Origin of the sequence: Flavobacterium sp. N3904 (assembly GCF_025947305.1) — a bacterium.
GTDB lineage: Bacteria > Bacteroidota > Bacteroidia > Flavobacteriales > Flavobacteriaceae > Flavobacterium.
On record NZ_CP110009.1, the window covers coordinates 2296378 to 2354048 of the forward strand.

General features: G+C 36.2%; 51 protein-coding genes, 2 tRNA genes and 3 rRNA genes (2 of these 56 only partly in view). 18 read left to right on the forward strand and 38 right to left on the reverse strand.

Annotated elements, in window-relative coordinates; genetic code table 11:
• From OLM57_RS09645 to OLM57_RS09655, 3 genes are all read left to right on the forward strand, one after another.
• Positions 1–436 carry the final stretch of a type II asparaginase gene (locus OLM57_RS09645; protein ID WP_264563491.1) on the forward strand. It extends 623 nt beyond the left edge of the window, so the window shows 436 of its 1059 coding nt (coding positions 624–1059); its start codon lies beyond the left edge, outside the window; its stop codon occupies positions 434–436.
• Between the two features lie 71 nt (positions 437–507).
• Positions 508–1848 carry an anaerobic C4-dicarboxylate transporter family protein gene (locus tag OLM57_RS09650; protein ID WP_264563492.1) on the forward strand — a complete coding sequence of 447 codons (1341 nt, stop codon included), beginning with the start codon at positions 508–510 and terminating at the stop codon, positions 1846–1848.
• Positions 1849–1945: 97 nt separating this feature from the next.
• The gene (locus tag OLM57_RS09655) at positions 1946–3079 is read left to right on the forward strand and encodes an OprO/OprP family phosphate-selective porin (protein ID WP_264563493.1); all 1134 of its coding nucleotides are present in this window, start codon (positions 1946–1948) and stop codon (positions 3077–3079) included.
• 84 nt (positions 3080–3163) lie between these two features.
• Here the strand turns inward: OLM57_RS09655 and rplT are convergent, their stop codons facing one another.
• The 4 genes from rplT to thrS form a co-directional block, all read right to left on the reverse strand.
• Complete coding sequence (rplT, locus tag OLM57_RS09660; protein ID WP_035633036.1) at positions 3164–3508, reverse strand: 50S ribosomal protein L20; 345 nt, start codon at positions 3506–3508, stop codon at positions 3164–3166.
• A gap of 131 nt (positions 3509–3639) precedes the next feature.
• Entirely contained in the window at positions 3640–3837 is a 198-nt protein-coding gene (rpmI, locus tag OLM57_RS09665; RefSeq protein WP_022827375.1) for a 50S ribosomal protein L35, read from the reverse strand.
• A gap of 108 nt (positions 3838–3945) precedes the next feature.
• A complete protein-coding gene (gene infC, locus OLM57_RS09670; RefSeq protein WP_413614346.1) occupies positions 3946–4503 on the reverse strand; it encodes a translation initiation factor IF-3 in 558 nt (185 codons plus the stop codon).
• 16 nt (positions 4504–4519) lie between these two features.
• On the reverse strand, positions 4520–6466 hold the full coding sequence (thrS, locus tag OLM57_RS09675) for a threonine--tRNA ligase (RefSeq protein ID WP_264563494.1): 1947 nt from the start codon (positions 6464–6466) through the stop codon (positions 4520–4522).
• Positions 6467–7377: 911 nt separating this feature from the next.
• Here thrS and OLM57_RS09680 point away from each other — a divergent pair.
• The 6 genes from OLM57_RS09680 (at position 7378) to OLM57_RS09705 (ending at position 13618) form a co-directional block, all read left to right on the forward strand.
• Positions 7378–8891 (forward strand): 16S ribosomal RNA (locus OLM57_RS09680).
• Between the two features lie 140 nt (positions 8892–9031).
• Positions 9032–9105: transfer RNA gene (locus OLM57_RS09685), tRNA-Ile, on the forward strand.
• Positions 9106–9243: 138 nt separating this feature from the next.
• Positions 9244–9317, forward strand: a tRNA-Ala gene (locus OLM57_RS09690).
• Positions 9318–9507: 190 nt separating this feature from the next.
• A 23S ribosomal RNA gene (locus OLM57_RS09695) occupies positions 9508–12398 on the forward strand.
• 154 nt (positions 12399–12552) lie between these two features.
• Positions 12553–12662 (forward strand): 5S ribosomal RNA (rrf, locus tag OLM57_RS09700).
• Together the 16S, 23S and 5S rRNA genes with 2 tRNA genes alongside form the textbook arrangement of a ribosomal RNA operon.
• Positions 12663–13213: 551 nt before the next feature.
• A complete protein-coding gene (locus OLM57_RS09705) occupies positions 13214–13618 on the forward strand; it encodes a secretion protein (RefSeq protein WP_264563495.1) in 405 nt (134 codons plus the stop codon).
• Positions 13619–13924: 306 nt separating this feature from the next.
• Here OLM57_RS09705 and OLM57_RS09710 read toward each other — a convergent pair whose 3' ends face one another.
• The 15 genes from OLM57_RS09710 to OLM57_RS09780 form a co-directional block, all read right to left on the reverse strand.
• The gene (locus OLM57_RS09710) at positions 13925–14578 is read right to left on the reverse strand and encodes an endonuclease III domain-containing protein (RefSeq protein ID WP_264563496.1); all 654 of its coding nucleotides are present in this window, start codon (positions 14576–14578) and stop codon (positions 13925–13927) included.
• A 107-nt stretch (positions 14579–14685) separates the two neighbouring features.
• Positions 14686–15012, reverse strand: a complete 327-nt coding sequence (locus OLM57_RS09715) for a hypothetical protein (protein ID WP_264563497.1) — start codon at positions 15010–15012, stop codon at positions 14686–14688.
• Positions 15013–15015: 3 nt separating this feature from the next.
• Positions 15016–16446: an NADH-quinone oxidoreductase subunit N gene (locus OLM57_RS09720; RefSeq protein ID WP_264563498.1), complete on the reverse strand. Its 1431-nt coding sequence runs from the start codon at positions 16444–16446 to the stop codon at positions 15016–15018.
• Positions 16447–16457: 11 nt separating this feature from the next.
• Positions 16458–17954, reverse strand: a complete 1497-nt coding sequence (locus OLM57_RS09725; RefSeq protein WP_264563499.1) for a complex I subunit 4 family protein — start codon at positions 17952–17954, stop codon at positions 16458–16460.
• Positions 17955–17966: 12 nt separating this feature from the next.
• A complete protein-coding gene (nuoL, locus tag OLM57_RS09730) occupies positions 17967–19892 on the reverse strand; it encodes an NADH-quinone oxidoreductase subunit L (RefSeq protein ID WP_264563500.1) in 1926 nt (641 codons plus the stop codon).
• A gap of 12 nt (positions 19893–19904) precedes the next feature.
• Positions 19905–20222: an NADH-quinone oxidoreductase subunit NuoK gene (nuoK, locus tag OLM57_RS09735; protein WP_264563501.1), complete on the reverse strand. Its 318-nt coding sequence runs from the start codon at positions 20220–20222 to the stop codon at positions 19905–19907.
• A complete protein-coding gene (locus OLM57_RS09740) occupies positions 20219–20740 on the reverse strand; it encodes an NADH-quinone oxidoreductase subunit J (protein WP_264563502.1) in 522 nt (173 codons plus the stop codon). Before OLM57_RS09740 ends, nuoK begins: the two co-directional genes overlap by 4 nt.
• A gap of 4 nt (positions 20741–20744) precedes the next feature.
• The gene (locus OLM57_RS09745) at positions 20745–21221 is read right to left on the reverse strand and encodes a 4Fe-4S binding protein (RefSeq protein WP_264563503.1); all 477 of its coding nucleotides are present in this window, start codon (positions 21219–21221) and stop codon (positions 20745–20747) included.
• A 5-nt stretch (positions 21222–21226) separates the two neighbouring features.
• Positions 21227–22279, reverse strand: a complete 1053-nt coding sequence (nuoH, locus tag OLM57_RS09750) for an NADH-quinone oxidoreductase subunit NuoH (RefSeq protein WP_264563504.1) — start codon at positions 22277–22279, stop codon at positions 21227–21229.
• A 22-nt stretch (positions 22280–22301) separates the two neighbouring features.
• Complete coding sequence (locus OLM57_RS09755; protein WP_264563505.1) at positions 22302–23423, reverse strand: NADH-quinone oxidoreductase subunit D; 1122 nt, start codon at positions 23421–23423, stop codon at positions 22302–22304.
• Positions 23424–23428: 5 nt separating this feature from the next.
• A complete protein-coding gene (locus OLM57_RS09760) occupies positions 23429–23890 on the reverse strand; it encodes an NADH-quinone oxidoreductase subunit C (protein WP_264563506.1) in 462 nt (153 codons plus the stop codon).
• Between the two features lie 12 nt (positions 23891–23902).
• On the reverse strand, positions 23903–24463 hold the full coding sequence (locus OLM57_RS09765; protein ID WP_264563507.1) for an NADH-quinone oxidoreductase subunit B: 561 nt from the start codon (positions 24461–24463) through the stop codon (positions 23903–23905).
• Positions 24454–24804: an NADH-quinone oxidoreductase subunit A gene (locus tag OLM57_RS09770; RefSeq protein WP_264563508.1), complete on the reverse strand. Its 351-nt coding sequence runs from the start codon at positions 24802–24804 to the stop codon at positions 24454–24456. Before OLM57_RS09770 ends, OLM57_RS09765 begins: the two co-directional genes overlap by 10 nt.
• A 30-nt stretch (positions 24805–24834) precedes the next feature.
• A complete protein-coding gene (locus OLM57_RS09775; RefSeq protein ID WP_264563509.1) occupies positions 24835–25848 on the reverse strand; it encodes a 2-oxoacid:ferredoxin oxidoreductase subunit beta in 1014 nt (337 codons plus the stop codon).
• Positions 25849–25850: 2 nt separating this feature from the next.
• Entirely contained in the window at positions 25851–27704 is a 1854-nt protein-coding gene (locus OLM57_RS09780; RefSeq protein ID WP_264563510.1) for a 2-oxoacid:acceptor oxidoreductase subunit alpha, read from the reverse strand.
• Positions 27705–27868: 164 nt separating this feature from the next.
• Between OLM57_RS09780 and OLM57_RS09785 the strand changes: the two genes are divergently transcribed.
• Together OLM57_RS09785 and nifJ are read left to right on the forward strand one after the other, a co-directional pair.
• The gene (locus OLM57_RS09785; RefSeq protein WP_264563511.1) at positions 27869–28219 is read left to right on the forward strand and encodes a 4Fe-4S dicluster domain-containing protein; all 351 of its coding nucleotides are present in this window, start codon (positions 27869–27871) and stop codon (positions 28217–28219) included.
• A gap of 147 nt (positions 28220–28366) precedes the next feature.
• Positions 28367–31903: a pyruvate:ferredoxin (flavodoxin) oxidoreductase gene (gene nifJ / locus OLM57_RS09790; RefSeq protein WP_264563512.1), complete on the forward strand. Its 3537-nt coding sequence runs from the start codon at positions 28367–28369 to the stop codon at positions 31901–31903.
• A 125-nt stretch (positions 31904–32028) separates the two neighbouring features.
• Here the strand turns inward: nifJ and OLM57_RS09795 are convergent, their stop codons facing one another.
• Positions 32029–32466 (reverse strand): DUF4268 domain-containing protein, encoded by a 438-nt coding sequence (locus OLM57_RS09795; protein WP_264563513.1) that lies wholly within the window; start codon positions 32464–32466, stop codon positions 32029–32031.
• A 90-nt stretch (positions 32467–32556) separates the two neighbouring features.
• Here OLM57_RS09795 and OLM57_RS09800 point away from each other — a divergent pair, with 90 nt between their 5' ends.
• Complete coding sequence (locus tag OLM57_RS09800) at positions 32557–33210, forward strand: NUDIX hydrolase (protein WP_264563514.1); 654 nt, start codon at positions 32557–32559, stop codon at positions 33208–33210.
• 99 nt (positions 33211–33309) lie between these two features.
• Positions 33310–34119, forward strand: coding sequence for a lysophospholipid acyltransferase family protein (locus OLM57_RS09805; RefSeq protein ID WP_264563515.1), 810 nt, complete (start codon positions 33310–33312; stop codon positions 34117–34119).
• Positions 34120–34146: 27 nt separating this feature from the next.
• On the opposite strand, the gene OLM57_RS09810 is transcribed toward OLM57_RS09805, so the two are convergent.
• From OLM57_RS09810 to OLM57_RS09820, 3 genes are all read right to left on the reverse strand, one after another.
• Complete coding sequence (locus tag OLM57_RS09810; RefSeq protein WP_264563516.1) at positions 34147–34800, reverse strand: hypothetical protein; 654 nt, start codon at positions 34798–34800, stop codon at positions 34147–34149.
• Entirely contained in the window at positions 34797–35300 is a 504-nt protein-coding gene (locus OLM57_RS09815) for an RNA polymerase sigma factor (protein ID WP_264563517.1), read from the reverse strand. The genes OLM57_RS09810 and OLM57_RS09815 overlap by 4 nt, the downstream gene beginning before the upstream one ends.
• Before the next feature lie 236 nt (positions 35301–35536).
• Positions 35537–36598, reverse strand: coding sequence for a DUF3810 domain-containing protein (locus OLM57_RS09820; protein ID WP_264563518.1), 1062 nt, complete (start codon positions 36596–36598; stop codon positions 35537–35539).
• A gap of 150 nt (positions 36599–36748) precedes the next feature.
• Here OLM57_RS09820 and OLM57_RS09825 point away from each other — a divergent pair, with 150 nt between their 5' ends.
• Entirely contained in the window at positions 36749–38215 is a 1467-nt protein-coding gene (locus tag OLM57_RS09825) for an aminoacyl-histidine dipeptidase (RefSeq protein ID WP_264563519.1), read from the forward strand.
• 49 nt (positions 38216–38264) lie between these two features.
• On the opposite strand, the gene OLM57_RS09830 is transcribed toward OLM57_RS09825, so the two are convergent.
• From OLM57_RS09830 to OLM57_RS09865, 8 genes are all read right to left on the reverse strand, one after another.
• Positions 38265–38387: a hypothetical protein gene (locus OLM57_RS09830; protein WP_264563520.1), complete on the reverse strand. Its 123-nt coding sequence runs from the start codon at positions 38385–38387 to the stop codon at positions 38265–38267.
• Between the two features lie 90 nt (positions 38388–38477).
• Complete coding sequence (locus OLM57_RS09835) at positions 38478–39770, reverse strand: DUF389 domain-containing protein (RefSeq protein WP_264563521.1); 1293 nt, start codon at positions 39768–39770, stop codon at positions 38478–38480.
• On the reverse strand, positions 39763–40122 hold the full coding sequence (locus OLM57_RS09840) for a DHCW motif cupin fold protein (RefSeq protein WP_264563522.1): 360 nt from the start codon (positions 40120–40122) through the stop codon (positions 39763–39765). The genes OLM57_RS09835 and OLM57_RS09840 overlap by 8 nt, the downstream gene beginning before the upstream one ends.
• A gap of 65 nt (positions 40123–40187) precedes the next feature.
• Complete coding sequence (locus OLM57_RS09845; RefSeq protein WP_264563523.1) at positions 40188–41336, reverse strand: acyltransferase family protein; 1149 nt, start codon at positions 41334–41336, stop codon at positions 40188–40190.
• 243 nt (positions 41337–41579) lie between these two features.
• Positions 41580–44921: a preprotein translocase subunit SecA gene (secA, locus tag OLM57_RS09850; RefSeq protein WP_264563524.1), complete on the reverse strand. Its 3342-nt coding sequence runs from the start codon at positions 44919–44921 to the stop codon at positions 41580–41582.
• Positions 44922–45006: 85 nt separating this feature from the next.
• Positions 45007–45228 carry a DUF2795 domain-containing protein gene (locus OLM57_RS09855; protein ID WP_007138072.1) on the reverse strand — a complete coding sequence of 74 codons (222 nt, stop codon included), beginning with the start codon at positions 45226–45228 and terminating at the stop codon, positions 45007–45009.
• A gap of 183 nt (positions 45229–45411) precedes the next feature.
• Positions 45412–45981 carry a cob(I)yrinic acid a,c-diamide adenosyltransferase gene (locus tag OLM57_RS09860; protein ID WP_264563525.1) on the reverse strand — a complete coding sequence of 190 codons (570 nt, stop codon included), beginning with the start codon at positions 45979–45981 and terminating at the stop codon, positions 45412–45414.
• A gap of 61 nt (positions 45982–46042) precedes the next feature.
• Positions 46043–46729, reverse strand: coding sequence for an ABC transporter ATP-binding protein (locus tag OLM57_RS09865; protein ID WP_264563526.1), 687 nt, complete (start codon positions 46727–46729; stop codon positions 46043–46045).
• A 311-nt stretch (positions 46730–47040) separates the two neighbouring features.
• Between OLM57_RS09865 and OLM57_RS09870 the strand changes: the two genes are divergently transcribed.
• Positions 47041–47715 carry a DUF6565 domain-containing protein gene (locus OLM57_RS09870; RefSeq protein ID WP_264563527.1) on the forward strand — a complete coding sequence of 225 codons (675 nt, stop codon included), beginning with the start codon at positions 47041–47043 and terminating at the stop codon, positions 47713–47715.
• Positions 47716–47908: 193 nt separating this feature from the next.
• On the opposite strand, the gene OLM57_RS09875 is transcribed toward OLM57_RS09870, so the two are convergent.
• Positions 47909–48538, reverse strand: a complete 630-nt coding sequence (locus tag OLM57_RS09875) for a carbonic anhydrase (protein WP_264563528.1) — start codon at positions 48536–48538, stop codon at positions 47909–47911.
• 32 nt (positions 48539–48570) lie between these two features.
• The gene (locus OLM57_RS09880) at positions 48571–49350 is read right to left on the reverse strand and encodes an O-methyltransferase (protein ID WP_264563529.1); all 780 of its coding nucleotides are present in this window, start codon (positions 49348–49350) and stop codon (positions 48571–48573) included.
• Between the two features lie 175 nt (positions 49351–49525).
• Here OLM57_RS09880 and OLM57_RS09885 point away from each other — a divergent pair, with 175 nt between their 5' ends.
• Positions 49526–51076 carry an SDR family NAD(P)-dependent oxidoreductase gene (locus OLM57_RS09885; RefSeq protein ID WP_264563530.1) on the forward strand — a complete coding sequence of 517 codons (1551 nt, stop codon included), beginning with the start codon at positions 49526–49528 and terminating at the stop codon, positions 51074–51076.
• Positions 51077–51239: 163 nt separating this feature from the next.
• Here the strand turns inward: OLM57_RS09885 and OLM57_RS09890 are convergent, their stop codons facing one another.
• Positions 51240–51683: a hypothetical protein gene (locus OLM57_RS09890; RefSeq protein WP_264563531.1), complete on the reverse strand. Its 444-nt coding sequence runs from the start codon at positions 51681–51683 to the stop codon at positions 51240–51242.
• Positions 51684–52188: 505 nt separating this feature from the next.
• Between OLM57_RS09890 and OLM57_RS09895 the strand changes: the two genes are divergently transcribed.
• Positions 52189–53652, forward strand: a complete 1464-nt coding sequence (locus OLM57_RS09895) for a PAS domain-containing sensor histidine kinase (RefSeq protein WP_264563532.1) — start codon at positions 52189–52191, stop codon at positions 53650–53652.
• A complete protein-coding gene (locus tag OLM57_RS09900; RefSeq protein ID WP_264563533.1) occupies positions 53649–54047 on the forward strand; it encodes a response regulator in 399 nt (132 codons plus the stop codon). Before OLM57_RS09895 ends, OLM57_RS09900 begins: the two co-directional genes overlap by 4 nt.
• Before the next feature lie 103 nt (positions 54048–54150).
• Here OLM57_RS09900 and OLM57_RS09905 read toward each other — a convergent pair whose 3' ends face one another.
• From OLM57_RS09905 to OLM57_RS09920, 4 genes are all read right to left on the reverse strand, one after another.
• Positions 54151–54609 (reverse strand): FKBP-type peptidyl-prolyl cis-trans isomerase, encoded by a 459-nt coding sequence (locus OLM57_RS09905; RefSeq protein ID WP_264563534.1) that lies wholly within the window; start codon positions 54607–54609, stop codon positions 54151–54153.
• Between the two features lie 169 nt (positions 54610–54778).
• The gene (locus OLM57_RS09910; RefSeq protein ID WP_264563535.1) at positions 54779–55366 is read right to left on the reverse strand and encodes a hypothetical protein; all 588 of its coding nucleotides are present in this window, start codon (positions 55364–55366) and stop codon (positions 54779–54781) included.
• Positions 55367–55499: 133 nt separating this feature from the next.
• Positions 55500–57362: an ABC-F family ATP-binding cassette domain-containing protein gene (locus OLM57_RS09915; RefSeq protein ID WP_264563536.1), complete on the reverse strand. Its 1863-nt coding sequence runs from the start codon at positions 57360–57362 to the stop codon at positions 55500–55502.
• A gap of 81 nt (positions 57363–57443) precedes the next feature.
• Positions 57444–57671, reverse strand: the 3' portion of a protein-coding gene (locus tag OLM57_RS09920) for a T9SS C-terminal target domain-containing protein (RefSeq protein WP_264563537.1). It continues 726 nt past the right edge of the window; the window shows 228 of its 954 coding nt (coding positions 727–954); its start codon lies off the right edge, out of view; it ends in the stop codon at positions 57444–57446.

Consider the following 57671-nt stretch of genomic DNA (forward strand, 5'->3'; position numbering starts at 1 on the left):
TTTAATTTATGATGGAAAAGTGAGTTACTATTATAAATCGTTAAGAGATCCTGCGAAAAAGTTTGATGTTTCTAAACTGACATCATTGCCGCAAGTGGAAATTGTTTATGGTTACGCAGATGCAAGCCCTTTGACGGTAACATGTTTAGCAAATTCACCCATAAAAGGAATTGTGTATGCAGGTATGGGGAATGGAAATTTTAATGCGCCGGTTGGAAAAGCTTTGGAAGAAGCTGTAAAAAAAGGAATTGTTGTTTGTAGATCCAATAGAGCCGGATCAGGAAGAATAACATTAGAGAACGAAGTTGACGATGCTGCACTTGGTTTTATTGTTGCGGACGACTTGAGTCCTCAGAAAGCAAGAATTTTGTTGATGTTATCTTTGTCTGAAACCAGTGATAAATCAAAAATTCAAACGAATTTCTTTGAATACTGATAATTATCAAAAGACTGTTGAAACAACAGTTTTATCTGTGATATAATTATAACTTTTTTAAATTTCAATATATGTTTTGGATTGAATTTGCTGTTCTTATTGCAATGATTCTTATTGGATCACAAATGAAAGGAATTGGATTAGGAGTTATGGGGATGGTTGGATTATTTATTTTTCTTTTTGTATTCAAAATGAAACCAACCGATCCTCCGCTTGATGTAATGCTTATTATTATGGCTATTGTTACAACAGCAGCCACACTGCAAGCCTCAGGCGGATTAGATTATCTGGTGAGTCTAGCCGAAAAAATTATTCGAAGCAATCCTTCCAATATTACTTTTATCGCTCCTTTTACCGTGTATTTTTTATGTTTATTCGCGGGTACTGCCCATATTGTTTATTCATTATTGCCTATAATTGCTGAAGTTTCGGCGAAGAAAAGGATTCGTCCGGAGCGGCCTTTAAGTATTTCTGTTATAGCATCTCATCTTGCTTTGACCGGAAGTCCTATGAGTGCGGCTACGGCGGCACTAGTGGTAATATTGGGTTTTCCAGGAGCTTTGGTCGATATTATGATGATTTGTATTCCGGCTTGTATTATAGGCATATTAATCGGTTGTTTTTCTGTTTTTAAAAAAGGATTGGAACTTAAGGATGATCCGATTTTTATAGAAAAAATGAAAGATCCTGAATTTGCAAAAAGCATGGAAACAGATACGACAGGAAAGGAAAAAGCATTAAAACCAGGAGCTAAGACTTCTGTGTTGATTTTTACTTTTGCAATTGTATTAATCGTTATGGCTGGTGCCTTCCCGAAATTGGTGCCCAGTTTTGAACCAGGAATCAAATCTCTTGCAGTTGCAGCAAATGGTTCCTTATCTATGGTTACAATAATTAGTGTTATCACTCTTACTGCATCAGCAGCTATGATGTTAATTACTAAAACGAGTACAACTGAGGTTACCAAAGCAAGTTTGTTTACATCAATGGCATCAGCGGTAGTGTCAGTTTTTGGTGTGGTTTGGATGAGTTCTACATTTATGCATGCCAACAATGATTTAATTCAGAATGCACTAGGAGGTATTGTTTCTGTTTATCCCTGGACTTTTGCGATTGCTGTTTTTATCTTGGGTGTTTTGATGTTCAGCCAGGCTGCCACTACTAAAACAATGATGCCTTTAGGAATTGCTTTAGGGTTACCCCCAGCGGCATTAATAGCTATATTTCCTGCTGTAAATAGCGATTTTGTTTTGCCTGGATATCCAACATTATTGGCAGCAATTAATTTTGACAGAACAGGAAGCACCAAAATTGGGCGATTTGTGATCAACCATAGTTTCCTTGTGCCGGGAGTAGTTGCTATTGGTGTTTCTATCGCTGTTGGTTTTTTGTTAGGTTCACTTTTATTGTAAAATCTTAATGCAATTAATTATGAGAAAATATTATATTTATATGATAATTTGTTTTTTTCCAATTTTTGCTTTTAGTCAGGTCGATCAAATTGATCAAATGGAAAAGCAAACAAATGAAGGGAATCAATTATTTACTGATACTATTAAGTCACTAATTCCTATTTCAAAACAATCTTTGTTGCGGGATATTGATGTTGTTTTTAATACTAGAATGGCGTATGATAGTAAATTTTTTGATGGGGAACATACGCTTTCAAACTTTAACGTAAACCAACTTCGGTTTGAAGTAAAAGGTAAAATTCACGACAAAGTATATTTCAGATTTAGAAATAGATACACCAGAGAGCCAATTCCGGGAAATCTGGACAATATTAGTCGATCTGTCGATTTGGCATTCGTTAGAATTGATTTAAGCCCAAGAACTAATTTTTCTTTCGGGAAGTTATGTGCAGATTGGGGTGGATGGGAATTTGATTTTAACCCAATAGATATTTTGGCTTATAATGATATTATAGAATATGCAGATAATTTTTTGGTAGGTGCGGGTATCTCGCATACATTGAGTGACGAAAAAAATTCATTTTCATTTCAAATACTAAATTCAAGAACAAAAACGTATGAAGAGCAATACGGGAGCACGGCACCACCAAATTTAAATCCTTCAGAATATCCTTTAGCAGCAGTCGTTAATTGGAGAGGTAATTTTTTTGATGGTAAATTTGAAACTACCTATAGCTATAGTTTTTTCAATGAAGCCAAAGGGGCACATATGAATTATTTTGCTTTGGGAAATAAATTTAAGGCTAAAAATCTATTGCTGTATTACGATTTTCAATATAGTGATGAAGGTCTTGACCGCAAAGGGATCATCTCTGGTATCATCAGTAATCAATATCAGTATGCTGCTCAAAATACTCTTTATGTGGAAAACTGGATAAGAGCGGAGTATTTGGTTAATCCTAAAATTAACCTATTATTGACAGTTATGACAAGTAATGCATCGTGGAAAGATAATCCAGATCCAAATGGGAGTTCAAAATTATCTACCAGTTATGGGCTTATACCAACAATTCAATATATGCCTTTCAAAGATTTTAACATGAAGTTCTATTTGGGATACGTTGCCAGAAAATACAATTACACAGGCTATGCCGAAACTACTTTTGGTGCAAAAGATTATACTACTGGCTTGCTAAGCTTTGGTATTATTGCACCTTTACTGGTCTTATGATTTTTATGGATAAAAACAAAAAACCCAATCGAAAGATTGGGTTCTTTTATAAGTAAGTAATTCTAAATTGAGTTTATATAACGTTTATTTTACTTTATTAAGTACTGCTTTGAAAGCTTCTGGGTGGTTCATCGCTAAATCTGCAAGAACTTTACGGTTCAATTCGATTCCGTTAGCTTTTACTTTACCCATGAATTGAGAATAAGACATTCCTTCCAATCTAGCTCCAGCGTTGATACGTTGAATCCATAATGCACGGAAATTTCTTTTATTCACTTTTCTGTCACGGTAAGCGTAGCACATTGCTTTCTCTACCGCATTCTTAGCAACTGTCCAAACGTTTTTACGTCTACCAAAGAAACCTTTGGCTTGCTTCATTATTTTTTTTCTTCTTGCTCTTTTTGCAACTGAATTTACCGATCTTGGCATAATTTTATTGTTTTTTTGTAGTAGGCGTCCTGAATTGAATCAAAGGAACTTAAGGCCATACTCCAAGGTTATTGAAATTGTTTTTAACCTAAAGAATTATTCTTTATTAATTGACAATTGGAAATTGTCGATTAGATAATTCTTAATTGTTGTTTGATGCTTTTCATATCTGTTTTGTGAACTAGCGCTGAGTGTGTCAAAGCTAATTTACGTTTTTTAGATTTTTTAGTCAAGATGTGACTTTTAAAAGCATGCTTTCTCTTAATCTTTCCAGAACCAGTAACTTTAAAACGTTTCTTGGCGCTAGATTTGGTTTTCATTTTAGGCATTTTTTCCTAGTGTTTTAATTTATTCTTACTTACTTATTTTTGAGTAATTAGCCATTAGCCATTAGCCATTAGTTTTAAAACTTTTGCCTATTGACTTTTGCCTATTAACTATTTTTTCTTTTTCGGAGCAATAAACATAATCATTCTCTTTCCTTCAAGAACTGGCATCGCTTCTACTTTTCCATATTCTTCCAAGTCAGTAGCCAATCTTAATAATAAGATTTGTCCTTGATCTTTGTAGATAATAGAACGTCCTTTAAAGAATACAAAAGCTTTTAATTTAGCTCCTTCTTTTAGGAATTTTTCAGCATTCTTTCTCTTAAATTCGTAATCATGCTCATCAGTTTGAGGACCAAAACGTATTTCTTTTACTACCACTTGAGTAGATTTGGCTTTCAGAATCTTATCACGTTTCTTTTGTTCGTAAACAAATTTCTTGTAATCCATGATTTTACAAACTGGCGGCTCTGCGTTTGGTGAAATCTCAACTAAATCCAATTCAAATTGGTCAGCTAATCTTAAAGCTTCTGCAAGTTTAAAAACTCCAGGCTCTATGTTTTCACCCACAAGTCTTACTTCTTGTACACCACGAATAAAATTGTTTATTCTGTGTGCATCCTTTTTTTCTACGCGAGGTTGATAACCTCTGTTGCTTCTTATTGCTATGACTTTATAATTTAAGTTAAACTGTAAATACTTTTAATGTTTTTTTGATTTCCTCGTCAACAATCGAAGCAAATTCTTCTATTGTAACGCTGATATTGCCTTTTCCTTCTTGACCATGACGACGAATAGAAATGGTTCCGTTTTTCTCCTCTTCTTCACCTACAATCAGCATAAACGGGATCTTCTGCATTTCTGCATCTCTGATTTTCTTTCCTATCGTCTCGCTTCTGTTGTCAATTAGGGCGCGAATTTCGTGATTTTCTAGCAGATTTAAAACTTTTTTAGCATAATTTTCATATTTCTCACTCAAAGACAGTATAATTGCCTGCTCGGGCATCAACCAAAGCGGGAAATTTCCTGCTGTATGCTCTAATAAAATGGCAATAAATCGTTCCATAGATCCAAATGGAGCTCTGTGAATCATTACAGGTCTATGCAATTCATTATCAGATCCTTTGTAGGTCAACTCAAAACGCTCGGGTAAGTTGTAATCTACCTGTATCGTTCCTAGTTGCCATTGTCTGCCCAATGCATCCTTTACCATGAAATCCAGTTTAGGACCGTAGAAAGCAGCTTCTCCGTATTCGACAACAGTGCTTAGTCCTTTGTCGGCAGCCGCATTTATAATGGCATTTTCTGCTTTTTCCCAATTTTCGTCAGAACCAATATATTTATCTCTGTTCTCTTTATCTCTCAGAGAAATTTGAGCAGTAAAGTTTTCAAAACCTAATGAACCAAATACATAAAGTACCAAGTCAATTACTTTTTTAAACTCCTCGTCTAATTGTTCTGGAGTACAAAAAATATGTGCATCATCCTGCGTAAACCCACGTACACGAGTCAAACCATGCAATTCACCGCTTTGTTCGTATCTGTAAACAGTTCCAAATTCAGCATATCGCTTAGGTAAATCTTTGTATGACCAGGGTCTTACGTTATAGATTTCACAGTGATGAGGACAGTTCATCGGTTTCAATAAAAACTCTTCTCCTTCAGCAGGAGTGCTTATGGGTTGAAAACTATCCGCTCCATATTTTGCGTAGTGACCAGATGTTACATACAATTCTTTTTGACCAATATGTGGAGTAACAACTTGTTCGTAACCTCCTTTTTTCTGTGCTTTTTTCAAAAATTGCTCCAATCGATCTCTCAAAGCTGCTCCTTTTGGTAACCATAAAGGCAAACCTTGACCAACTTTTGCAGAAAAAGCAAATAATTCCAGCTCTTTTCCTAGTTTTCTGTGGTCGCGACGTTTTGCTTCTTCTAGTAATTCTAGATATTCTGTTAAATCTTTTTGTTTAGGGAATGAAGTTCCGTAAACACGAGTAAGCTGTTTGTTTTTCTCATCACCTCTCCAGTAAGCTCCGGCTACACTCATCACTTTCATTGCTTTGATGATTCCTGTATTCGGAATATGACCTCCACGACATAAATCAGTAAAAGTAGAATGATCGCAAAAAGTGATTGTTCCGTCTTCAAGATTAGTAATCAGTTCAGTTTTATATACATTGTCTTTGTATATTTCCAACGCTTCTGCTTTCGAAACAGGACGCATTTTAAATTCATGTTTTCCTCTTGAAATTTCAAGAACACGGTCTTCAATTTTCTTAAAATCTGCATCCGAAATCTTTTGATCACCAAAGTCCACATCATAATAGAAGCCGTTAGAAATTGCAGGTCCAAGAGTCAATTGTATACCAGGATACATTTCCTCAAGTACTTGCGCCATAACGTGCGAAGTCGAATGCCAAAAAGCTTTCTTGCCATCAGCATCATTCCATGTATATAAAGTAAGACTGCCGTCGGTCGTCAGTGGTGTTGATGTTTCAATTGTTGTGCCATTAAAAGAAGCCGAAATCACATTTCTAGCAAATCCTTCACTGATGCTTTTTGCAACATCCATCGGAGTTACTCCGGGAGCAAACTCTCTAACTGACCCATCGGGCAAAGTAATCTTAATCATTGTTTTTTATATTTTAAGAATGCAAATATAAAGCATTAACAAAACACATACAATAGATATATAAGGTTTGTTCTGTATATAAGTATAAAAACCAATAATTGTATAATTGAAATAATCAGGAGCTATTTCCTGCTATCCGTTACAATCTCCTAGTGCCGAACACCGGCACTAGGAGGATTTCCGCTACTATCAGGGCTAGGGGCATTTTTTTTTTTCTAAGATCGAAAGTATAAAACCGCACCATAATATATAGTGTTGAAGTTCGCTAAGAAAAAAATCCACATAAATCCGTTTAATCTGTATGCTATTTCAGTGCAAGAAAATAGTAAGCCAAGCGCAAAACCTGCACAAAGGACTCTAAAACTCAAGAAAGCTGCAGAACTGCCTCATTGTAAATAGCAATAAACCAATTGATTAAAAAATACTTTCAAAAAACTTCTAAAAAGTCCTTGCAGAAACGGATAAAGGAACTACTTTTGCACCCGCAACAACGCAGACGTTCTTAGAAATCCTGACAAGCCGATAAAATCCAAATGAAAAATTATTTTCAAAAAAAAAGATTGTAAAAAGCTTGTGAGATTCGAAAACGTAAGCTATTTTTGCACCCCGCAAAACGCGTAACGTTCCTTGAAAAGCTGATAAGAAAAGAAGAAGAAAACGAAAAAATAAATTTTTCAAAAAACTTTAAAATTTTCTTGCCAGTTAGAAAAGAATAGTTACTTTTGCACCCGCTAATCGAAAGACTAGTGAGTAAAAAAAGAAGAATACGTTCCTAGACATATTGAATTGACAGCCGTTTTAAGAGAGATCTTAAAACAAAAGAATAAGAGTAATAGAATCGATAGATTTGAATATTGACCACTAGAATTGGAGTCGAATAATAATAGCTTAAGCAATTAAGCAAACAATATACGATGAAGAGTTTGATCCTGGCTCAGGATGAACGCTAGCGGCAGGCTTAACACATGCAAGTCGAGGGGTATAGTTCTTCGGAATTAGAGACCGGCGCACGGGTGCGTAACGCGTATGCAATCTACCTTTTACAGAGGGATAGCCCAGAGAAATTTGGATTAATACCTCATAGTATAGCGACATCGCATGATGATGCTATTAAAGTCACAACGGTAAAAGATGAGCATGCGTCCCATTAGCTAGTTGGTAAGGTAACGGCTTACCAAGGCTACGATGGGTAGGGGTCCTGAGAGGGAGATCCCCCACACTGGTACTGAGACACGGACCAGACTCCTACGGGAGGCAGCAGTGAGGAATATTGGACAATGGGCGCAAGCCTGATCCAGCCATGCCGCGTGCAGGATGACGGTCCTATGGATTGTAAACTGCTTTTGCACAGGAAGAAACACTCTCTCGTGAGAGAGCTTGACGGTACTGTGAGAATAAGGATCGGCTAACTCCGTGCCAGCAGCCGCGGTAATACGGAGGATCCAAGCGTTATCCGGAATCATTGGGTTTAAAGGGTCCGTAGGCGGTCTTATAAGTCAGTGGTGAAATCTCCCCGCTCAACGGGGAAACGGCCATTGATACTGTAGGACTTGAATTATTAGGAAGTAACTAGAATATGTAGTGTAGCGGTGAAATGCTTAGAGATTACATGGAATACCAATTGCGAAGGCAGGTTACTACTAATGGATTGACGCTGATGGACGAAAGCGTGGGTAGCGAACAGGATTAGATACCCTGGTAGTCCACGCCGTAAACGATGGATACTAGCTGTTGGGAGCGATCTCAGTGGCTAAGCGAAAGTGATAAGTATCCCACCTGGGGAGTACGTTCGCAAGAATGAAACTCAAAGGAATTGACGGGGGCCCGCACAAGCGGTGGAGCATGTGGTTTAATTCGATGATACGCGAGGAACCTTACCAAGGCTTAAATGTAGTTTGACCGGACTGGAAACAGTTTTTTCGCAAGACAAATTACAAGGTGCTGCATGGTTGTCGTCAGCTCGTGCCGTGAGGTGTCAGGTTAAGTCCTATAACGAGCGCAACCCCTGTTGTTAGTTGCCAGCGAGTCATGTCGGGAACTCTAACGAGACTGCCAGTGCAAACTGTGAGGAAGGTGGGGATGACGTCAAATCATCACGGCCCTTACGCCTTGGGCTACACACGTGCTACAATGGCCGGTACAGAGAGCAGCCACTGGGTGACCAGGAGCGAATCTACAAAACCGGTCACAGTTCGGATCGGAGTCTGCAACTCGACTCCGTGAAGCTGGAATCGCTAGTAATCGGATATCAGCCATGATCCGGTGAATACGTTCCCGGGCCTTGTACACACCGCCCGTCAAGCCATGGAAGCTGGGGGTGCCTGAAGTCGGTGACCGCAAGGAGCTGCCTAGGGTAAAACTGGTAACTAGGGCTAAGTCGTAACAAGGTAGCCGTACCGGAAGGTGCGGCTGGAACACCTCCTTTCTAGAGCCTTAGTGTTAGTATTTATACACGCTGAGGAAAGAAGACGAAAAGACTATTGGTTACAAAGATTGAAATTTTATTACTCTTGCTGTTAATTTAAAAAACATGTGCTAAATAAGCACAAAAATAAGAATGAAGAGTGTCTCGTAGCTCAGCTGGTTAGAGTACTACACTGATAATGTAGGGGTCGACAGTTCGAGTCTGTCCGAGACAACAAAACAGTTACGAATTTGTAAATTACGAATTACGAATTGAAAAAGTTCATAAACATAGATTGAAAGGAAATTCTAGGGTTGAAAGATTACGAATTACAGCAATTCATAATTCATAATTCACAATTCATAATTAAATTGGGGGATTAGCTCAGCTGGCTAGAGCGCCTGCCTTGCACGCAGGAGGTCAACGGTTCGACTCCGTTATTCTCCACTATTCTAGTGAATAGTAAAGAGTGAATGGTAATTAGTTTAGACTAATCACTACTTACTAAGTACTAATCACTAAGAAAAAAGTTCATTGACATATTGAGATAAGAAATAATAAAAAGTAGAAAGCAGTTTTTATACTTTTTAAGTATAGAAACGAAAAAAAACGGTCGTAATTAAGTTTACGATTGGTACAATAAGCAAAATAAGGGCGTATGGGGGATGCCTTGGCTCTCAGAGGCGATGAAAGGCGTGATAAGCTGCGAAAAGTTACGGGGACGGGCACACACCGATTGATCCGTAAATACCTGAATGGGGCAACCCACTATGTTGAAGACATAGTACACCGATAGGTGGGCAAACCCGCTGAACTGAAACATCTAAGTAGGCGGAGGAGAAGAAAACAAAAGTGATTCCGTAAGTAGTGGCGAGCGAACGCGGATTAGCCCAAACCAGTGTTGTTACGGCAATGCTGGGGTTGTAGGACCACGATATTTTATGCACAAAGAATTAGAATCTACTGGAAAGTAGAGCCAAAGAGAGTGATAGCCTCGTATAAGTAATAAGTGTAATAGATAGTGGTATCCTGAGTAGGGCGGGGCACGTGAAACCCTGTCTGAATTTGGCGGGACCATCCGCTAAGGCTAAATACTCCTGAGAGACCGATAGTGAACCAGTACCGTGAGGGAAAGGTGAAAAGAACCGTGAATAACGGAGTGAAATAGATCCTGAAACCATACGCTTACAAGCGGTCGGAGCCCTTTAGTGGGGTGACGGCGTGCCTTTTGCATAATGAGCCTACGAGTTAACGTTGCTGGCAAGGATAAGTGGTTAAGCCACGGATCCGTAGCGAAAGCGAGTCTGAATAGGGCGCTTTAGTCAGTAGTGTTAGACGCGAAACCGTGTGATCTACCCATGGGCAGGATGAAGCGCTGGTAACACAGTGTGGAGGTCCGAACCGGTTGACGTTGAAAAGTCTTCGGATGACCTGTGGGTAGGGGTGAAAGGCCAATCAAACTCGGAAATAGCTCGTACTCCCCGAAATGCATTTAGGTGCAGCGCTGGTCGCAAAGTTATATAGAGGTAGAGCTACTGATTGGATGCGGGGGCTTCACCGCCTACCAATTCCTGACAAACTCCGAATGCTATATAATGTTTACCAGCAGTGAGGGCTTGGGTGCTAAGGTCCAAGTCCGAGAGGGAAAGAACCCAGACCATCAGCTAAGGTCCCCAAATATATGTTAAGTTGAAAGAACGAGGTTTGTCTGCCTAGACAGCTAGGATGTTGGCTTGGAAGCAGCCATTCATTTAAAGAGTGCGTAACAGCTCACTAGTCGAGCGGACGAGCATGGATAATAATCGGGCATAAACATATTACCGAAGCTATGGATTTGTAATTTATTACAAGTGGTAGGGGAGCATTCTAACAGGGTTGAAGGTGTATCGTAAGGTATGCTGGACTGGTTAGAAAAGAAAATGTAGGCATAAGTAACGATAATGCGGGCGAGAAACCCGCACACCGAAAGACTAAGGTTTCCACAGCTATGCTAATCAGCTGTGGGTTAGTCGGGACCTAAGGCGAACCCGAAAGGGACAGTCGATGGACAACGGGTTAATATTCCCGTACTACTGATTACTGTGATGGGGTGACGGAGTGATGAAAGCGCCGCGAACTGACGGAATAGTTCGTTGAAGTACCTACCTATAAGCTGCGCAGGCAAATCCACGCGGCTTGGGGAAATACGATAGTACTCGGAGTCTTCGGACAAAGAGATAGTGCGCCTAAGGGCTTCCAAGAAAAACCTCTAAACTTCAGGTAATTAGTACCCGTACCGCAAACCGACACAGGTAGTCGAGGAGAGAATCCTAAGGTGCTCGAGAGATTCATGGCTAAGGAATTAGGCAAAATAGACCCGTAACTTCGGGAGAAGGGTCGCCTCTATGTAAAAATAGAGGCCGCAGTGAAGAGGTCCAGGCGACTGTTTATCAAAAACACAGGGCTCTGCAAAATCGTAAGATGAAGTATAGGGCCTGACACCTGCCCGGTGCTGGAAGGTTAAGTGGAGATGTTATGAGTAATCAGAAGCATTGAAATGAAGCCCCAGTAAACGGCGGCCGTAACTATAACGGTCCTAAGGTAGCGAAATTCCTTGTCGGGTAAGTTCCGACCTGCACGAATGGTGTAACGATCTGGACACTGTCTCAGCCATGAGCTCGGTGAAATTGTAGTAACGGTGAAGATGCCGTTTACCCGCAGTGGGACGAAAAGACCCTGTGCACCTTTACTATAGCTTAGTATTGACCTTGGATAAATGATGTGTAGGATAGGTTGGAGACTGTGAAGTGGCGTCGCCAGGCGTTGTGGAGTCATTGTTGAAATACAACCCTTTGTTTATCTGAGGCCTAACCCCGCGATTGCGGGGGACATTGCTTGGTGGGTAGTTTGACTGGGGTGGTCGCCTCCAAAAGAGTAACGGAGGCTTCTAAAGGTTCCCTCAGTACGCTTGGTAACCGTGCGTAGAGTGCAATGGCATAAGGGAGCTTGACTGAGAGACATACAGGTCGATCAGGTACGAAAGTAGAGCATAGTGATCCGGTGGTTCCGCATGGAAGGGCCATCGCTCAAAGGATAAAAGGTACGCCGGGGATAACAGGCTGATCTCCCCCAAGAGCTCATATCGACGGGGGGGTTTGGCACCTCGATGTCGGCTCGTCACATCCTGGGGCTGGAGAAGGTCCCAAGGGTTGGGCTGTTCGCCCATTAAAGTGGCACGCGAGCTGGGTTCAGAACGTCGTGAGACAGTTCGGTCTCTATCTACTGTGGGCGCAAGAAATTTGAGTGGATCTGATTCTAGTACGAGAGGACCGAATTGGACAAACCTCTAGTGTATCTGTTGTTCCGCCAGGAGCATCGCAGAGTAGCTACGTTTGGAAGGGATAAGCGCTGAAAGCATATAAGCGCGAAACCCACCACAAGATGAGATTTCTTTTAAGGGTCGTGGGAGATGACCACGTTGATAGGCTATAGATGTAAAGGCAGTAATGTCATAGTCGAGTAGTACTAATAACCCGTAAGCTTATGTACACCTTTTCCCGAGCCGAAAGGCTCGGGGAGAAACTTTCTAATAAAATACTTTTTATATTCTTTATCTCAGTATGTTACGATATTATTGCAATTACGAATTCAGAATTATGAATTACGACTTGCAGATAATTGCCCAAAGCAATTATAACAACCTTAAGGTGGTTATTGCGGCGGGGCTCACCTCTTCCCATCCCGAACAGAGTAGTTAAGCCCGCCTGCGCAGATGGTACTGCAGTTATGTGGGAGAGTATGTCGTCGCCTTTCTTTTTAAAAACCCTTCATCCTATCGATGAGGGGTTTTTTGTTTTGAAAAAATATTGCAGTTATGTGGGAGTCCCGATAGCTATCGGGAGACGTCGCCTTTCTTTTTAAAAACCCTTCATCTATCGATGAGGGGTTTTTTGTTTTGAAAAAATACTGCAGTTATGTGGGAGCCCCGATAGCTATCGGGGGACGTCGCCTTTCTTTTGAAATACCCTTCATCTATCGATGTGGGGTTTTTTGTTTTGAAAAAATACTGCAGTTATGTGGGAGCCCCGATTGCAATCGGGAGACGTCGCCTTTCTTTTGTGAACCCCTTCATCTATCGGTTAGGTTTTTTTGTTTGCAAAAGGTTTTTAATAAAAAAGCTCAAAAACTCAAAGAAAAAACTATTCTAAATTACCTCGAATCTGTACTAAATTATCTCAAGAGTCAATACATCGTTTTCGTATGGTTAAAATAGCAGTTGTATTGGAAAATACAGTTGCATTTTGAATGGAATTAGGATACTACTTTAGCTATAGAAATTATTACTAATTTAAAACAGCAGTATTATGAAAACGATCTTAAAACTTAGTCTAGTAGTATTAGTAGCGATGACTACCATGAGTACTTATGCAATCGATGGTGATTTTTTACTAAATGTAAAAAAAGGAACGGGTAAAGAAATTAGTTTTTCGGTAAACCAGATTCAAAAAGCCAATGTAACGATCTACGATAAATTCCACAATGTAATCTATAGCGAAATCGCCACCGGAAAAGGGGGTATCTTGAAAACCTATAGCCTTGAGGAATTTCCTGATGGAGTTTACTTTTTGGAAGTGGAAACTAATCTTAAAAAAGTGACACATGAAATCGTGATTGCGAATCAAGCGACCACTTTGTCCAGAAAATCAATCGCCGAAGTCTACAAAGGGGAATTGAAAATGAAAAACCAAAACGTGGCTACAACCAATTAATTGGGTTACTGTTTAGGATACAATACTTACTTCGAATTTATGAAAAACAGCTCTTCTTTTTGAGCTGTTTTTTTTGTTTATAACGTAAAACGGAATTAAACAATAAAGCTGTTTTGTAAACGCCATTGCATGAGGGATGGGAACGGCATCCCACGCTTTTGGGCGTGGATACAGTGGACAGCCCGACCGCGTTGCCAACAAAAAGCTATTGAGAAGATAAAATGGTATGCAACGGGGGCATGCCCCAAATGAAGATATATGAAACAGATTTAAGGTTTTTTTTATAAAAAATATTTTAAATATGTGTTATGGACATTGACCTTTTAGTCTATAGTACCAACAAATATGCTTAATTGGACAGTCCTCGCATTTCGGTTTTGGTCTACAAATTTCTCTTCCTAAAAATGAAATAGACATACCGATTTCACCCCAAATATTTTTGGGTAAAATTTGCATGAGTTGTTTTTCGACTTTGATACCGTCTTTTGATTCTGGTATTAATCCAATTCTGGGGGCCACCCGAATTACATGTAAATCGGCAATTATGCCTTCTGCAGGAACATTGGCTTCTCGCATAATCACATTTGCAGATTTACGTCCAATGCCTTTTAGAGCAGTTAAAGTATCCATCGTCAGTGGGATATTTTCGTCTTTTTGGATGGTTTGTGCAATTTCGATTAACCAGTTAGCTTTGGTTCCAAAATTTCTAACTTTGGAAATATGTGGAATAAGGGCCTCTTTATTCGAAGCAGCCAAACTTTCCATATTAGGAAAGACTGCAAATAATGCTGGGGCAATAGTATTGATATTCGCATCCGAATCTTGTGCAGAAAGTACAACCATTACAACTAATTGATACAAATTATGATAGTCTAACGGATGTTTTTTTTCTTTGTATTTCTTTAGAATTGGAGCTAATTTTTCTGCCCATTCATCATTTTGATCTTCAAATAAATTCATAACTTGTTTTTTATCTTTTCAAAAAAATACTGCTAATACCACAGTTAGAATGTGGAATTAGCAGTATAAAGTTAAGATAAAAATACTGAAAGTTTGATTTTTTGTTTTTATGAATTTTTCCAATATTGAGGTTTTGTCTCTTTCGTTCTTTGAAACCAATAGTCTTGTGTTACTTTGTGACCTTCTAGAGTTCTTAGATCTCGTTCGAAAATCCAAATTGTGGGATTAAAAACCATATCGGTTACAGCCACAGTATATAATTGTGGATCTTCTTCCGTTTTTTTCTTTTCTTGATCAAGTACAACTTCAAAACCGTTGTGTTCCAATAATTGTTTCAAGAAATCCTTACGGCCTTCGTCAACCCCTTTTTCGACAAAAGTGACTCTTGTTTCTCCGATGCTTCCAAATGAATGTTTTCCGTCTAATGATGCCATAACTTATTTATTAAAAACGTTGCTTAATTCAAAAATGTAATCATATAAAGGACTGTATAAACCTAGTATAAGAATACCTAAAACTGTTATTATCAATCCCAATCGCATATAAATTTTGTTCTTGAAAAATGGAATTGGATTTTCATTTTTTCTTATAAACATCGCTCTTACCACCAATAAATAATAGTAAAGCGAAATGGTTACATTGACAACTGCCAAGAAAACCAATAGATAATAGCCTTTGCTTGCTGCAGCGGCAAATAGAAAGAATTTTCCAAAGAATCCTGCCACTGGAGGGATTCCGGCTAAGGAAAACAATGCCAGCATCATCACGAGACTCAAATTGGGGTTGGTTCTGTACAGACCGTTATAATCGTCTCTGTTTTCTTTTCCTGTTTGCAATGAAATGGCTTGCACTACTCCAAAAGCAGCTAAATTCGAAAATATATACACCATTACAAAATAAACAACTGTTGCTGTCCCTAGTTGTGTTCCGGAAATTAGTCCTAATAAGATAAATCCGGCTTGTGCTATTGAAGAGAACGCCAGAAATCGTTTCATATTTTGTTGACGCAATGCAAATAGATTTCCAATAAACATTGTTGCAATTGCAAGGACATAGATAATGTTTTCCCAAAACTGCATTAATGGTCTTAGAATCGTAAACATTATAATCATTAGAATAAAAACTGCCGCTCCTTTTGAAATTACCGATAGATAGGAAGCAACTCCAATTGGTGCTCCTTCATAAACATCGGCGGTCCAAAAATGAAACGGAACCAATGATATTTTGAAGGCTAATCCCGAAAAGAATAGGATGGATCCTAATAAAGTTAAATTTGTACTTGTCAATACATTAAGGATATCGGCGAAATATATGGAACCAGTAGAGGCATACAATAATGAAATTCCAAATAAGGAAACTCCAGACGCCAATCCAGCTGAAAGAATAAATTTAATACCTGCCTCACTCGAAATTCTTTTGGAAGTTTCCCATGCTACTAGCGCTGCAACTGGCAAAGTTGACAATTCCAATCCGATATAAAACATTAGAAAATCACCTGAAGAAATCATAAAATACATTCCCAGAAGCGAAGAAAATAAAAGTAAAAAAAACTCGGTTCCTTTGTTTTGGCTTACCATTTTCTCCTGAATCCAATCTGCTGACTGAAGTAAAATAATCAATACGCCCACATTGAGCACATTTTTAAAGAAGTGAATTAGATTATTTGTTCGGAACATTCCACCAAATAAACTACTTTCTTCAATTGTAAAAAATCCTATAATTGTATGAATGCCAAACAAAAAAAGAGCTAAATGAATGATGCTTCTTTTTTTATTGTTTGGTATGAAAATTTCGCCTACAATTAGCAGTAAAATAATTGCCAATAGGAAAATTTCTTGTCTCATTGCGATAATGCTGTTCAAATCCATTTTTCTTTATTTTATAAATGATTTAATACTCCTTGAATAAATGGTTGAATGCTATCCATTGTCATATTGCTCAACCAAAGTGGTGCAACTCCCATACCAATCATTGGAATTAATAGCAACAGAATGCCTGTTATTTCAAACCAGGTTGCTTTTGGCAAGTCTAAAAATTCATCGTTTTTAACTGGTCCCATTAGCATAATTCCGAGAACACGAAGAATGTAGACTGCTGTTACCACAATTGCCGACACTGAAATAATTGTAGCTACCCTGTAAAACATTTCTTGATGCTGAAATGCTCCAACAAAAATGTTCATTTCGGCAACAAAACCACTAAATCCAGGCAACCCCAATGATGCTAATCCCGCAATTACATAGATGACGGATATAAACGGCATTACTTTTAATAATCCACCCAATTTGGTGATGTCTCTTGTGTGTGTTCTTCCGTAAATCATTCCGATTAATGCAAAGAACAGGGCAGTCATAAAACCGTGGGAAAGTGATTGTAAAATAGCTCCGTTCCAAGCTGTTTTGTTCAGCATTAATAAAGCGAACAATACCATTCCTAAGTGACTCACTGAGGAATATGCATTGATGTATTTTAAATCGGTTTGTTTTAAAGCTCCAAAGGCACCGTAAATGACTCCGGTTGCGGATAATATGATGAAAAACCAAGACCATTCAATAGCTCCCAATGGCAATAAAAACATTGCAATTCTAAAGACACCATAACCTCCCAATTTCATTAAAACTCCTGCGTGAAGCATTGATACCGCTGTCGGGGCAGAGGCATGACCATCTGGTGACCAAGTATGAAATGGAAACAAAGCTCCCAATACTGCAAACCCAATAAATGTTAATGGGAAAAATAGCTTTTGAGCTTCAAATGGAATGTGCACTTTGGCAATTTCTAAGATGTTGAAAGTTAAAGCGCCACCATCGGCATTCGAATTAAAATAAATTCCTAGAACACCAACCAAAAGAATAGCAGAGGCTCCCATTAACATTAATGTCAACTTCATTGCAGAATATTCTTTAGGACCTGAGCCCCAAATTCCAATCAGCAAATACATTGGTATTACCGCAATTTCGTAGAATACAAACATGGTAAACAAATCGATGGAAATAAAGAAACCATATACTCCAGTGGCCAATACCAATAGGGAAATGAAAAATTCTTTGGGTAAGTCGTCTGTTTTCCAAGAAATAAAAACGCCCGCCAGCACTACAATTGAGGTCAGCAACAACAGCGCGACCGAAATTCCATCAACACCAATAGCATAATGGATATTGAAATTTTTAAACCAAACAGCGTCTTGGGTAAAAAGCATAACGCTTTTGTTGACCGCTCTTTCTCTAAAATAAGCAAAAAGTAAATTGATAGCCATTCCGAGTTGAATGAAACTTCCAATCATTGAAATAATTCGAGCCTGATTCAAGCCTTTGGATAAAACCAAAGCTATAAGCGTGAATATAGGTACAATTACAAAAAGTGATAAAATATCCATATTAGTTTATTGTTATGTCCATAAATAAATGAAAACCAAAGCGATAACTACAACTCCCGAAACAAAAAACATAGCGTAATCTTGTAATCGACCGGATTGTAATCCTTTTATTTTTTCGGAAATTAGAACCGTTTTGTTTCCGATGCCTTCCATTGTTCCGTCAACATATTTCTTGTCGAATTTGGCAATTGGTGCTGAAACCCGATCGAAAATTATTTTCTTGGTAACGAACATATAGATTTCGTCAAAATAAAATTTATTGAATGTCCATTTATAAAATACTCCGAATGCATTGGCAAATCTTTCAGCCAAATCATTTTCTTTTTTATAGAAAACCCAGGCAAGGATGATTCCGGCTAATCCTATTCCTACTGCCGCAGCAGCCAATGGATAATCTAAATGTCCTTCGAATCCAACTTTGTCAGCGGTAACAAATTCACTAAAAGGAATAAATCCTGCAACAATACTCATTAAAGCCAAAAACAATAAAGGAAATGTCATTGACATAGGAGATTCGTGTGGAGCATGTTTGTATTCAGTTTCTTTACCCCAAAATATTCCAAAATAAAGACGGAACATATAAAAAGCGGTTAAGCCAGCTATAAAAAGACCCACAAAATAAAGCAATTGGTTTTTTTCAAAAGCAGCAACTAATATTTCGTCTTTACTCCAAAATCCTGCAAATGGCGGTACTCCTGCAATAGCCAAAGCAGCAATCAGGAAAGTAATATTGGTGATTGGCATATACTTGCGCAATCCTCCCATATCTTTCAAGTAATTGCTATGAACCGCATGAATAACAGAACCAGCTCCCAAGAACAGTAGGGCTTTGAACATGGCGTGGGTAAACAAATGAAACATAGAGGCCATATATCCAACACCTTCGTGATTGTCATAACCCGAAACACCCAATGCCAACATCATTAAACCAATTTGAGACATGGTCGAAAACGCTAAAACCCGTTTAATATCATTTTGGGTAACCGCTATAATGGCTGCAAATAAAGACGAAAATGCACCAACATATGCCACAATATTCAAAGCAAATCCTCCTTCAACAAAATAGTACATTGGAAATAATCGAGCCACTAGATATACTCCGGCTACAACCATGGTTGCTGCGTGTATTAATGCCGAAACTGGAGTTGGACCTTCCATGGCATCTGGCAACCAAATGTGCAATGGGAACATGGCCGATTTTCCGGCTCCTCCCATAAATATTAAAAGCAGTGCCCAAGTAATTACAGATAATCCCATAAAGGAAGAAGCTCCCCAATGCAAAAGCAATCCTTCGCCTGCTGGATTGACAGCGTTTAATGTTTGAAAATCAAAAGTACCAGCGTAATAGCCTACGATCAGAATCCCGATCAAGAAGCCAAAATCAGCAAATCGAGTCACAATAAAGGCTTTTTTGGCAGCTGCGACCGCCGATGTTTTGGTATAATAATAGCCAATTAATAAGAAAGAGGAAACTCCTACCAATTCCCAGAAGATATAAATTTGGAATAGATTTGTAGCCAATACCAATCCGAGCATTGAAAATGAAAAGAGAGACAGAAAAGAGAAAAATTTGGTATATCCGCCGTCACCTTTCATGTATCCTCGACTATAAATATGAACCATTAAAGAAATTGTTGTGACCACTACAAGCATCATCACTGATATGGGATCTACCAAAATTCCCATGTCAATATGCAGGGTATCGGTAAAGTTCATCCAGACTGTTTTTTCGACGAAAGTCTGATAAACACCATTTACTTTTCCAGAAACAAAAAAGTATTGGTAAGCAGTATAATATGAAAGTGCTGCAGCGACTAATAATCCCAAAACACCGATGTATCCTGAAACTGCTGGTTTGATTTGTTGGTTAAAGATTCCCAAAAGCAAGAAAACGGCTAACGGAATCAACGGAATAAAAAATATATAAGTTATGTTCATGTTTTCAGAATGTTAATACTTCATAATTTCAGTGTCCTTCACTTCTACAGAGCTAATTAGTCTATATAGATTGATAATAATTGCAACGGCAAGTGCGGTTTCAGCAGCGGCCACGGCTATAATAAAGATCGAAAAGTAAACGCCTTGCAAAGCATCTGGGTATAAATACTTGTTGATGGCAACAAAATTTACAGCTGAAGCATTTAAAATTAATTCGATCGAAATTAAAATTGAAATCAAATTTTTTCTTGTAATAAACCCATAAATACCTATAAAAAATAAGATAGAGGTAAGGGTGAGAATTTCGTATATGCTAATTCCTGCTATCATAATATTTCATCATTTTTTGTTAGTTTGTCTCCTTTTCCTATAATTATAGATCCGATTATTGCTGCTAATAATAAAATACTGATTACTTCAAAAGGTAAAATAAATCCACCTGCATCATAACTTAAAAGCCCCATCCCAATGTCGGAAACTGTTGTAGTTTTAGTGTTTTCGACGACCTTAAAATCATTCGAATAAATAGTATATAAAAAGACAGAAAGCCCAATCAAACAAATTAAAGCCGTTAGAAATTGTTTGGATTTTTTAGCAACTTCCAGTTCCATTTCGATATGATGAACCAAAAGCACCGAGAAAATAATCAATACAATTATCCCTCCAGCATAGACGGTGAGTTGAACTGCTGCCAGGAAGTTATAATCAATCAAAAAGTAAATTCCAGCTATTCCAATAAGTACAAATAGTAGGTAAATAACTGATCGGAGCATTTGGCGACTCGTTACAGAAGCAATTGCAAAAACAATCATTATTAGTGCCAAGATATAAAACACAATTTTTTCCATAAGATTAATCTTCTAGACCAGATACCACTTTAGATCCTGGTTTGTTTAAAACTCTAGTTAAGTACTCTCTATCATAAACAGAATTTTCGAAATTCTGCGCCCATTTGATAGCATCTGTCGGACAGGCTTCAATACATAGACCACACATAGTACACATTCCTAAATGGTAAATGTGTTTGTCTATCATTTTTTTCTTTTTGCCGGTTTCGGGATCAATTTGTCTGTCCCAAATAATTTCGATAGTTCCATTTGGGCAGGCCAGTTCGCATTTTTGGCAACCCGTACAACGGTGCAAATTATTTTCGTCATGAGGCATCACTACTTCGCCACGAAAACGATCAAACATTTTTAAAGTATCTCTATTGTCAGGATACTGTTGGGTTATTGCACCCTTTCTGGAATGCAAAAAATACTTTCCAGTAACACTCATTCCCGTTAGAAGTGTTTTTATTCCATAATATATATCAGAAAAATAACTCATGATTTTTAAAATTGAATGGTTAATTTAAGCAATACGATCAAGGCCATTATTACCAAGTTTAGCAGGTTTAAAGGGAGTAAATATTTCCATTCCAGTATTAAAAGTTGGTCAATTCGCAATCTTGGAAACGTCCATCTAAACCACATCATTAAAAAGATAAGCACTACTGTTTTTGCCAAGAACCAAAACACACCTAGTAATGGAATAGATTCTGTTATTCCAAAAGGAGATAGATAACCACCAAAGAAAATTGTTGTGGCTATTGCAGAAATTATAAACATATTGATAAATTCGGCCAGAAAGAAATAGGCAAACTTCATTCCTGAGTATTCGGTATGAAAACCTGCACCCAACTCTGATTCGGCTTCTACCAAATCAAAAGGAGCCCTGTTGGTTTCTGCAGTTCCGGCGATCATATAGATACAAAATGCTATAATGGCAGGAATATGTCCCTGAACGATGAGCCAACCGTGCTTTTGAACTTCGACAATTTGTGAGAGTTGCAATGATCCCGTCATTAAAACCATTGTCAATAAAGACAATCCGACTGACAGTTCATAACTAATAGTTTGCACACCACTTCGCATTGCACCAATTAAAGCAAATTTATTATTGCTACTCCAACCGGCCAATAAAATTCCGATAACTCCAATAGATGATATGGCTATTAAAAAGAAAATACCAATATTGATATCAAAGGCTTGAAATTCTTTCGAAAAAGGGAAAAGTGATAATGCCATCAATGCACAGACAATAACAAAATAAGGGGCTAAATTGTATAAAAATTTGTCGGCTTTTATGGTTCCTGTCAACTCTTTTGATACCAATTTTAAGGCATCGGCCATCGTTTGGAATACTCCTTGGTAACCAACTCTATTTGGTCCAATTCGCAATTGAAACCATGCTGCAACCCTTCTTTCGAGTAAAACCAGGTACAAACCGGCAATTGCAAAAATAGCGAGATATACAACGGCTATTAATACCATTTCCACTATACTTGCTACGCTATTTGGCATCAGGCTAAAAAGCCATTCGTGAATATTTTTTGTAATGTTCATAATTAAATATATTGTTTTGCTATTATCGGTCAATATCTGGGATTACTAGATCCAAGGTTGCCATCGTTGCCACCAAGTCACCAATTTTTCCACCAACAGCAATGTGATTTAATAAGGATAAGTTTGAAAAACCGGGTGAACGAAATTTTAATCGATAAGGGTTTTTGGTTCCTGTGCTAATAATGTACACACCAAGTTCCCCTCTTGCGGTTTCTACTTTTTCATAATATTCACCTACCGGTAATTTGATCACCGCATCGGTGGTGACTTTAAAATTGCCTTCTGGAATGTTGTCTATTAATTGTTCAATTATGGATAGTGATTCCCACATTTCGAGAATTCTAACTTGGTATCGGGCAAAAGTATCGCCTTCAGTTTTTAAGATTTCATTAAAAGTAACTTTGTCATAAGCACTATAGGAATGATGCTTTCTTACGTCACAAGAATATCCTGAACCTCGGCCAACGGGACCAGAAGCACCATAAGAGATGGCTGCTTCTTTGCTTAAAACACCAATCCCTTTCATTCTTTTTTGGAAAATTACATTCCCCGATAACAGTAGGTCGTATTCTGGAAGTTTGGTTTTGAAATGAGCAATGAACTCTTTGGTTCTTTTTACAAAATTCGGATGAATATCAAACATCAATCCTCCGGGAACATTGTAGTTCATTGTTAATCGAGCGCCGCAGGTTTCTTCGAAAATATCATTAATTAATTCGCGATCTCTAAAACCATAAAAATAAGTGGTGAGAGCACCAACGTCCATTCCCATGACGCCCCACCATAAAGTATGTGACGCAATTCGGGTCAATTCGTCTATAATGGTACGAATGACTTTGACACGATCAGGAATTTCTAGTTGTAAGGCATTTTCGACCGTTAGGCAAACCGCTTCATTATTGATATGGGCTGACAGATAATCCATTCTGTCTGTAAGATGTACAATTTGCTGATAGCTGTCTCTTTCACTCATTTTTTCGATAGAGCGATGGATGTAGCCTAAATCTGGCTCTACTTTTTTGATTATTTCACCATCAATGGTCAAGAGCAAACGCAAAACTCCGTGAGTTGCAGGATGCTGTGGTCCCATGTTGATAAAGTATTCTTCGGATTTAAAGTTGTTGGTTATGATAGTTGTATCCATTTTGCTTATTTGATAACCATATTAATTTCATCTACATAATCTTTTCTGAGCGGAAAGCCATCCCATTCTTCGGTCAAAAAAAGTCTTTTTAAATTGGGATGATTTTTGAATTTAATTCCGAAAAAATCAAAGACTTCTCTTTCGTGGAATTCGGCTGTTGCCCAAATATCATAAACAGAATCAAATATTGGATTTTCTCGATCGTCCGTCTTAACTTTGACTACAATCTGATGTCTATGTGTGGTTGATTCTAAATGATAAACAACGCCTAATGCTGTTCCCCAATCGACACCGCTTAAGCAAAATAAATAATCAAAATTGGTTTCAGAATTATTTCTTAATTGGGACATTAAATCATGCAAATGATTAGGTTGTACGCTAATATTTAAAAACTGGGATTTCTCTTCGGTGAATTCCAATTCGGGAATCCAGGAACTTATTAAGGTTTGTAATGCTTCGTTAGTCATAACTTTTTAGATTTAAAGTCCTTCGTCAAACCCATCGATAGGGAAAACTTTATTTTTCATACTTTCAGTTCTTATTTTTGCTTGCAGCATCAGCATTCCTTCCAACAATGCTTCAGGACGTGGCGGACAACCGGGTACGTAAACGTCTACCGGAATAACGTGGTCAGCGCCTTTCACTACAGAATAAGAATTGTAAAAGAAAGGGCCTCCGGAAATTGCACAGGCTCCCATGGCAATTACATATTTTGGTTCGGCCATTTGATCGTACAAACGACGCAAAACAGGCGCCATTTTGTTTACAATGGTTCCGGCAATAATAATTAAATCGGCTTGTCGGGGTGAAGGTCTCGCTACCTCAAATCCAAATCTGGAATAATCATGGCGAGCTGCTCCGGTTTGCATCATTTCGATAGCGCAACAACTGGTGCCAAAATAAAGTGACCATAGCGAATTGGATCTTCCCCAATTGATTATTTGATCTAGAGATGTAATGACTACATTCGCTCCATTCCCTGCCGGGATTACTTTTCCCGGAAAATCAGCAGGTATTTCTGTTGTGTTATTTATTCCCATTTTAATGCTTCTTTTTTCCAAGCATAGGCTAAGCCTAAACCCAATATTATTAGAAATATGATGATTTCATAAAAGGCAACTATTCCAATTTTTTGAAAAACGACTGCCCATGGAATCAAAAAGGCAACCTCGACATCAAAAACTAAAAATAAAATTGCATATAAATAATAACCCACTTTAAATTGAACCCAAGTTGGTCCAATTGTCGTCATGCCACTTTCATAGGGCTCCCTTTTTTGTGAGTTGTCTGATTTTGGTGAAATTAAATTGGAAAGAAAGTTGGCTCCTGCCACCAGGATTATTCCGGCCAACAAGAAAACTATAATTGCTTCTGAACCCATATTGATACTCTTTTATTATTAATACTATTATTATTTTACTTCGTAAGTTTCTCCTGAAAAGAATAAATCATCGGTTTTTGTGAAATTGGAATTTGCTTTGACTTCTTTTGTTAAAGCGTTTTCTCTTTCCTCTAATGTTACATCATTAAAACTTCTAATTACCCCAGTAGCAATTGGATACTGTAATCGAACCAGCATTTGATGCAGCGTTGGATCTTGTTCTTTGGCATTGTGTACCAATAAATCTTCTTGAGTAATTCCGTCTTCTCCGATAGTGACTATTTTCAATTTCAAGCCATTTAAGACTAATCCTTTGTCTCTGTTTTTTCCAAAAATCATTGGTTTTCCATGCTCCAGAAAAATTTGTTTATCTTCTTTTACTTCTTTATCGGTGATATTATTAAAACAGCCGTCATTAAAAATCACACAGTTTTGCAGAATTTCTATCAAAGAAGTTCCTTTAAATTGATGTGCTTCAATAAAAATTTGTCCCATTTCTTTTGGACTATTCCCCCCAACTCTGGCAAAGAAGCGGGCTTGTGCGCCAAGAGCCAGTTCACCTGGTGAAAAAGGAGGTTGGGTGTTTCCGTAGGGAGAAGATTTTGTTTTTTGTCCAATTAAGGAGGTTGGAGAAAACTGCCCTTTGGTTAATCCATAAATTTCATTGTTGAACAGAATTATATTTAAATCTATATTTCTGCGCAATACATGAATAAAATGGTTGCCACCAATAGCCATCGCATCTCCATCACCAGTGGCTATCCATACGCTTAAATTTGGATTGGCTAATTTTATTCCCGATGCGATTCCCGGAGCTCTTCCGTGTATGCTGTGGATTCCATACGTTTCCATATAATAGGGAAAACGGGAGGAACACCCAATTCCTGAGACAAAAACTACATCTTCTTTTGCGACTCCCATTTCCGGAAGTGCTTTTTGCATGGTACGTAAAATGACATAATCATCGCAACCAGGACACCATCTTACTTCCTGATCGGTAGTAAAATCTTTTGAGGTGTATTTATTTAAAGGAGTTGTTTCCATAATTACACTAGTTCTTTAAATTTTTGAATTAAATCATCATTGGAAAAGGGTAATCCTTGAATTTTATTGAATTTTAAAAAATCAAATTGACTGAATTTAATTTTTAGAATACTGGCAAATTGGCCACTGTTCAATTCGCAAACAACAATTTTTTTGAATCTGGACAATAGCTCTTCGGTGTTTTTAGGCATCGGATTGATATAATTGAAATGGGCAAAACCTATTGAGGTGTATCCTTCTTCGTTTATTTGTTTCACCGCAGAATGCAATGAACCGTAAGTGCCGCCCCATCCAATAACCAATAGATCTCCTTTTTGGGCAAATTCAATTTGTAAGTCAGGAATATTTGATTTAACGCGCTCAATTTTTTCAGCTCTAATAGCTGTCATGGCCTCATGATTCGCAGGATCATAAGAAATATTTCCTGTAACTGTATCTTTTTCGAGTCCGCCAATTCGATGTTCTAAACCTGGCGTTCCCGGAATAGCCCAATTTCTGGCTAGCGTATTTTGGTCTCTATCATAGGGATGCCAATTTTCTTTAACTTCCAATATTCGATTGTTCTTTATTGCAGGCATTTCAGAAACAGTCTTGATTTTCCATGGAGCAGATCCATTGGCTATGTATCCATCTGTCAATAAAATAACTGGAGTCATATGTTCCAAAGCCAATCTGGCAGCTTCATAAGCAAAATTGAAACAGTTTGCTGGAGTACTTGCAGCAATAACAATCAATGGGCTTTCACCATTTCGGCCATACATTGCCTGCAATAAATCGGATTGTTCTGTTTTTGTAGGCAAACCTGTTGAAGGACCACCACGTTGCACATCTACAATAACCAAAGGAAGTTCTACCATTATTGCTAAACCGATTGCTTCTCCTTTTAATGCCAAACCTGGTCCGGATGTGGTTGTAATAGCCAAATCACCTGCAAAAGCAGCTCCAATCGCAGAAGTAACTCCTGCTATTTCATCTTCTGCCTGAAATGCTTTTACACCAAAATGTTTGTGTTTTACCAATTCATGTAAAATATCTGTTGCGGGAGTTATTGGATACGAACCCAAAAACAATTCCAATCCGGTTTTTTCGGCAGCAGCTAGGAATCCCCAAGCTGTAGCGGTATTTCCCATTATAATTCTGTAGGTTCCGGCAGGTAATTTTGCTGGTGATATGGTATACGAATTTGGAATTAATTCCAGCGTTTCGGCATAAAAATATCCAGCATTTAATACTTTGGTATTTGCTTCTATTAAGTGAGGTTTTGTTTTGAAGCTTTTATTGAAAAAATCAATGGTATGGTCTTTTGAACGATTGTACATCCAATATATCATTCCCAAAGCAAACATGTTTTTGCTTCGTGAAATTGATTTGACATCTAAGCCCGAAACATTTTTCAATGCCTCTCTTGTTAGTGATGTCATGTCAACCTGTATTACTCTGTAGTTGTCAAGACTTCCGTCTTCTAAAGGGTTTGTGCTGTATTCTGCTTTTTCTAAATTCTTCTTATTAAAAGAGTCTGTATCTACTATTAATGTATGTCCTGGTTTTAAGGCTCTTAAGTTTGTTTTTAAAGCCGCAGGATTCATAGCTACCAATAAATCTACATTGTCGCCGGGTGTACTCACCTCGACACTGCCAATATGGACCTGAAATCCAGAAACGCCATACAAACTGCCTTGTGGTGCTCTGATTTCGGCAGGATAGTTGGGAAAAGTAGCGATGTCATTGCCAAACATTGCTGAAGTATCTGAAAATTGCGTTCCGGTAAGTTGCATCCCGTCGCCGGAATCTCCAACAAATCGAATCACGACAGCTTCCAGTACTTCTGGTTGAAGTTTTAGATTATTTGCAATCATAATTTTAAGATTAAATATTTTTAAAATCTATAAAAAAGCAATCTCGGATGTAATTATCAGGTAGTAAATTTAATTTTACTTAATTTAATAAAACATGACGAAAGTCATAACTAAATAAATATATCCTATTTAATTTTACCTATAAATAATAAAATCAAAAAAATATGGCTATTATAATAACAGACGAGTGCATCAATTGTGATGCTTGTATTTCGGAATGTCCGAACAATGCAATTTATGAACCAGATGATAAGTGGTCTTATTCCGATGGTTCTTCTTTGAAAGGAATGGTAAAAACTCCTAAAGGAATTGAAGTCGATGCAGATGAAGAGAATGAACCTATTTCGGATGAGTTCTTTTATATTGTATCTGATAAATGTACTGAGTGCAAAGGTTTTCATGATAAACCACAATGCGCATCTGTTTGTCCAGTAGACTGTTGTATATCTGATGAAAATCACGTAGAAACCGAAGAAGAATTATTGGCGAAAAAAGCTTGGTTGCATAATGAGTAAATCATGGAATAAAAAAGGCTAAACCCCACTTTTAAAATAATAATTAAAATGGTTTTAGCTTTTTTTATTCTTAATAATTAATACTGTCGGTGATTTGCAGAGGAACAAATAGTGGCAAATTAGTGATGGTGAAAATAAATTTAGAAAATGAATAATAAAATTTTTCCAAAATTAATTTGTGATGGAAATGAAGCTGTTGCAATCATTGCTCACAAAACAAATGAAGTCTGCGCTATTTACCCTATTACTCCCTCTTCACCTATGGGTGAGCATGCTGAGCTATACAGTTCAAAAGGGAAAACTAATATTTGGAATAATATTCCAAGAATTGTTGAATTACAAAGTGAAGGAGGGGCTGCAGGTACTGTTCACGGATCATTACAAGCTGGTGCGCTGACTACTACTTTTACTGCCTCACAAGGTTTATTATTAATGATACCTAATATGTATAAAATTGCAGGTGAATTATTGCCTTGTGTTATACATGTTGCCGCTAGAACAATTGCTACGCATGCGTTATCCATTTTTGGCGATCACTCTGATGTAATGGCTTGCAGACAAACAGGATTTTCAATGTTATTTGGTGGTTCGGTTCAGGAAGCTCACGATTTTGCTTTAATTTCTCAAGTTACTACCTTAAAATCCCGCGTTCCAATTTTAAACATATTTGACGGTTTTAGAACCTCTCATGAAATTTCAAAAATAGACGCAATTACTGATGATATCATCAAGGCAATGATGCCGGAAGATAAAATCATGGAACATAAAACAAGATCATTAGATCCTGATCATCCTGTGTTAAGAGGAACGACTCAGAATCCAGATGTGTTTTTTCAGGCAAGAGAGGCCTGTAATTTATTTTATGACAAAGTACCTGGAATTGTTCAGGAAGTAATGGATGAATTTTATGAACATACCGGTCGTAGATACAATTTGTTCGATTATATTGGGCATCCAGAAGCAGAACGTGTAATTATAATTATGGGATCTGCCGAAGGACCGGTGAAAGAAGCTCTTGATTCTCTGTTAAGCCAAGGTGAAAAAGTTGGGGTAATATTAGTTCGTTTATTTAAACCATTTTCTATAGCCAGTTTTGTTGATAAATTACCAAAAACAGTTCAGAAAATAGCTGTTTTGGATAGAACAAAAGAGCCTGGAAGCGTTGGAGATCCTTTATATCTAGACATCGTTACTGCACTTGTAGAAAGCGGAAGAGAAATGCCAGTAGTTGTTGCAGGCCGATACGGATTGTCATCGAAAGAGTTTACTCCGGCAATGGTTAATGGTATTTATGAAGAATTGTCAAATTCAAAACCAAAAAATCACTTTACTATCGGTATCAATGATGATGTAACTTTCAAAAGTTTGTATTATGATCCTGCATTTGATTTTAAAACGACAACTATAAACTGTATGTTTTATGGATTAGGTTCTGATGGAACTGTTGGAGCCAATAAAAACTCGATCAAAATCATTGGAGAAACCACAGATAATTATGTGCAAGGTTATTTTGTATATGATTCCAAAAAAGCGGGAGCCCAGACCATTTCTCATTTACGATTTGGACCAGACCCAATTAATTCCAATTATTTAATTGATAAAGCAGATTTTATCGCCAGTCATAAATTTAATTTTATTGAGAAATTCAATATGATTGCCGACTTGAAGCATGGCGGGACTTTCTTGCTTAATTCCCCTTACTCAAAAGAAGATATTTGGGACAGATTGCCAGTTCAGATTCAGCAAGGAATTATTGAAAAAGAAGTTAAGTTTTATGTTATAGATGCGACAAGAGTAGCACAAGAAGCCAGCCTTGGAAAAAGAGCAAATACAATTCTTCAAACATGTTTCTTTGCCATTTCGGGTATTTTGCCTAAAGAGGAAGCGATTCAAAAAATTAAAAATGCAATTGTAAAATCCTACTCTCACAAAGGGGAGAAAGTGGTGAAAATGAATTTTAATGCAGTTGATAAAGCGTTAGAAAATTTGCATCAAGTTGATTATCCAAAAGTAGTAACAAGCGAAAAAGCATTGTTGTCTGCAATGAGAAATGCTCCTGATGGATTCGTTACCGAGGTGTTGGAAAAAATCTTGGCTGGTTTTGGAGACGAACTTCCAGTGAGTGCTTTCACAGTTGATGGTACTTTTCCAACAGGGACTTCACAATACGAAAAAAGTGGAATTGCCGATTTTATTCCAGTGTGGGATGACGAAAGTTTATGTACCCAATGTAATAAATGTATAGCAATTTGCCCTCACGCAGCTATTCGATCCAAAGTAGTTTCTAATGAAGAATTGGAAGGAATGCCATCTTCTTTAAAAAGTGCACCGGCTATCGGAAGACCATTTGCAAAAGAAAACGAATCTTATATCTTGCAAGTTTCACCGGAAGATTGTACCGGTTGTGATCTTTGTGTTGTGGTTTGTCCGGCTGTGAGTAAAGAAAAACCAGACTTCAAAGCCATTAACATGCATAAAAAAATAGATGTTGATGTAGAAGAAAATGTAAATTGGAATCATTTTGTTAATTTACCTTATTACGATCGTACAGCATTACAATTAACAAATGTAAAAGGATCTCAGTTCCTAGAGCCATTGTTCGAATTTTCAGGAGCTTGCTCCGGTTGTGGAGAAACGCCTTATATTAAGATGATAACACAACTGTATGGAGATAGTATTTTGATTGCAAACGCAACGGGTTGTTCTTCTATTTATGGTGGAAATTTACCAACTACACCTTATAAAACCAATCAATTTGGTAGAGGTCCAGCTTGGGCAAATTCACTGTTTGAAGACAATGCAGAGTTTGGTTTAGGTCTTAAATTAGGATTATCCAAAAAACAAGAAATTGCAGTTGGATTATTAAAATCATTAGAAACTGTTGTTGGAAGCGAATTGGTAAATGCAATTTTGAACAACCCAGAAGATACTGAAGCACTTAAAAATGAAAAGTTCGCTCAAATTGATGCACTTAAGAAAATTTTGGCTACTGTTACAAACAATGAAGATGCCAAAAAATTAAGCCAATTGACGGAATATCTTCGTAAGAAAGCGGTTTGGATTTTTGGAGGAGACGGTTGGGCGTATGACATCGGTTACGGTGGAGTTGACCACGTTTTGTCAACTGGAGAAGACATTAATATTTTAGTTATGGACACAGAGGTGTATTCAAACACTGGTGGACAGGCTTCTAAATCAACTCCGTTGGGTGCAAGTGCGAAGTTTACTATTGGTGGTAAAAAAACCAGCAAAAAAAGCATGGCACTTCAGGCAATTTCTTATGGAAATGTTTATGTTGCGCAAATTGCAATGGGAGCCAAGGATTTACAATCCTTAAAAGCTATTGAAGAAGCTGCTGCTTATCCTGGACCTTCATTAATTATTGCCTATTCTCATTGTGGAGAACACGGTTATGAACTGAAAAATGCTATTTCTCAACAAGAAAAAGCGGTAGATAGTGGTTATTGGCCACTCTTCAGATTCGATCCTTCACAACCAAAAGGTAAGAAATTCAAATTAGATTCTAAAGCACCAAGTATTCCTTTGAGCGATTTCATGTATAACGAAACCCGTTTTACCAGAGTTGTTAAAGAAAATGCTGAATTAGGAGCTGAATTGCTAAGTAGAGCTCAGGAAGAAGTAGAAACAAAATGGGAAAGATTGGAACTTTATAGAGATATGTAGTTGATTTTTATATATTTAAAAGTCCCTAAAAATAAGGGTTGTTAAAAGAAAAACCTACTCTGGCTGAAAATTTCTAGAGTAGGTTTTTTATGTATTAGAAAATAAGAGCGGGATAAGATTTGACTTTAAATTTCAATATCCTTGATAAAACCATCATATTCCAAATAAAACAGTTCTAAAGCATTCATTTTTTCATAGAAGAAATCAAAAATCTCATCCCAATATTTACGATTGCTTACACTTACACCCAGTTTTTCAACCCAAATGCGACTGATAGTTTTGCCATTTTCTAAGGTATGATTTCGTTCGAAAACCAGATTTTTTACAAATTCGTCTTCTAAAATATTTTTCAGTGCTACTAATTTGTCAAAATATTGCATTCTCAATTCCTTGTTTCTCATTTCGATATCAATATGTACTTGAGCTTTGGTATTTTCGACATAAAATTTAAAAGAGAAATCTTTGATTTTAGTATCGTACAAAACCCATTTTCGTGGGTATTTTTGAGCAAAATCAACCCAGAATTCGTGTTTTAATTTTTGATTTTCTTCTTTGCTGTACATATTGTTGGGTTTTGGTTGTTTAAAATTTGTTTGACACTAATTTCTAAAGTATATTTAGATATTATTTTGGTGCAAAAATAACTTTTGATTATGGATTTTCAAGATTTTTTACAAATTGTTCCTCATTTGGATGCTGTAAATCTTCCTGGCGAGGACGCGCATAACATTATGGTGCCAAAAGAACGTCTGGAAAACATGAAATCCATCAATATGGAACTTGTCAAACCAAAGAAAGCAGCAGTAATGATGTTGTTTTATCCCAAAAATGGAATGACACATTTGGTTTTGATTGTTAGAAATTCGTACAAGGGTGTTCATTCCTCTCAAATCGCTTTTCCGGGTGGCAAGTATGAAAAAGAAGATCTTGATTATGAATATACTGCTTTACGCGAAACCCATGAAGAAATTGGGGTTCATCCCAGCAAAATACAAGTGCTAAAGAATTTTACACAATTGTATATTCCACCAAGTAATTTTATGGTTTATCCTTTTTTGGGCATTTGCAGAGATGAAATATTTTTTTATCCTGATCCTGTCGAAGTAGCCGATATAATTGAATTGCCATTAACTACTTTTTTAAGTGATTCCATTGTTGTTAATACAGAGATGACCACTTCTTATTCCAACTCTATTGAAGTTCCAGCATTCAAAATAGAGGGTCACATTGTTTGGGGGGCAACCGCAATGATGTTAAGCGAATTGAAAATTGTTTTAAATTCTGTTTTGAAAAAAATCAACTTCTAAATAGGTTATTTTTGTTAAAAGCATTCTTTTTTAATATTTAAAAAGGAAAAAAAATCGTAATTTTGCAGTCCCAAATTTAAAAACAAACAAAAAAATCTTATGGGATTATTTAAGCGAAATCCTTTTGGACACATACTATTTATAAAAAAATGGTTGATTCGAATCTTCGGATTTATTAGTCATAGACGTTATCGCGGGTTTAATGAATTGCAAATTGAAGGGTCAGAAATCATTAGAGCATTGCCAGATACAAACGTACTTTTTATATCCAATCATCAAACCTATTTTGCAGATGTTACGGCAATGTTTCATGTATTCAATGCTAGTTTGTGCGGACGTGAAGATTCAATAAAAAACGTTTGGTACATGTGGAATCCAAAATTGAATATGTATTACGTTGCTGCCAAAGAGACCATGAAAGCAGGTTTACTGCCAAGAATTATGGCTTATGCTGGTGCAATTACTGTTGAAAGAACTTGGCGTGCCAAAGGAGAAGATGTAAAAGAAAAAAGGGATGTCAATCCAAACGATACCGAAAACATTAAAATCGCTTTAGAAGATGGTTGGGTAATTACTTTTCCGCAAGGAACGACCAAATCTTTCAAGCCTGTTCGCAAAGGAACAGCACATATTATTAAACAACACAGACCTATTGTTGTTCCTATTGTTATTGATGGATTTCGACGTTCGTTTTGCAAAAAAGGACTGCGTATGAAAAAGAAAGGGATTCTTCAGTCATTTATTATAAAAGAGCCTTTAATAATTGATTACGATAATGATACCATTGAAGAGATTGTTGAACAAGTAGAATATGCAATCGAGCAGCATCCTTCTTTTCTCAAAGTAATACCCGCTGAGGAGTTGCTAGAACAAGAAGAGTTGAACAAGAAAAGACAATGGGAATACTAAAAAAAAAAGAGGCAATTGCCTCTTTTTTTATAGATCTATTTTTTTTAATTCTTCGTAATTTTTGTGCAGTCTTCTGAGTAATATTCCATAAATCAATTTATAGATTAACCAAAAGGCAAAAGTAAAAACAGCTGTAGCCAAAATTAATACCACCATCGATATCAAAGCAATGTTCAAGGGCATTTCGGGATGGATTGTTCCATTTTTGGAAGCTCCATGAAGATAACCTTCATAAAACATATACCCTCCAAAAACAATAAACAACAAGGCAAAAGAGGTCAGGTTGAAAGCAATATATTGTTTGACAACAGTTCTCGTTTTCAAAATGGTTGACAGTAGTTGTTTGGTATTATCATCCACAGATATTTTTCGATACATCGAATAAAACTTATAGATAAAGAAAAAGATTACGGCATATAGAATTACCGAAGCGGCAATATAATAGCCATATATCCCTAAACTTTTTATCAGTTCAACATTCCTTTCATCATATTTTGTACAAGAGATCATTAAGCCCAGAACCAATCCCAGCCCAAGTTCAAGAACACTCACAATAAAAATCCACTTCACAATTGAAGATGATCTTTTATGAATCATTTTGTAAATTTCATTTTCCGATACCTGCTCAAAAGAAGCTGCGTTCTTTTTCCAGTCTTTTTTTAATAAATCCAACTCTTTCATACGCCTAATGGATTTAATATTTTTTTTAATTTCCCTTTTATTCGATTCATTTTTACCCTTGCATTAACTTCACTAATCCCCAAAGTTTCCGATATTTCGGTGTAATCCTTATCTTCAAGATACATAAACACCAGTGCTTTTTCAATATCATTTAGCTGATAAACCGCTTCATACATCAATTTTAATTGTTCTTCTTCCTCGTAATTATATTCTATATCATGCGCAAAATGCTGCCTTCCTTCGTATTCAACAGTAGCAATATTACGCTTACTCTTTCGATACAAAGTAATTGCCGTATTCAAGGCCACACGGTACGCCCAAGTCGAAAATTTACTGTCTCCACGAAATTTAGGAAAAGCCTTCCACAACTGAATCGTGATTTCCTGAAACAAATCTTTGTGCGCATCTTCACCAGCAGTATACAATCGACAAATCTTGTGAATTATATTCTGGTTTTCTTTAAGTTGCTTGACAAAGGAATGTTCTAAATTTTCACTCATATTCCATTAGTGCGACAATAGTCTGTTTTGTTACAAAACATTTAAATATATAGATATAATTTGGAGCACAAATCTATTAGTTAGAAGAGCATCAGTCCCGCTGTACGCTATATCTTTTTTAAGGCTATGAAAAATAGCCTAAAAAAAGGATGACGCTTCCATCGGGGCTACTCCAGAAATTTAATTTTTCAGAAGGTCTTTCCAAAATAGAAAACCCAAAAGCCACAACCCAAAACTCACAGCGGTCTCTCTTTGTAATAATTCACCATCAAATTCACAAACTTACTGTAACTATCCATCCCGTCTTTTTGCTGATTCATTTTTAGGAAACGATCATAAAAAGCATGAAACCCCGTTTCTATTGGAGTTTGGTATTGTTCCCAGAAATCTTCACTCTCTTTATAGTTTTTCAAAATACCGGGATGAACCGTTTTTAGTAACTGCTTTAATATCTTTTCGTTTCGTACCTGCCAATTGTTCAGGCAATAACGCAAAGCCATGCTGTAACCAGCATATTGAATGTAGGGATTGTCATTTTTTATAGAAGACAGAAAACCAATAAAATTACACTCACTCTCACTCGCATACCCCATTTGATGGGCCATTTCGTGATTGGTAGTCATCGGAAAACTGTACATCGGACCTAAATAATTCACCTGTGCCTCATTGGTAAACGGATTCAGATAACCGCCAAAACCCATATAGGTGAGGGGCAAACTGAAAAGAGATTTTTTGATGCTTAAATGTGAATAAGTGAAAAAATCGTATTCTCGAGACAGATTTTTATATCCATTCAGATTCATTTCAAAAACTTGGTTTTGAGAATAGGGAAATACTACTTTCAAACTATCATTTTTTGTAATCTGAGTTTGAATCGCATTTGTTTTGGCAATTAACTTTTTGGTAAAAGTCAATAAATCGGCATCGGTATAATCTCTTTCAATAGACATTTTTTCAAACAAGGGTTCGCGATAATAATTCAATGCCCAAAGAATATGAAAGAAAAAATAAAACACGGATAAAACACTCAAAACAGTTAATAGATTATTTTTCCAATTGAGTTTCCAAGATTTTCTATTTTTCCAAAACCATTTTAAAGCAAATAAAATCAGTATAAAATAAATACAATCACCTACCGAAAATGGAATTTTGCCCAAAATGATTCTAGAAAATTTGGAAGTATAAACATAAATTCCATTACTGTAAAAACGTTCTACAACTTCCGGAAAAAACTGAATGATTTTTAGGAGTAGGATTTGAATCAATAATAATATGGGGAGAATATAACTGCGTTTCATTTTTTAATTAATTGTATTGGGTAAAGTAACAAATTTTGACGGGATTATTTATTTCAAAATAAATTAAATCTTTTATAAAACTAGCTTAGTAGTTTGTAACTTTGATGTTTTATTATTTTAAACCTTTTTAATTAAAAAATATACAATAGAATGAGTCAAGAGATAAGAAATCTAGAACCAAAAGCACTTTGGAACAAATTTGCCGATTTGAATGCGGTACCTCGTCCTTCCAAAAAAGAAGAACGAGTAATTGAGTTTATGAAAAACTTCGGTAACAGTTTGGGACTGGAAACTTTTGAAGATGAAATCCGCAACGTGATTATCCGTAAACCAGCTACTCCAGGAATGGAAAACCGAAAAGCACTTGTTTTGCAAGGACATTTGGATATGGTACACCAAAAAAATGCCGAAACTGTTTTTGATTTTGACACCCAAGGAATCGATATGTATGTAGATGGGGATTGGGTTCGCGCCAGAGGAACAACTCTTGGTGCCGATAACGGTCTTGGTGTAGCAACGATTATGGCAATTTTAGAAAGCAAAGAGATTCCGCATCCTGCTATTGAAGCTTTATTTACTATAGACGAAGAGACTGGAATGACGGGTGCTTTGAATCTAAAAGGAGGAATTCTAAAAGGTGATATTTTATTGAATTTGGATACCGAAGAAGATGATGAAATTGGTATTGGATGTGCCGGTGGAATCGATGTTACTGCCACTGCCGAGTATGATGAAGAGCAAACGCCAGAAGGTTCTGTAGCTTATTCTATAAAAGTAAAAGGATTAAACGGAGGACATTCCGGAATGGATATTCACAAAGGTTTAGGGAATGCCAACAAAATCATGAACCGTTTATTATTCGATGGTTTTGATAACTTTGGATTGCAAATTTCTGAAATTAACGGAGGAAGTCTTCGCAATGCAATTCCTCGCGAAAGCACCGCTAAAGTAATCATCGCAGCTGTTTATGACGAAGCTTTTGTATTTGATATGCAACAAATTGTAAACGAAATCAAAGCGGAGTTTCAAACGACAGAGCCTAATCTTGAAGTGGTTTTCGAAAAATTAGATGCTGTTCCTAAAACGGTAATGCCATCAATTGCTCAATTTTATTTTGTTCGATCGATGTACACCGCTCATAACGGCGTTTATAGAATGAGTGCCGATTTTGATAATCTAGTGGAAACTTCCAATAATATTGCCAAAGTAGTAGTAGGTGAGGGGAAACTTTCGGTACAGTGTTTGACACGTTCTTCAGTAGAATCGTCCAAATTTGATATGGCAAATGCCTTGCGTTCTGCATTTGAATTGATGGGTTGCGAAGTGGAATTCTCAGGATCATACCCGGGTTGGTCACCAAATCCTAAATCTGAAATATTAGATGTTCTGGTTTCTATTTATGAAAAACAAAATGGAGAAAAACCAAATGTAGCCGCTTGTCACGCAGGATTGGAATGTGGAATTCTAGGAACAAATTATCCGGATATGGATATGATTTCTTTTGGGCCAACCATTCACGGTGCGCATTCTCCAGACGAAAGAGCCAGTATTTCTTCGGCTCAAAAATACTGGAAATTTGTATTGGAAATTTTAAAAAATATTCCAGTTAAAAATTAAGGAGTAATTAAAATACAAAAACCCTCGTTTAGCAATAAACGAGGGTTTTTCAATAGCAATAATTAGTCCCTTTTTGGGCTGTTTTTCTTTTCTCTCTTTTCTTCCTTTTTTCTTTAGCGGTTTTAAGAGGCTCTTTTTTGACTGTTTTCTTTGCGTCTTGACTTTTTGCCATGATGATATGTTTTTATTTTTATCTTTTATTAATTATTTTAAGTAAATATAAAAAAAATAATTGATTTTTTTAGGATTTACAACCAAATCATTATTGCTGTTTATAGACTTCAACAGAGTCTTTTTCCAGACGTTGTTTGAGCCATAGGATTAGTTTTGTTTTAGATTTACTGTCCAATTCTTTCTCACTTTTATAAAGAATTACAGGGATAGATTTGTCCTTGCTGCTATATTGGGTAATGGATAAAGTTTTAATTTCCGGGAATAAGAGTATTGACTCTTTGCTTACTTTGATATTGTTCGATTGATAATCGGCTATTTTTTTCTGTAAATTGAGTATCAATTGATCTTTATTGTCTCCTGTCTTTTTATGATTGTCAATTGTGTTCAAAATATCATTTTTCAAATCAAAAGTATCTTGTTTAATCAATAGTTGTGTATTCAATAAATCATAGTCTTTTAATTTTTGATTTAAGGTTTTAATTTCTAAAGGATTGAATTTTTTTGCCAAAAAGGCCAGTTCAATAATTTTTGGATTGCTGTTGTAATCTGTTTTTTTATAAATAAGAGTAAAATCTTTTTGAGGAAACTCATTTTCGATAAAAGCCTCAGTTCGTTGTTTGTATTTTTTTTCGTCAAATAAACGATAAGCAAAATAAACACTTGGAACAATCATAATTATCAAAAGAGCTGTAATACCTTGTTTGACTTGTTTTTGACGTTTCAAATCGATTTGCTTGACGATAGGATAATTCAAATATTTGACAATGATAAAAGTGGCAATACAGATAAAAACACAATTGATGGTGTATAAATACAATGCACCTCCAAAGAATAAATAATTTCCGGTTGCCAATCCATAACCAGCAGTACACAAAGGAGGCATTAAAGCCGTTGCAATGGCAACACCCGGAATCGGATTTCCTTTTTCGACACGAGTAACAGCAATCACACCAACCAATCCTCCAAAAAAGGCAATCAAAACATCGTAAATATTAGGAGAGGTACGAGCTAATAATTCAGATTGGACTTCCTTAAATGGACTTATATAAAAATAAAGAGTCGAAACAATTAGACTGACAATTGTTGCTATTGCAAGGTTTTTGATGGATTTTTTGACCAATTCAAAATCATACATTCCTAATCCAAAACCAGCACCGACGATAGGCCCCATTAAAGGAGAAATCAACATAGCTCCAATAATCACGGCAGTCGAATTGACATTCAATCCTACCGAAGCGATAACTATGGCGCAAGCCAAAATCCATAAGTTAGAACCTCGAAAAGAGATATTGGCAATAATGTTTTCCAACACTTTTCTTTGGTCTTCTTCGCCTTTTTGAAGATCGATGAAGTTTAAAAACTTCCGTATAATTTTATTCATCTTGATTCTCTTTGTTTGATTTTAAAAATGCGCCATCAATAATTAATAAAGTTGCCTTAGTAACGGTTCTGGAGCGATGCGAACTCAAATCATCCGAAACAATATAAGTCATTCCTTTTTTAAGTTTGAAGGTTTCTCCATTTTCTGATTCACTGCTAAATTCACCTTCCAGGCAATGCACAATATGTCCTTTCTGGCACCAGTGATCTGCCAAATAGTTTTCAGAATAGATTACTTTACGGATTCGGAGACCATCTAACTGGATGGTTTGCCAATAGGCTACACCAGTAGTTCCTATATGCTCTGTCGTTTTTATTTTGTCCCAATCTATAGTTTGGAAAGGAATGTTCATTTGAATTATTTTTTATGTTTTTTTCTAATGTTTGAATTTTTTTTGCAGGTTTTTAAAATTCTCTATTATTCAGGGCGTGAATTTATTATTGCAAATCGTTCCTTTAGTTTCAAAAAGGGGCGCTCAAAATAGCGATACGATAAACCAGCCAGAGCAACGGTAAATGCAAAAACAAGTATCGTTCCAATAATAGATAGTGCCATTGAAGAAAATTGAAATGGTAAAAGCACTCCTTCCCAATACGGTTTAAAATTATTAAAAATAAGATGAAAAACGAGAGAGTGAAACATATATAAACCAAAGGAAATACGACCCAAATAGACAAAAATCTTTGGGATAAATTTTTCCTGCGTTCCCAATATAGTTATAAAAAATAGAATTGAACCTCCCAAGACCAGCAACCAACCAAGAATTGCTCCAGTAACAGTTGGATGTCCGTCATAACTTTTTACCCCAAATCCATAAACAGCAAAAAACCAGCAAGTCAAGGCAACGAAAAAGAGAATTAAGCGAATTGGTATTGTCCATTTTGGTATTCGTCCTTTTAGGAAAATCGCCAACAAAGCACCACCAGCAAAAAACTGAAATTGGAAAAAGCTATTCAGCCATTGTCCGCTTTCGCCACTGTACTGCAATTTGGCATAATAAATACATAGACCGTACGATAGCACTAGCAAACCAATGCTAACTTTGGTCAATATTTTTCGTCCTCCCATTTTGGTTAATAACGGAATCGCTATATAAAATTGTTCTTCTACAGCAATGCTCCAAAGAGGATCTATTGGCCCACCAATCCAGCCAAAATGGAATATATACCAGTTTCCATAAAAAAATAGAAAGGCGAACCAAGCCGAAACCTTATTGGTTGCGATGTCAGGTATAAATTGCCCAAGGATTATTAATCCAATAAATACCGCAAAATAAAGTGGCCAGATCCTTAATATTCTTCGAGTATAGAATGATTTTATATTGATTGTGTCCGTTTTTGTTAATTCCCGAAGCAACAGTTCTACTATTAAAAAAGAACTCAGCAGAAAAAAAATAGGAACACCAAATGCCCCGGCTGTACAAAAAGTATAAAATATTGGTTGTGTTTTTTGATCGACAGGAACATAGTCCATAAAATGAAAAAAGAAGACACAAATAAAGGCAAAAAATCGTAATGCATCAAGTTCTGGTCGATAGAAACGGGTTGTAGTTGGTGTTTTGGTCATTATTTTTTTTAGGTGGTTTAGGCTAGTTTTCTTGTTGATAAATCTTAAATTAAATCTAGAAAATACTTCAATTCAAAATATTTTTGTCAGGTTAAACAGCTATGAATTTTTATTATACATCAAATATAAACTTATTTTATATAGATTTTTGAATGTTTTGTAATTTCTGGCTATTACATTAAAGTGTAAAAAAAATCCCCAACTACTTTCGTAATTGAGGATTCAAATCAAAATTTGTTTTTTTTAAGAAACCAAAACCCAAGCTCCGCTAGCGATTAAACTTTCGGCTTTCTTAAATTTCATTTCTTGTGTTTGCCCATTGGCAACATTTTGGATTGTAACTGTATCGTTACGATTTATTTTTGGCTGGTCGCGAACGATTGTTTCGGTAACTTGTCGTTGTTGGGTTTGCCCAGCTTCATGATTGTCATTTTCACTATTTGGAATTTCGTCTTTGCTCAATTTGTAATCTTCTTTTTGGCGTACGACTCTGGCTTCTTCAATAACAGGCGCGTTTTGCGCAGGTAAATCACCTTTAAACAAAAAGGATATTACTTCTTTATTGACATTGTCAAGCATAGAACGGAACAAATTGAAGGCTTCTAATTTGTAAATAAGCAATGGATCTTTTTGTTCGTGTACAGCCAATTGAACCGATTGTTTCAATTCGTCCATTTTGCGTAAATGTTTTTTCCAAGCTTCGTCAACAATTGATAAAGTAATGTTCTTTTCAAAATCGGCTATCAGTTGATTTCCTTCCGTTTCGTAGGCTTTCTTTAAATCGGTAACTACATTAAACATTTTGATTCCATCGGTAAACGGAACTACAATACGTTCAAAATGATTATTTCTGTCCTCATAAACATTTTTAATGATAGGAAATGCTTCTCTGGCACTTCTTTCTGTTTTTTGAGTATAAAATTCTAAGGTTGCTTTATACAATTTACCTGTGATTTCAATTTCGGTCAATTTAGAAAAATCTGCTTCAGAGATTGGTGATGTGAAAGAGAAATAACGAATAATATCAAATTCAAAATCTTTGAAACTATTTCTTGCTTTATTCACGTCAACGATCAATTCGCAAGTATCATAAAGCATATTGGCAATATCCAATTTTAAACGTTCTCCAAACAAAGCATGACGACGACGTTTGTATACTACTTCACGTTGCGCATTCATTACATCATCATATTCCAATAAACGTTTACGAACACCAAAGTTGTTTTCTTCTACTTTTTTCTGCGCACGTTCGATAGATTTGGTCATCATAGAATGCTGAATCACTTCGCCTTCTTGTAATCCCATTCTATCCATCACTTTGGCTACTCTTTCAGAACCAAACAAACGCATTAAGTTGTCTTCTAGGGAAACATAAAACTGAGAACTTCCGGGATCTCCCTGACGTCCGGCACGACCACGTAACTGACGGTCGACACGACGTGAATCATGACGTTCTGTACCTACAATTGCCAAACCTCCAGCTGCTTTTACTTCAGGAGTTAGCTTGATATCGGTACCACGACCCGCCATATTTGTTGCTATTGTTACCACTCCTGCTTTTCCGGCTTCTTCCACAATTTGTGCTTCTTGTTTGTGCATTTTTGCATTCAATACGTTGTGGGTTACACCTCGCATTTTCAACATTCTGCTCAATAATTCTGAAATCTCAACCGAAGTTGTACCAATAAGCACTGGTCTTCCTGCTTTAGATAATTCAGTTACATCCTCGATTACAGCATTAAACTTTTCACGGGTTGTTTTATAGATATAGTCTTCTTTGTCTAATCGGGCCATTCCTCTGTTGGTCGGAATTTCTACTACATCGAGTTTGTAGATTTGCCATAACTCACCTGCTTCAGTAACAGCCGTTCCGGTCATACCACCTAATTTGTTGTACATTCTGAAATAATTCTGAAGTGTAACGGTTGCAAATGTTTGGGTAGCCGCTTCGATTTTTACGTTTTCTTTGGCTTCAATAGCTTGGTGTAAACCATCAGAATAACGACGACCATCCATGATACGACCTGTTTGCTCATCGACAATCATAATTTTGTTGTCCATGATTACATACTCTACATCTTTTTCAAATAAAGCATATGCTTTCAAAAGCTGTGTCAAAGTATGAATACGCTCGCTTTTTATTCCAAAATCCTGAAATAACTTTTCTTTTTCTTCAGCTTCTGCATCTTTGTCTAGTTTTTTCTTTTCGATAGCTGCAATTTCTGTTCCAATGTCTGGAAGTACAAAAAAGTCAGCATCTGTATCTCCGGAAAGGAATTTGATTCCGTTATCAGTCAATTCAACCTGATTGTTTTTTTCTTCAATTACAAAATACAAAGCCTCGTCAACTTTTGGCATTTCGCGATTGTTGTCCTGCATATAAGAGTTCTCTGTTTTTTGAAGCAATTGTTTGATTCCTTCTTCACTCAAAAACTTAATTAACGCTTTGTTTTTAGGCAAACTTCTGTAGGCTCTCAATAATAAGAAACCACCATCTTTGGTATTTCCTTCTTTGATTAATTTTTTGGCTTCAGCCAGAAAACCATTTGCCAATTGACGTTGTAACGCCACCAAATTTTCAATTTTTGGTTTCAATTCGTTAAATTCATGGCGATCTCCTTGAGGAACCGGACCAGATATAATAAGTGGAGTTCTTGCATCATCAATCAAAACTGAATCGACCTCATCGACAATCGCATAATTGTGTTTTCTTTGTACCAAATCTTCTGGCGAATGCGCCATATTGTCTCTTAGGTAATCAAAACCAAATTCGTTGTTGGTACCGTAAGTAATATCAGCATTATAAGCATTTTTTCTTCCCTCAGAACTCGGTTGGTGGTTGTCGATACAATCTACAGTTAAACCATGGAATTCGAATAAAGGTGCTTTCCAGGTACTGTCACGTTTGGCCAAGTAATCATTTACCGTTACAAGGTGCACACCGTTTCCAGTCAAGGCATTCAAGTATAATGGTAAAGTAGCGACCAATGTTTTACCTTCTCCGGTTTGCATTTCGGCAACCTTTCCTTCATGCAATACCATTCCGCCTATTAATTGAACATCATAGTGAATCATGTCCCAAGTAATTTCTTTACCTGCGGCGTTCCAAGTGTTTGCCCAAATAGCATTATCGCCATCTAGGGTAATATAACTTTTTGTAGCCGAAAGCTCTCTGTCTTTTGCAGTAGCGGTTACGGTAATTTGTGTGTTGTCTTTAAAACGTCTTGCTGTTTCTTTTACTACGGCAAACGCTTCAGGAAGAATTTCCATTAACGTTTTTTCAGAGATATCGTAGGCTTCTTTTTCAAGAGCGTCAATAGCGATGTATATATCTTCACGTTTGTCGATATCTTCAATGCTTTCAACTTCAACTTGAAGCGCAGCAATTTTGGCATCCTTTTCGGCACGCGCTTGTTTAAGTTTTTCTTTAAAAAAAACGGTTCTAGCTCTTAATTCATCATGTGATAATGATTGTAATGTGCTTTCGAAAGTTTTTATTTTGTTTAAATAAGGTTGTAAAGCTTTGACATCTTTTTGGGATTTATCACCAACAAAGACTTTGATAATACTGTTTATGAAACTCATGATTTATTTTTATTTCTATTTAATATAACTGTGTAAATTTAAACAAAAAAAAAGCCTCTTTTGAGACTTTTTCTTGGTTTACTTTTTAATATTCATCCTCGTTCCAAAGATAATCTTCGTCGGTAGGATAATCTGGCCAAATTTCTTCCATTGATTCATATATCTCGCCTTCGTCCTCAATAGACTGAAGGTTTTCTACTACTTCTAATGGAGCTCCTGCTCTAATAGCGTAGTCAATAAGTTCGTCTTTGTTAGCAGGCCACGGTGCATCGCTTAAATATGATGCTAATTCTAATGTCCAATACATATTTGTCGATTTAGTTTTGTGCAAAAATAAATTTTTTACTGAAAAAGACAAGTAAAAAACCATTTATTTTTAAAAAAAAGTTAAGAACGTTTTTTCAGACAACAGATTTAGGATAACAGATTTCAGATTTGAAACTAAAATTCTTTTCTAAAATACAGTAAACTACCATCTGCAAACTGGATACTATTTTCTTGGTATCCATTTTACTTCGTCAGCGTTTAAATCAAGAGACAATTTTCGTGCCAATACAAAAAGATAGTCAGAAAGTCGGTTTAAGTATTTAATGGCTATTTCGGCAACAGGTTCATTATGACTTAAATGGACAGCAAGGCGTTCTGCGCGACGGCAAACGCAACGCGCAATATGACAATATGACACAGTTTGATGTCCTCCAGGTAAAACAAAGTGCGTCATTGGCGGAAGCTTTTCTTCCATCGTATCAATTTCGTTTTCTAATAATTCAATATCAGATTCCAAAATTCCAAGTTTTTTTAAACGAAGTTCTCCATTTTTCATAACCTCTTTTTCTGGAGGAGTAGCAAGAATGGCTCCTACAGTAAACAATCGATCTTGTATCTCGATCAGAATTTCTTTGTAGTGACTGTTTATTTCCTGATCGCGAATTAATCCAATATAAGAGTTCAATTCATCGACTGTTCCATAACTTTCGATGCGTGCGTGATCTTTTGGTACACGAGTACCTCCAAAAAGGGCTGTAGTTCCGCCATCTCCGGTTTTTGTATATACTTTCATTTCTGTTGTTTAATCGGTTAATCGTTTAATCGGTTAAACAAATAACGATTAAACGAATAAACTATTTAGTAGTATCGCTTTCAATCAATCCATCTCGCAATCGAATAATTCTGTGAGCGTAAGCGGCAATTTCTTCTTCGTGAGTTACCAAAATTACAGTGTTTCCCTGAGCATGAATATCACCAAAAAGTTTCATGATTTCCAAAGAGGTCTTACTGTCCAGATTTCCAGTTGGTTCATCGGCAAGAATAATCGATGGTTTGTTGACCAATGCTCGAGCAATAGCTACACGCTGGCGCTGTCCTCCAGAAAGTTGATTGGGTTGGTGGTCCATTCTGTCGCCAAGATTGACCTGATTTAACACTTCGGTAGCACGGGTGTTTCTTTCGGATTTGGAATGACCCGCATAAATCATTGGTAAAGCCACATTGTCAAGTGCAGTAGTTCTTGGTAAAAGATTAAATGTCTGAAAAACAAAACCAATTTCTTTGTTTCTAATTTCGGCCAGCTCATCATCTTTCATATGACTCACATTTTTACCGTTTAAAATATAGGTACCCGACGTAGGAGTATCTAAACAACCTAATAAATTCATCAATGTAGATTTTCCAGATCCAGAAGGTCCCATTAAAGCTACATATTCACCTTTGTTAATTTCTAAATCAATGCCTTTTAGTACATACACTATTTCATTTCCTAGTACAAAATCTCGTTTGATATTGGTGATTTTTATTAATGGGTTTTTCATTAGAATTTTAGATTGTAGATTGTTGTTTTTCGATTTTAAAAGTACAAAAACTTTTGAATTACTCATAAGTAGATTGAATTTGATTTTTGTTACAATTTTAGGATTTAATATCATTTTTTGTTGTTGATTATTCCAAATAAAAAGGATGGTACAAAATATGTTTATTGCTTTTTTGAAACTTGGTGAATTAACAGAGTGTTTTTAGTTTGTTTCATAATATTTTTGATTATTTGTATAATTACTTCATATAAATTAGATATAATACTACTGGGGCTACATTTGCTAGTGTAATGTTTAACAAATCAAAAATTATGAAAACTAGAAAATTATTATTGGGAATGGCCTTAATTGCTTTAGGATTTTCGTCTTGTAAAGATGAGAAAGAAATGCAAGCAGAGAAATCAGTTGAAACATATGTCGTTTATGTGGATTCATTAGGAAATATGGATTCTACCTCTGTTAAAGGTAACTGGCAGTCTATTGAAACTACATACGAGTTGAGAAATACTGAAGCTGAAAATGCTTTGGCAAATTTGAAAGATAATGTAAAAGCGCAAGAACGTATCAATGCAAGTAGAGCAAAATATGAAGAATTGAAAGCAAAAATGGATGCTCAGGTAGAAGCTGAAAATAGAGCCGTGATAGCTGCTAGCCCAAAACAGCAATTGAGAAATACATTATTTGGCGAGGGAAAAGTGGGGAATGACATGAATTTCAATTGGGTAAATGCGAATAATATTCTAAGTGTTTATCAATTATTTGTGGATACAGCTCAAAAAAATAAAGACAGTTATACGCGTGAGGATTGGGATGAAGTAAAATTGATGTATGAAGCTTTGGATAGCCGAAAAAATACAGTTGAAAAAGAAGGGCTTACCTCAAAAGACAATATGAAAATTTCTGGATTGAAATTGAAATTTGCACCTATGTATACATTGAACAGAATGGGAGCCAAATCGGATGAGATGTCTAAAGCAAAAGAATAATTAATTATTAATTCAAACTGAAAAATGACAATCAGCGATGGTTGTCGTTTTTTTTAAATTTAATTTCAATTACTTGTACAATTCATTTTAGTAGGCAAGTCTAATTAAAAACAAAAGATTTGGTTATTTAAAATGGGAATTGACAGTCATGGGGGTGACTGTCTTTTTTTGTTTTATATAAATGAATTCTAGATTAGTTTGATATTTTGTAAATCTTTCTAATATCTTTCAATATTTCGGTAAAGTTGATATTTAAATCAATTAATTGTCCGCTATGAATATCAAAAACCCATCCATAAACTTTTAAATCCCGTTCATTATTTGCTTTTTGAACTTCGGCTGTTTTGATGATATTGATGCATTGTTCCTGTACATTCAATTCTACCAACTTTTTATATTTTTCATTTTCATTAGTTATCGCATCCAATTCTTTCTGGTGAATGCGATATACATCACGAATATTTCTCAACCAAGGATTTAAAATCCCCAAATCCGATTGTTGCATAGCTGCATGCACGCCACCGCAACCATAATGCCCACAAACAACTATGTTACTTACTTTTAAATGAACTACCGCATAATTGATCACCGACATCGAGTTGAGATCTGTATTAGGAACCATATTGGCAATATTCCGATGCACGAATACCTCACCGGGTTCTAATCCCATAAGCTCTTCGGCAGAAACGCGACTGTCTGAGCAACCTATATAAAGAAATTCCGGAGATTGCCCTTTTGACAATTTTTTAAAATAATCCTTGTCAATCTTAAGCTGTTTAATAATCCAATTTCTATTATTCTCAAAAATTTGTTTGATATCCATGCTGTGATTTTGAAATTTAAATATACAAAAACCTAGGTTCTGATTACAAAATGCTGTTTGGGTTGTTCGTATCGAAAGAAAACCAGTCCCCATTGAAAAGTATCAATGCTTACAGTAACTTTCGGGTGTTTTCTTATAATATCCCAAGCTTCTTCCATTTCCTTGGACCAGTGAATGTCATCAAATATCCATACTGTTTCGTTTGCAGTGGTTGGTAATAACAATTCGAAATAGTCTAAGGTGGCTTTTTTGGAATGGTTCCCGTCGAAATATATCAGATCGCAGATTTTAGATTTTAGATTGCAGATTTCTAAATAACTATTAAATTCAGTAATAATAGATTTGACATTACTACAGTTAAATTTTCGCAATTGTAATTGAGCCTTTTTTGCTGTTTCTGGACAGCCTTCAAGCGTTGTGATTTTTGCTTTCGAATTTCCCAACGAAAGGGCAGAAGTGGCCAATCCTAACGAAGTTCCAATTTCCAATATCGTTTCGGGTTGAAAATAATTGACAATTCGATACAAAAGTTCCGCACGTTTGGGCGAAATTCCCGCTGTTTTCACAATTTTGGCAATTGGTCTGGTATTTGATTTAAAAACCCGAGAACCTGCACCAAAATCAGAAACTTCAATGGTGTTTTTGTTCTGTAAAAGTTCATTTCGGTAGTTTTTTAAAATGTTATATTCTGGTTTGAATTCCTTGTCATAAAAGCATTTGGTCAATAAATTAAAGACAAATGGAGAATGTACAGCGTGTTCATTTTTAGAATGCCAAAGAAATTTGAGATAGGATTTGATTTGAAATAGCATAAAAATTCAATCACAGTTTTGTAAAGAGAGGACGAAGATACTAAAAAGTTAAATAGTGAGAAGTGAATATAAAATTAGAAGGATTCAAGGATGACACTATTTACTATTTTACATCTCACTTTAAAGACTATATTTGCGCGCTTGGAATTTGTACCAAGAATAGCAAAGAATTATAATGATGACGGAAGAAACGGAAATTAAAAGTGCAGTAACATTGGAAAAAATAAACCAATGCATCACTATTTTGACACAACTGAATACAGATACAGATCAAATTTTTGAAATACCCAAAGAACAAAGAATTGCTCTAATCAAAGCAGCAGGACAATTTTCGCGTCCCGACCGTGATGAGTTTACAAAAAGAAAAAAAGACGGAAAAGCAGTTGCCAAACGCAAACAGGAAAAGAAAGACAGAACAGCTCGTAAAGAAACCGGAATCCGTTCTGCTCGCGAAGCAAGTATATTTGTAGCGCCAAAATTATTGGCTGTAAATGATCTTATTGATAAAGAACAGTTGGAACTTGAGACGCCTAGAAAGTGTTACGTATGCAAAACAGAGTTTACCAGAATGCATCATTTTTACGATTCAATGTGTTCCGAATGTGGCGATTTTAATTATGCCAAGCGTTTTCAAACAGCGGATGTAAAAGGGCAAATTGCCGTGATTACAGGTTCTCGATTAAAAATTGGTTATCATATTACTTTAATGCTGTTACGAGGTGGAGCCACGGTCATCGCAACGACTCGTTTTCCGGTGGATTCCGCTTTGCGCTTTGCAAAGGAAGACGATTTTATGGAATGGGGACATCGCTTGAAAATTCATGGATTGGATTTGAGACATATTCCGAGCGTGGAGATTTTTTGCAATTTTATAGAGCAAAAATACGGTCGATTGGATATTTTAATTAATAATGCGGCGCAAACGGTAAGACGCCCAGCAGGATTCTATACGCATTTAATGGAAAACGAAGAGCGGCCAATAGCGACTTTGCCAAAATCGGCTCAGGAATTATTATTGGACCATGCCAATTGTTTGGATGAATTGAAAGTATTGACAACAGGCTTTTCATCTAATGAAAATATGCCAGTCACTTGGCACGGACCCGAACCTGGAATTGGTTTGAGGGCTTCCGCCAAATTATCTCAAATTCCATATTCTTTTGATAATGCTTTGGTTGCAAAGGAAGTTTTTCCTGAAGGAGAACTCGATGCCGATTTGCAACAAGTAGATTTGAGAAAAGTAAACAGCTGGCGTTTGAAATTGGGGCAAATTGAAACCACCGAAATGATTGAAGTGCAGTTGGTGAATTCGGTAGCGCCATTTGTATTGTGCAATCGTCTTTCGGAAGTGATGAAGAAAGACAAAACAGGTAAAAAACATATTATAAATGTTTCGGCTATGGAAGGGAAGTTTTACCGCGATTTTAAAGAAGACCGCCATCCGCATACCAATATGGCCAAAGCTGCACTCAATATGCTGACACACACCGCTGCTGGTACTCTTGCAAAAGACGGAATTTTTATGAATGCCGTTGATACGGGTTGGGTAACCGACGAAGATCCTGCAGAACTGGCCAAAAGAAAACAAGAAGAACAAGATTTTCAACCGCCACTAGATATTGTCGATGGTGCTGCACGTGTTATGGATCCGTTGTTTGACGGTATTAATACAGGAAAACACTGGTGCGGGAAGTTTTTAAAAGATTACAATCCTATTGCTTGGTAAAGCCTAAAATTTTTAAAAGAAAACCACGACAAAATCTAATTCTGTCGTGGTTTTTTCATTTTTATTTTGCCAATGAAGAAAATATTTCAATATTATCAAAACGCTAATAATGAATATAAACTAAGGTAATTTTACGTTTCTGGGCCCCCGAGCTTGTAATAGTTTAAGGAGTTAGTTTTTTAACTTCCTTTTCAATAACGTGTTCCATGTCAGTAAAAGTTTCTTTTTTTATTTTTCTGAATTTTTTGATAAAAGATGCAATTTCATTTTCTAATTCTTCATGTTCGCTTCTAAATTTATGGGAATCATATTTAAAAGGATCATCAATTAGTTCGGCCAAGTGAGCCAGATGTTTAGACGTTTTCTCAAGCAATCTATCACAGTCTGTGCTAGCTTCAGACAAGCCAGATGACAGAACTCTCATTTCGTCCAGATTTTCTTTATTGATTAGCCAAATGAAATATTTGTCAATAAGATGATATAAAAAAAGTAAATCATCTTTATAAAATTTCAAATCCGACTGCCAATGTTCAGTCAGAATATATAACTCTTTGTACTCTGCAGTCCAAGTAAAATCGCCTTTTGGTCTTAAAGATAAATTTTCCATAATGTCTGAGTATAGAATAAATGATAAAAAAACATCTAAAATTAATTAACTGGCTTAAACCAGTAAGGAATATGATTCTATTTCTCTTCTAAACTGGAATAGAATTCCAAAAAACGCATAGTAAATTTAAGAAATTTATTTTTAAAGAAACCTTTTTAGTGATTGTTTTTTCTTTGATTGTAGGGTTAATTCTTATAATTTATTATTTTTTTGCTAACCAATGAATATGTGATCTGTAGTAGTGAGACTTATGCCTAAACGGGAATTTTCTTTATTTTTTATAAAATGTTTATCAATAAAAAGTTAATATGTATGAAATGTATTTCTTTTTATCCTAACTTGCAATGAAAAATGAATGCGTTATTTTTTTTGTCAATTTATAATTGATCGTTTTATTGATAATTTATGAGCTCACGAATATCCTGGTTTTTTTCAGGAAATTGTATACTGAATTAGAAGAATTGAATATACTTTTTTTATAACCATAATAATCCCTCAATTAATTATGAAAGAGCTTGATGATTATAAATATGCACTTGACGAGTCTTCAATCGTAGCGATTACCGATCCAAAGGGAATTATTATACATGCAAACGACAACTTTTGTAAGATCTCAAAATACAGCAGGGAAGAGTTAATAGGGAGAGATCATCGAATTATTAATTCTAGTTTTCATCCTAAAGAATTTATTAGGGACTTGTGGGTAACTATTGCCAATGGAAAAATATGGAAGGGTGAACTCAAAAATAAGGCAAAGGACGGAACCGTGTATTGGGTAGATACAACAATTGTTCCTTTTTTAAACCAAGATGGTAAACCTTATCAATATGTGGCTATACGCTCAGATATTACGCAACGCAAGCAGAGTGAAGAAAGTTTACTCAAAAGTCTGAAGGAAGTATCCGATTATAAATTTGCTCTTGATGAATCTTCCATCGTAGCAATCACTGACCAAAAGGGGATTATCAATTTTGTAAACGATAATTTTTGCAAGATTTCAAAATTCAGCAGGGAAGAGTTGATTGGAAAAGACCATCGAATCATTAATTCAGGTTTTCATCCCAAAGAATTTATTCGTGATCTGTGGGTTACCATCGGCCATGGTAAGATTTGGAAAGGCGAACTCAAAAACAGAGCTAAAGACGGATCCTATTACTGGGTAGATACCACTATAGTTCCTTTTCTCAATGAGGTAGGTAAGCCTTTTCAATATGTTGCAATTCGCTCTGATATTACACTGCGAAAAAAGGCCGAGGAAGATCTGATAAGATATTCTTCTGCCTTAGAATACAAGAATACTCAGCTAATTGATTTCTGCAACATAGTTTCACACAATTTAAGAGCACCATTGATTAATATCTCAATGCTCATTGATTATATTGATCAAAGCACTGATGAAGAGGAACGTCAAATGATGCATTCCAAAATAAAACCCGTAGTAAATCATCTGATGGATATATTCAACGAATTAGTTGAATCTATTCAAGTGCAACAGGAAACAGGGATTGAATCCGATAAAAATTATTTAAAAGATTGTCTGGATAATGTACTTATTGGTTTTGAAGCCCAAATTAAGGAATATGAGGCTAATATTAAACTAGATGCCAGTGAAGCTCCAATGATTTACTTCCCGCATAAATATCTTGAAAGCATTATTACCAATTTGGTCAGCAATGCACTGAAATATAAGTCGCCAGAGCGTAAGCCAAATATTAAAATAGAATGTAAAAAAGTAAACAATTCGGTACTTTTTTCTGTCTGTGATAATGGTCTAGGAATTGATCTGGATTTGCACAGAAACAATCTTTTTAAAATTAGAAAAACATTCCACAAACATCCTGATGCAAAAGGCTTTGGGCTTTTTATGACAAAGACTCAGATTGAGTCCATGGGCGGAAAAATATGGGTTGAAAGCATTCCTAATATCGGCAGTACTTTTTTTGTTCAATTTAACAATCAAAACTTATGACAACTATTAAACAGCTTACATTAGTAGACGATGATGAAGTATTTGTTTTTCTAACTTCCAAAATGCTCGAGCAAAGTAAACTTGTAGATCTTATCAAGATTTTTGACAATGGCTACGATGCATTGGTCTTTCTAAAAGAAAACTTGGGCAATATTGATGCATTGCCAGATATTATCCTTCTCGATCTCAGTATGCCAATTATGGATGGTTGGGAGTTTCTTGAAGAATATGTTAAGATCAACCCATTGATTGGAAAAAAAATCACAATTTATATTTGCTCATCATCTATTTCTCCGGCTGACGTTAGTCGTGCCAAGGCAATCAATGAGGTTTCCGATTTCATCATTAAGCCAATGACAAAGGATAAACTTATAGAGATGATCAGGAATTTATGATTTAAATTGAAATACATTTGTATAAGACTTTTATAAAACAAAAAATCCACAACAGAATTAAATTTTGTTGTGGATTTTTTTATTGTAATCGAAACAATTATCGCTAATTGACCGAAATTAGTTTAACATCAAAAATAAGTACTGATCCTCCGGGAATACTACTGTAATCATAGCTTCCATACCCTAAATGTGCCGGAACCAAAAGAATGCCGCTACCGCCAGTTTTAAAATGAGGAATACCTTCTGTCCAACCTTTAATAACTTGGTTCAAACCAAAAGAAATTCCTTTAGCATCACTTTGATCAAATATAGTTCCATTCGTAAAATAACCTTTATAGGCTACAGTTACGTTCGATGTTGCAGTAGGCTGTGCTCCGGTTCCAGGTTCGTTAATTACATAATATAGACCAGTTTCACTTCTTTGGGCTGTCAGTTTATTTTTGGTAATATAGTCTTTGATTTCTTGTTCGTTTTTGGCAACGTAATCTACTGTTGCTTCTTTGTCTTTGGTACAGGAAATGAAAAGTGTCAAGGCTAGTAATGCAGATAATAGGTGTTTCATGGATATTGGGGTTGTTTTAAAAAAGGCAAATATATAAAAAATCAGTTGAGTCTTGACCTAATTATAAATATCAGTTTTTTGTTTTTATTTCAATGGATTTAATTGAAAAGTAAATGCTTAATTAATAATTTTCGAATACTTTGGATTTACTTTATAGCAATAATAATCACTAAAAATAAACTCCAAATTTGATTGAAGCTTCAGGATTGAGTAGAGGCAATGTGTATTCTTTGTTGTCTAAAACGAATTCATCGTCGCCTGAAACTTTAAGGCTTAAACCTGCCCAGGGCGAAATATAGATGTTTTTGTAAATAGTGAAATTATAACCTAAACTTCCGTTTAATAAGAAGTTGTCAAAATTTTGTGTAGCGGTACTGCTATCACTTTGAATTTTGCTTTTCCAATAAACAGGTCCTGCTGCGATCCACCAGCCTTTCCAATCGTCTTTAAAAAAATGATCCAATAAAAGGGCATACGCCTGCACATGATGGTTGGTAAAACCCTCTTTGGTTGTAATATCAGGTTTGTAGACATCGGCTATAAGCGCTCGGGTACGCCATTTGTCTTTACCCACCCATACCGCGCCAAAATAGCCGCCAGTTGCATAAGGTAAAACGTCCAATTCTACTCCAAAATTCCATTTTTTGGTAGTTTCATTATTTTGGACCGAAACAGAATCTTGTCCGTTTTTAAATGGAGATTGAGCCTGTAATTGTATGGAGAGGACTGCAAAAATAAGTAGTGCTATTTTTTTCATTGGAATGATTTAGGAGTGATAAATTTAGGTTAAAAAATAGAAAAAACCACAACAAAATTACATCCTGTTGTGGTTTTAAAAACTATTTTAAATGTGTGCCTCCCTCTGCAAACCGAACACTGCAAACTAAAATTTATCCTTCAATCTTAGCAGAAAGCTCAAACCATCTCTCCTCTTTATCTTCAATTTTATTGATGATGTTTTCCAGTTCTTTGGCTTTAGCAGAAATATCGGCATCAGCCACTTTTCCTTCAGAGAATAAAAGCTCAATGTTTGCTTTCTGAAGCTCCAGATCCTTGATTTCTTTCTCAATTTTCTGAAACTCTTTTTGCTCGTTGAAGGTCAAATTTCCGGTTGGATTGTTTTGTTTCCAGTCTTTCTTTTCGGCTTTATTGTCTTCTTTTTGCGCTACATCGGCACTGTCTTCGTAAGCCCTAAAATCGGAATAGTTTCCAGGGAAATTTTCAATCTCTCCTTGGCCTCTGAAAACAAATAAGTTATCTACAATTTTATCCATAAAGTACCTGTCGTGTGACACCACAAGCAAACAACCCGGGTAATCCATCAGGAAACTTTCCAAGACATTCAGGGTCACAATATCCAAATCATTCGTTGGCTCATCCAGAATCAAGAAGTTTGGATTCTGAATCAAAACCGTACACAAGTACAAGCGCTTCAATTCTCCACCGCTCAATCGGTCTACAAAATCATATTGTTTTTTCGAATCAAAAAGGAAACGCTCCAATAATTGGGATGCCGAAATCAATCGTCCTTTCATCAACGGGATAAATTCTCCGTATTCTTTTATAACATCAATAACACGTTGACCCGGTTTTGGGTTGATCCCACTTTGAGTATAATAACCAATTTTTATGGTTTCGCCAATCACTACTCTACCGCTATCTAGAGGTAAAGTTCCAGTAACCAAATTCAAGAAAGTTGATTTACCTGTTCCGTTTTTACCAATGATTCCAATACGTTCACCAGGTTGAAAATCAAAACTGAAATGATCCAAAATTACATGATCTTTGAATTTCTTGGAGATTTTGTGAAGCTCAATAATCTTGCTTCCCATACGCTCCATATTGATTTCCAATTCTACTTTGTTTTCACGACGACGACTTTGTGCTTTTTCCTTTATTACATAAAAATCATCCTGACGCGATTTAGATTTGGTTGTTCTCGCTTTTGGTTGACGACGCATCCATTCCAATTCCTTTACAAATAAGTTTTGGGCTTTGTCTACACTAGAATTTTCGGAGGCAATACGTTCTTCTTTTTTCTCCAAATAATAAGAGTAATTTCCTTTGTATTGGTATATTTTTCCGTTGTCCAGTTCAATGATTTCATTACAAACACGCTCCAAGAAGAAACGGTCGTGAGTAACCATAAACAACGTAATGTTTTCTTTGGCAAAATAACTTTCCAACCATTCGATCATCTCCAAGTCCAAGTGATTGGTAGGCTCATCCAGAATCAATAAGTCGGGACGGTTGATCAAAATAATCGCTAGTGACAAACGTTTTTTCTGCCCACCCGAAAGGTTTTTGACTTTCAGTTTAAAGTCTTCCAACTTTAATTTGAACAAAATTTGTTTGTATTGCGTTTCAAAATCCCACGCATTGTGTTGGTCCATTCCATCAAAAGCCTTTTGGTAAGCTTCTTCATCTTCGGGATTTTCCAATGCTTTTTCGTAGGCTTCAATGACTTTCAAACTCTCATTATCCGATGCGAAAATGCTTTCTTCAATTGTCAACTCTTCCTGCAATTTATTGTCTTGTGACAAAAATGCCATTCGAATGCTTTTTCGAAGCACCACTTGGCCAGTGTCGGGTTCGTCAAAACCATTAATGATATTCATTATAGTGGTTTTTCCGGAACCATTTTTGGCTATAAAGGCAATTTTTTGGTCTTTGTTAATCCCAAACGATATGTCCTTGAAAAGCGTGCGCTCCCCAAAAGACTTTGAAATATTTTCTACTGATAAGTAATTCACAAGGCTAATTTTTTTGCAAAAGTAAACTATTATAGGACTAAATGCGAATTGTTTATTTGTAAACCAGTTATGATTTTGAAATCATTCTTTTAAAAACGGGCTCAAATCAATCGAATGTATTTGTTGTGGAGTGTTTAGAAATGGCTTTTTTATGGTGGCTTCATTTATTAAATAGAATAGTGCTCCATCTTCGGTAGCAATGCCCTCTATTTGATGAAAAGGGAGTGCAACAGAAATTTTTCTTTTATTTCCGGCCAAAAAATCATGATTTTTATAGTCATATAATAGGTATAAAAAAGGCTGAAGCAT

Excerpts from the sequence above, each read along its gene's own strand:
- OLM57_RS09775 (WP_264563509.1), bottom strand. The coding sequence starts at position 25,848 with ATGGAAACAACTCCTTTAAATAAATACACCTCAAAAGATTTTACTACC.
- OLM57_RS09885 (WP_264563530.1), top strand. The coding sequence starts at position 49,526 with ATGATGACGGAAGAAACGGAAATTAAAAGTGCAGTAACATTGGAAAAA.
- nuoL (WP_264563500.1), bottom strand. The coding sequence starts at position 19,892 with ATGAACATAACTTATATATTTTTTATTCCGTTGATTCCGTTAGCCGTT.
- OLM57_RS09900 (WP_264563533.1), top strand. The coding sequence starts at position 53,649 with ATGACAACTATTAAACAGCTTACATTAGTAGACGATGATGAAGTATTT.
- OLM57_RS09715 (WP_264563497.1), bottom strand. The coding sequence starts at position 15,012 with ATGGCATCATTAGACGGAAAACATTCATTTGGAAGCATCGGAGAAACA.
- nuoK (WP_264563501.1), bottom strand. The coding sequence starts at position 20,222 with ATGATAGCAGGAATTAGCATATACGAAATTCTCACCCTTACCTCTATC.
- OLM57_RS09890 (WP_264563531.1), bottom strand. The coding sequence starts at position 51,683 with ATGGAAAATTTATCTTTAAGACCAAAAGGCGATTTTACTTGGACTGCA.
- rplT (WP_035633036.1), bottom strand. The coding sequence starts at position 3,508 with ATGCCAAGATCGGTAAATTCAGTTGCAAAAAGAGCAAGAAGAAAAAAA.
- OLM57_RS09880 (WP_264563529.1), bottom strand. The coding sequence starts at position 49,350 with ATGCTATTTCAAATCAAATCCTATCTCAAATTTCTTTGGCATTCTAAA.
- OLM57_RS09710 (WP_264563496.1), bottom strand. The coding sequence starts at position 14,578 with ATGAATTTATTTGAAGATCAAAATGATGAATGGGCAGAAAAATTAGCT.
- OLM57_RS09805 (WP_264563515.1), top strand. The coding sequence starts at position 33,310 with ATGGGATTATTTAAGCGAAATCCTTTTGGACACATACTATTTATAAAA.
- OLM57_RS09875 (WP_264563528.1), bottom strand. The coding sequence starts at position 48,538 with ATGGATATCAAACAAATTTTTGAGAATAATAGAAATTGGATTATTAAA.
- OLM57_RS09745 (WP_264563503.1), bottom strand. The coding sequence starts at position 21,221 with ATGAGTTATTTTTCTGATATATATTATGGAATAAAAACACTTCTAACG.
- OLM57_RS09895 (WP_264563532.1), top strand. The coding sequence starts at position 52,189 with ATGAAAGAGCTTGATGATTATAAATATGCACTTGACGAGTCTTCAATC.
- OLM57_RS09655 (WP_264563493.1), top strand. The coding sequence starts at position 1,946 with ATGGAAAAGCAAACAAATGAAGGGAATCAATTATTTACTGATACTATT.
- OLM57_RS09910 (WP_264563535.1), bottom strand. The coding sequence starts at position 55,366 with ATGAAAAAAATAGCACTACTTATTTTTGCAGTCCTCTCCATACAATTA.
- OLM57_RS09650 (WP_264563492.1), top strand. The coding sequence starts at position 508 with ATGTTTTGGATTGAATTTGCTGTTCTTATTGCAATGATTCTTATTGGA.
- OLM57_RS09800 (WP_264563514.1), top strand. The coding sequence starts at position 32,557 with ATGGATTTTCAAGATTTTTTACAAATTGTTCCTCATTTGGATGCTGTA.
- OLM57_RS09785 (WP_264563511.1), top strand. The coding sequence starts at position 27,869 with ATGGCTATTATAATAACAGACGAGTGCATCAATTGTGATGCTTGTATT.
- OLM57_RS09870 (WP_264563527.1), top strand. The coding sequence starts at position 47,041 with ATGAAAACTAGAAAATTATTATTGGGAATGGCCTTAATTGCTTTAGGA.
- secA (WP_264563524.1), bottom strand. The coding sequence starts at position 44,921 with ATGAGTTTCATAAACAGTATTATCAAAGTCTTTGTTGGTGATAAATCC.
- OLM57_RS09720 (WP_264563498.1), bottom strand. The coding sequence starts at position 16,446 with ATGGATTTGAACAGCATTATCGCAATGAGACAAGAAATTTTCCTATTG.
- OLM57_RS09855 (WP_007138072.1), bottom strand. The coding sequence starts at position 45,228 with ATGTATTGGACATTAGAATTAGCATCATATTTAAGCGATGCACCGTGG.
- OLM57_RS09705 (WP_264563495.1), top strand. The coding sequence starts at position 13,214 with ATGAAAACGATCTTAAAACTTAGTCTAGTAGTATTAGTAGCGATGACT.
- OLM57_RS09845 (WP_264563523.1), bottom strand. The coding sequence starts at position 41,336 with ATGACCAAAACACCAACTACAACCCGTTTCTATCGACCAGAACTTGAT.
- OLM57_RS09780 (WP_264563510.1), bottom strand. The coding sequence starts at position 27,704 with ATGATTGCAAATAATCTAAAACTTCAACCAGAAGTACTGGAAGCTGTC.
- OLM57_RS09755 (WP_264563505.1), bottom strand. The coding sequence starts at position 23,423 with ATGGATACAACTATCATAACCAACAACTTTAAATCCGAAGAATACTTT.
- OLM57_RS09740 (WP_264563502.1), bottom strand. The coding sequence starts at position 20,740 with ATGGAAAAAATTGTGTTTTATATCTTGGCACTAATAATGATTGTTTTT.
- rpmI (WP_022827375.1), bottom strand. The coding sequence starts at position 3,837 with ATGCCTAAAATGAAAACCAAATCTAGCGCCAAGAAACGTTTTAAAGTT.
- OLM57_RS09825 (WP_264563519.1), top strand. The coding sequence starts at position 36,749 with ATGAGTCAAGAGATAAGAAATCTAGAACCAAAAGCACTTTGGAACAAA.
- OLM57_RS09760 (WP_264563506.1), bottom strand. The coding sequence starts at position 23,890 with ATGACTAACGAAGCATTACAAACCTTAATAAGTTCCTGGATTCCCGAA.
- nuoH (WP_264563504.1), bottom strand. The coding sequence starts at position 22,279 with ATGAACATTACAAAAAATATTCACGAATGGCTTTTTAGCCTGATGCCA.
- OLM57_RS09835 (WP_264563521.1), bottom strand. The coding sequence starts at position 39,770 with ATGAATAAAATTATACGGAAGTTTTTAAACTTCATCGATCTTCAAAAA.
- OLM57_RS09810 (WP_264563516.1), bottom strand. The coding sequence starts at position 34,800 with ATGAAAGAGTTGGATTTATTAAAAAAAGACTGGAAAAAGAACGCAGCT.
- OLM57_RS09765 (WP_264563507.1), bottom strand. The coding sequence starts at position 24,463 with ATGGGAATAAATAACACAACAGAAATACCTGCTGATTTTCCGGGAAAA.
- OLM57_RS09905 (WP_264563534.1), bottom strand. The coding sequence starts at position 54,609 with ATGAAACACCTATTATCTGCATTACTAGCCTTGACACTTTTCATTTCC.
- OLM57_RS09795 (WP_264563513.1), bottom strand. The coding sequence starts at position 32,466 with ATGTACAGCAAAGAAGAAAATCAAAAATTAAAACACGAATTCTGGGTT.
- OLM57_RS09725 (WP_264563499.1), bottom strand. The coding sequence starts at position 17,954 with ATGGATATTTTATCACTTTTTGTAATTGTACCTATATTCACGCTTATA.
- thrS (WP_264563494.1), bottom strand. The coding sequence starts at position 6,466 with ATGATTAAGATTACTTTGCCCGATGGGTCAGTTAGAGAGTTTGCTCCC.
- OLM57_RS09860 (WP_264563525.1), bottom strand. The coding sequence starts at position 45,981 with ATGAAAGTATATACAAAAACCGGAGATGGCGGAACTACAGCCCTTTTT.
- OLM57_RS09865 (WP_264563526.1), bottom strand. The coding sequence starts at position 46,729 with ATGAAAAACCCATTAATAAAAATCACCAATATCAAACGAGATTTTGTA.
- nifJ (WP_264563512.1), top strand. The coding sequence starts at position 28,367 with ATGAATAATAAAATTTTTCCAAAATTAATTTGTGATGGAAATGAAGCT.
- OLM57_RS09820 (WP_264563518.1), bottom strand. The coding sequence starts at position 36,598 with ATGAAACGCAGTTATATTCTCCCCATATTATTATTGATTCAAATCCTA.
- OLM57_RS09830 (WP_264563520.1), bottom strand. The coding sequence starts at position 38,387 with ATGGCAAAAAGTCAAGACGCAAAGAAAACAGTCAAAAAAGAGCCTCTT.
- OLM57_RS09815 (WP_264563517.1), bottom strand. The coding sequence starts at position 35,300 with ATGAGTGAAAATTTAGAACATTCCTTTGTCAAGCAACTTAAAGAAAAC.
- OLM57_RS09840 (WP_264563522.1), bottom strand. The coding sequence starts at position 40,122 with ATGAACATTCCTTTCCAAACTATAGATTGGGACAAAATAAAAACGACA.
- OLM57_RS09770 (WP_264563508.1), bottom strand. The coding sequence starts at position 24,804 with ATGGGTTCAGAAGCAATTATAGTTTTCTTGTTGGCCGGAATAATCCTG.